The organism is Variovorax beijingensis (assembly GCF_003951285.1).
In the GTDB taxonomy this organism is placed as follows: domain Bacteria; phylum Pseudomonadota; class Gammaproteobacteria; order Burkholderiales; family Burkholderiaceae_C; genus Variovorax; species Variovorax beijingensis.
Genome location: NZ_RXFQ01000016.1, coordinates 1 through 54,948 on the forward strand (window position 1 = coordinate 1; position 54,948 = coordinate 54,948).

The window sequence follows — 54,948 nt, forward strand, 5'->3', positions numbered from 1 at the left end:
GGGAATCAGGTGTTTCGAAACAACAAATGCAAACGCCGAAACGCAGCCCTTGCGGAGCTTCATTTCGGACGGGGGTTGGGGGGTAGGGCGCCCGCGAGATGCGGGCGGAAGGTGCCGGGCGCTCCTCGCGCTCCTGGAATCCGCAAGACCGCGGAAACCTCACCAAAACGGTGCTTCGTTACACCGTGAGCTTGGAGTTACGCAAAGAGCGTGCCTGCCTGCGCGCTACGCTTCGCGACGTGCAAAACCATCGCTGCGGCCCTTCCACCAAGCCAGTCGACAGGTCAACATGCGTGTGTGCGGGCTATCTGCACGCTCAGCAACTGTGACGCACCAATTCAAGGAGCAAACGACATGTCGAATCACGTTTACAAGTCGCTCGAGCTGACCGGCTCTTCGCCCATCAGCATCGAAGACGCCGTGCAGACCGCCATTGCCAAGGCGCACGAGACGGTTCGCAACATCCAGTGGTTCACCGTCACCGAGACGCGCGGCCATGTGGTGGACGGCAAGATCGCGCACTGGCAGGTGACCGTGAAGATGGGCTTCACGCTCGAGTGACCGCGCGACGGGGTCCCAGGGCAGGGCGCCGCGCTGTCTAGGAGCCGATCAAGTGCAGGGCCACCTGCCTTCGATGCGGCCTCGACCGGTGCTCCCACAGATAGATGCCCTGCCCGCCATGCGCCCGTTCGTCACCGGAATCGACAGTTGGACCGCGGTGAGCGCCGAACGGACATGGGCCGGCATGTCGTCCGGCCCTTCGGCTTGAGCATCGCATCAACACTTCAGCGGCTGCGAATTTCGCGCACGTACTTGAGATGCACACCACTGGGGTACCTACCGGGCGAAAAACGCGTCGCCGCAAGCGTGGCCCGGGACTAGTATTCAATCGTTCGATGCGCGGCTTTGCACGAGGCTGCCGCGAACTGCCTGCTCACTCGTGCAAGGAGAGTAGTGATGGCAAATCCGATGAATGTCACCAAGCTTCAGACGAAATCCCACGACGTCCCGGATGAGGTTCGGGAGCCCGAAAAGACCCGCGTCGAAGTGGTCCGCCTTGAGGGATACACGCTTGGACGTTTCAAGTTTCAGCCCGGGTGGCGCTGGTCGAAGTGCATCAAGCCGGTCGTCGGCACGGACAGCTGCCAGGTAGCCCACGTCGGCTACGCGGTTTCCGGTCGGATCACCGTACAAATGAACGACGGCTCGAAGTCCGCCATCGAGGAAGGCATGTCGTACACCATTCCTCCAGGCCACGACGCATGGGTCGAAGGCAACGACCCGTTCGTTGGCTTCGAGGTGATCAGCGCAGAGGAATACGCAAAGCCCAAGAGCTGATGATCCCGACGGGCCTGTCGGCCGACCGCCAATGGCGACAAGGATTTACCGCAGCAACTGCAGGGAGCAGTGGGGCGTGGACGACAAGGTCCTGCGGGGAGGATTTGCCCTCCATGTCATTTAACATAATGCACATTGTGTTCCTTTTTGATGGGACTAATCGAACGCCAATCCAGGCGAAACCAGGCCCGCCCTCAGGACCCCATGGGACTCACCGACGCCAGCGTCGGATCGAAGTCCGCCTCCACGCGCCCCACATCCGGCACCCGTGGATAGCGCAGCACGCGGTAGCCGGCCTCCACCAGCAGCGCCTCGCGGTCCAGGTCGCGCTGCGACTTGCCCTTGCTGCTCTTGTCGCCGCCGAACGCGACCACGGCCACGACCTTGAACGAGCGGTCGCACACGACGAAGTCGGCGATCTTCCGGCTGAACGAGCTTCGCGCCGCACGCGTGCGGGCCGTGAGCAATGCTCCGAAGCTGACCTGCGGCAGCACCACGAGATCCGGCAGCGTCTGCACGAGCCGGTTGTACATGGCCTGTTCGCGCGCCGTGAGCGGCGGGCGCGCCTTGGGCTTGTCGACGAAACCGCTGCTGTTTTGCGCCGACCTCTTTTTGGCGACCGCTGCGAGCACAAGCAGTCCGATGGCCAGCAAAAAGACCATGAATAGGAACGTATTCATCTCTGCTTCTCCTTCAGCGCAGAGTCTCGCACGAGGCGCGGGCGCCCTCTTTTTGGCGTTTTCCCGGGCCTGCCGATGCCGGAAATCCGCCCGTCAAAGGAGCGTATGGAAGCTCACCATTTGCCATCCTTCGGAATGGCCTTGGGGTCGGCCTTGGCGCCGGCGGCCGCCGCGATCAGCTGTGCAGCCTCCGGGCGGTTGGCCTTGTTCGCGAAGTCGACCGCCGTCATGCCGAGCTGGTTCTTCATGGTGGTGTCCGCGCCTTCGGCCAGCAGGAGCTTCACGGCCTCGGTGGAACCGTACATTGCAGCCATCATCAGCGGCGTGGTGCCGTTGGGCGATTGCGCATCGATGAAGGCGTAGCTATCGAGCAGCACCTTCATGATGCTCAGCTGGCCGCTGCTGGCGGCGTAATGCAGCGGCGTCCAGCCGGTCTTGTTGATGGCGGCGTCGCGCTTGAGCAGTTGTGCGACCACGTCCTGCTGGCCCTTGATGGCGGCCAGCATCAGCGGGGTTTCGTCCTTGGCGTTGGCCAGGTCGACATCGGTCTGCGGTGATTCGAGCAGCACCTGGACCACCTTCGGCGACGGTTCGCGCAGCGCGATGATCAGGCCGGTCTGGCCGTGCTCGTCGCGCGTGTTGGGGTCGAAGCCACGGTTCAGCAGGGTGCGCACGCCGCTCGCGTTGTCTCCGCGCACGGCCCGGAAGAAGTCTTCGAACGAACCCGCATGTGCGGTAAAAGTTGCCGTTACGACAGCAAGATACAAGAACTTCTTGATGTATTTCTTCATGTTGTTTTGACTCCCTTGAACAGCGTTTCGAAGTTGTGGCTCGTGGCCTCGGCCACGGCTTCGAGCGGCAGCCTGCGCAGTTCGGCAATCTGCTTCGCCACAAAAGGCACGTAGGACGGGTTGTTGGTCTTGCCGCGGTACGGCACCGGCGCCAGGTACGGGCTGTCGGTTTCGATCAGCATGCGGTCGAGCGGCACGAAGGCCGCCACGTCGCGCAGGTCCTGCGCCTTCTTGAAGGTCAGGATGCCCGAAAAGGAAATATAGAAGCCCAGGTCGAGCGCCGCGCGTGCCACTTCGGCGGTTTCGGTGAAGCAATGGAACACGCCGCCTGCGGCCTTGCCGGCGCCGTCTTCGCCCTCCTCCTTGAGGATGGCCAGCGTGTCGGCCGAGGCTTCGCGCGTGTGGATGACCAGCGGCATGCGGGTTTGCTGCGCGGCGCGGATGTGCACGCGGAAGCGGTCGCGCTGCCACTCCATGTCGGCAATGCTGCGCCCGCCCTTGCGCTCTTCCATCTGGTAGTAGTCAAGCCCGGTTTCGCCGATGGCCACCACGCGGGGCAAGGCCGCGCGGCGCACCAGGTCCTCCACCGTGGGCTCGGCGATGTCCTCGTTGTCGGGGTGCACGCCCACGCTCGCCCAGAAGTTGTCGTAGCGCGCAGCCAGCGCCTGCACATCGTCGAATTCCTCGAGCTTGGTACAGATGCACAAGGCACGGTCGACCTGCGCCTCGGCCATGGCGGCGCGGATTTGCGGCATCTGGTCCGCGAATTCGGGAAAAGTGAGGTGGCAGTGGGAATCGGTGAACATGGCTTGTCAGGGAGCGGCGGCTGGCCCCATTTCCAGGAATACCGCGGAGCCGGCTTTGCCGGGCCGCTGGTATTTCCCCCGGCAGGGGGTGGGCGTAGCGACACGAAGTGCGCGCAGCCTGCAGGCGAGCTAAATGGTTTGTGTCGGTCGGTCGGAGGCCATCGAGCCGCCGAGCGCCGCTTCGATGCGGGCCTTGAGCTGGCGCGATTTCTCGTCCGACGGAAAACGGATGCCCACGCCCGGCGCCCGGTTGCCCGCGGCGCGCTGCGGCGTGATCCATGCGACCTTGCCGGCCACCGGGTAGCGCTGCGGGTCTTCTGGAAGAGTCAGCAGCACGTAGACGTCGTCGCCCAGCCGGTATTCGCGCGTGGTCGGAATGAAGATGCCGCCTTCGGCAAAGAGCGGAATGTAGGCGGCATAGAGCGCGCCCTTTTCCTTGATGGCGAGCTGGATCACGCTCGGCCGTTGAGGCGCCGGGGCGGCGGGTGCGGGTGCGGCTGGTTGGTTCATGGGCGGCGAGCAGCAGAGTTTAGGGTGGTTCGCGCTTCGCTCACAAGCGCTTCCAGCATCAGGCCCGCATTGAAGGGGTGTTCGGCGGTCCTGGCCGCGTTCGCGAGCGACTTCGACCAACGCGCGAGCGCCAGGTGCGAAGGCACCGCGGGCGGCAGGTCGGCGGCATCGAAGAAGCGCGGCGCGGCGCCGCTGCCAACGGCCATCAGGTCGTGGCAGAGCTTCTGCAGCGAGCCGATGGCCTGCGAAGGCGACTGGTCTGCAAGCGCAGCCACGTCGCCGCACGAAACGGCCTTGGGCAGCAGCGACCAGGCCTTGGGCGACTGGCCGGAGCGCGCAAGCCGCAAGGCATCGCTGGGGCGCCCGCCGGCGGCGCGCAGCAATGCGGTGGCATCGGCGGCGGGCACGTCCTGCGCAGCCAGCCAGGCTTCGGCCTCGGCCGTCTCGGGCCATGGCAGCGTGAAGCCCAGGCAGCGGCTGCGGATGGTCGGCAGCAATTGCCAGGCGGCCTCGCTGGCCAGCGCGAAGCGCACATCGCCGACCGGCTCCTCGAGCGTCTTGAGCAGCGCGTTGGCGGTGATGGTGTTCATGCGCTCGGCCGGATACACCAGCACCACCTTGCCACGCCCGCGGGCGCTGGTGCGCTGGGCGAAGCCGACGGCATCGCGCATGGCCTCGACGCGGATCTCGCGGCTGGGCTTGCGCTTCTTGTCGTCGATGTCGGCCTGCGCCTTTTCGTCGAGCGGCCAGCCCAGCTCCTGCATGGCGACCTCGGGCATCAGCACGCAAAGGTCGGCGTGGGTGCGCACCTCGATCGCATGGCAGCTCGGGCAATGGCCGCAGGCGGTGCCGCCCTCCTCCTTGTTGGGCTGTTCGCACAGCCAGGCCGCGGCAAGCGCGAGCGCGAGTTCGTATTGGCCCAGGCCCGATGGCCCCTGCAGCAGCCAGGCATGGCCGCGCTGGCGCAGCAGTTCCGCGAGCGGCCGATGCAGCCAGGGCGAGAGCACGGGCGTGCTCATGGTGCCGCTCCGCCTGCGGGTGCCAGCGCGCCGCGCGCAACGAGCGCCGTCTCGACCTGCTGCCAGACCTGATCGCGCGTCTGGCTGGCGTCGATGCGCACGAAGCGCTGCGCATCGGCCGCCGCGCGGGCCGCATAGCCCGCCGCGACGCGCCGGAAGAATTCGACCGGCTGCGACTCGAACTTGTCGGGCAGGCGGGCACCCGCCAGCCGCTCGGCGGCAATCTCGGGCGCCAGGTCGAACCAGAGCGTGACATGGGGCTGAAGCAGCCCTGCCGCTCCCCTGCCCCCCTGCACCCATTGCTCCAGCGTCGACAGCACCTGCGTATCGAAATCGCGGCCCGCGCCTTGGTAGGCGAAGGTGGCGTCGGTGAAGCGATCGCACAGCACCACGTCGCCGCGAGCCAGCGCGGGCTCGATGACCTGCACGATGTGGTCGCGCCGCGCCGCGAACACCAGCAGCGATTCGGCCAGCGGGTCCATCGCCTGTTCGAGGACGAGCCCGCGCAGGGTTTCGGCCAGCGGCGTGCCGCCGGGCTCGCGCGTGCGCACGACCGTGCGGCCCCGCGCCTTGAAAAGCGCCTCCATCGCGTCGAGATGGCTCGACTTGCCGGCGCCATCGATGCCTTCGAGCGTCAGAAACAAGCCGTCACTCATTGCGCAACTTTCGGTTTGGGTTCGGCGCCGCCGCGCTGGTAGCGGTTGACCGCGCGGTTGTGGTCGTCGAGCGAACTGCTGAACTGGCTGGTGCCGTCGCCGCGCGACACGAAGTACAGCGACTTGCTCTGCGCCGGCTGCACCGCCGCCAGCAGCGCCGCCTTGCCCGGCATGGCGATGGGCGTGGGCGGCAGGCCGCCGCGGGTGTAGGTGTTCCAGGGCGTGTCGGCCAGCAGGTCCTTCTTGCGCAGGTTGCCGTCGAACGCGGTGCCCAGGCCGTAGATCACGGTCGGGTCGGTCTGCAGCGGCATGCCGACGCGCAGCCGGTTGACGAAGACGGCGGCGATCTCGGCGCGGTCCCTGGCCTTTCCTGTCTCCTTTTCGACAATGCTGGCCAGGATCAGCGCCTGATCCGCCGACTGGAGCGGCAAATCGGCCGTCCGGGCGGCCCATGCGGCTTCGAGCTTCTTGTCCATGGCCCGCATGGCGCGCTGCAGCAGCGCGACGTCGGTCGAGCCCTTCGAATAGGTGTAGGTGTCAGGGAAGAAGCGGCCCTCGGGATGCACGCCGGGCCGGCCCAGCCTGGCCATCAGGGCATCGTCGGGCAGGCCGACGGTTTCGGGCTTGAGCTGTTCGGCCTTGGCGAGCGCGGCGCGCACCTGGCGGATGTTCCAGCCTTCGACCAGCACGAGGCTGCGGGTGGCTTCCTCGCCGCGCACCAGCGCGTTGAGCAGCATCTTGGGCGTGATGCCGCGCTCCAGCTCGTAGCTGCCGGCGCGGATCTGGCGGTCCTGCCCCGAAATGCGGAACCAGAAATAGAGCATCTGCGGCTGCACGTCGGTGCCGGTATCGGCCACCGCCTGCGCGACGCCGCGCGGCGTGGTGCCGGGTTCCACGGAAAGATCGACGCTGGGCGCGGGCAGCTTGAGCGGCTGGTGCACCCACCAGAGGCCGGCGGCGCCGAGGCCGAGCGCAGCCAGGGCGGCGAGCAGGAAAAGCGTGAGGAAGAAGCGGCGCACGGGTCCGATGATTTGGCGGAGAGAAGAAAACGAATCAGCACGTAAAGCCGGTGGCCCTGCGGGAACCGGGGCGGGATTCCCTGCGGACCCGACGGAACGGCTGCGACCATGATAATTCAGCGATGACTACTGTCGTTCTCAATGGTGTTACCGCTCTTTCCGACCTTGGCGTGATCCGCGCCGAGGGACCCGATGCCGCCAGCTTCCTGCATGGCCAACTCACCCAGGATTTCGCGCTGCTGGGCGCCACCGAGGCCCGCCTGGCCGCGCTTTGCACCGCCAAGGGCCGCGTGATCGCCAGCTTCGTGGGCATCCGGCCGCAACCCGAGCTGGTGCTGCTGATCTGCAGCCGCGACATCCTGGCCGCCACGCTCAAGCGGCTGTCGATGTACGTGCTGCGCGCCAAGGCCAGGCTCACGGACGCCACCGAGCAGTTCGCGCTGTACGGCCTTGCCGGCACCGCGCTGGCGGCCAACGGCCTCGATGCCGCGGCCCTGCCCGGCCAGCGCACGGCCGTCGGCGACGACATCAGTGCGGTGTCGCTCTATCCGGCCGACGGCGTGCCGCGCGCCATGTGGATTGCGCCGGCCGGCAGCCCGGCGCCCGCGGGCCCGGCGCTCGATGCGCAACTGTGGCAATGGAGCGAGGTTCGCAGCGGCATCGTGACGGTCACCACGCCGGTGGTCGAGGCCTTCGTGCCGCAGATGATCAACTACGAATCCGTGGGCGGCGTGAACTTCAAGAAGGGCTGCTACCCGGGCCAGGAAATCGTGGCGCGCAGCCAGTTCCGCGGCACCTTGAAACGGCGCACCTACCTCGTGCAGGCCGATGCACCCCTCGGCGCCGGCCAGGAGGTGTTCGCGGCCGGCGATGCCGAGCAGCCCGTGGGCACGGTGGCGCAGGCCGCGCCGGCGCCCGGCGGCGGCTGGGCCGCGCTGATCTCGATCCAGATCTCGGCGCTCGAAACCGGCGGCCTGCATGCGGGCAGCGCCGGTGGGCCGGCGCTCACCGTCGAGCCGCTGCCGTATCCGCTGCTCGAAGACATCTAGACCGAACCAGACTGAAGAACAACGGACGCCTGGCGCCGCCCCGAAAGAGGCGGCGCCATTTTCTTGCGCGAGCGTTTAACCCTGCCGCCGGTGCTGCTGCGTAGAAGCCGTACCGATCCACTCCTGGCAAGGAAAGACCATCATGAAGCGCAGACTCCTCTTCTCGACCGCCCTCGCATGGACCGCGTTGGGCGTGCTGCCGGCTTGCGCCGAAAGCCCGGTGCGGCCCCTGCCTCCGCTTTCGCCGCCTTCGACCTCCAACCGCATCGGTTCGCTGATGCAGCTCAGCGTGATCGATCGCGCGAGCGGCCGCGAACTGCCCATCTACCGCCACCGCGGCGAATACTGGGTGGCCGGCCGGCCCGGCACGCGCTACGCGATCCGCGCGCGCAATGCGATGGGTGAACGCGTCATGGCCGTGATGTCGGTGGACGGCGTCAACATCGTGACCGGCGAAACCGCGGGCGTGCTGCAGAACGGCTATGTGTTTTCCGGCGGCGAGCGCAGCGACATCACGGGCTGGCGCAAGAGCGATTCGCAGATCGCGGCCTTCGAATTCACCTCCATCGGCAATTCGTATGCAAGCCGCACCGGCCGGCCGGACGACGTGGGCGTGATCGGCGTTGCGATGTTCCGCGAGCGCGTGCCCATGCCGCCTCTCGCGCCGCCCATTGCGTTTCCGCGCCGCGACGGCAGCGCCCGCGAAATGGAGCGCCGCAGCGGGGCACCATCCGCCGCGTCCGAAGCCGCACCGGCCGCGCAGGCCCGCTCGGCCGACAGCGCGCTGGGCGCCGAGGCGGCCGCATCGGCGAAAGGCAGCCTGGCTCGGCCAGCGCCGCCCAGCCCGAGCCTGGGCACCGCCCACGGCCGGCGCGAGACTTCGCATGTCGGCCACACCAGCTTCGAGCGCGCGCAGTCCACACCCGACGAGGTGGTGCGCATCCGCTACGACAGCCGCGAGAACCTCGTCGCCGCGGGGGTGATCCCGGTGCCGCCGCCCGCGCGCTGGCCGCGTCCCGAAGGCCCGTCCGCCTTTCCGGGTTCGGAGATGGGCTACGTGCCCGATCCACCAGCGCGCTACTGAGGGCGGCGATCAACCCAGCGCGCGGCGCATCTCGATGTGCGGGATGCCGGCTTCCTCGAAGGGCTCGCCATGCACGGCGTAGCCCAGCCGCGCATAGAAGCGCTCCGCGCTGCGCTGCGCGTGCAGGCCGATCTCGCGGTCGCCGCGCGCCTTGGCGGCCGCCTCCAGTGCCTGCATCACGGCGGCGCCGTGGCCGCCGCTGCGCAGCGCGCGATGCACGGCCATGCGGCCGAGCATGGCCGTGCCGTCGACCGCATCGAGCAGCCGGCCGGTCGCAATCACCTGGCCGAGCCGGTTGCGGACCACCGCATGCAGCACGATGGCATCGTGCGCGTCCCACTCCAGTTCCTTGGGGATGTTCTGCTCCTCGATGAAGACCGCGCGGCGCAGCGCGCCCGCGCCTTCGCCCAGGGTTTTCCAGTCGCCCGTTTCCACCGTGCGCATCGGCTCGCCGGCTTCGAAGCCCGTGAGGATTTCGCGCAGTGCCGCGGGCACCGGCTTCGAGGTCTGCGTGGCCGGGTCGGCAAACACATAGACGAGTTCGCAGCCCACCAGGTACTGGTCCTGCCGGAACAGCGCGCCTTCGAAGACGATGGACGAGTTGCCGATGCGCGCGCACTTCATGGCCACGTCGATCACGTCGTCCATGCGCGCCGAGGCGCGAAAGTCGACCGTGGCCTTGCGCACGTACAGGTCGCCGCCCAGCGCATGCATCGCCTCTTCGTACGGCAGCGCGAGCGCACGCCAATAGTCGGCAACGGCGGTGTCGAAGTACATCAGGTAGTGCGCGTTGAACACGATCTTCTGCATGTCGACTTCGGCCCAGCGCACGCGCAGGCGGTGAAAGAAGCGGAAGTCTTTTCGTTGGGGCATGGTTTCGTCGGTCATGGGTTCAGTGCTTCCTTGAGTGCACGGGCCGCGTCGTCCTGCGCCTGCAGCGCCTCGGGGATGGCGCGGCCCATCTTCAGAAATTCGTGGATCACGCCGCGGTAGATCTCCAGATCGACCGCCACGCCCGCGGCGCGAAGCTTGTCGGCGTAGGCAATGCCTTCGTCCACCACCGGATCGCATTCGGCCAGGCCGATCCATGCGGGCGCCACGCCGTCGACGTCGTCGGCCAGCAGCGGCGCAAAGCGCCAGTCGTCGCGGTCGGCCGGCGTGCGCACGTACTGGCCGAAGAAATAGTCGATCAGCGCCTTGGTGAGCAGCGGGCCATGGGCGTAGCGCCGGTGCGAGGCGGTGTCCTGGTGCGCCGCGGTGCCGGGATAGATGAGCATCTGCAGCGCGAGCGGCAGGCCGGCGTCGCGCGCGAGGATGGCGCACACCGCGGCCAGCGTGCCGCCGGCGCTGTCGCCGCCCACCGCAAGGCGCTCGATGTCGACGCCGACGCGGCCGCCTTCGTGGGCGAGGAAGGCGAAGGCATCCCATGCGTCGTTCGATGCCGTCGGAAACCTGAACGCGGGTGCCAGCCTGTAGTCGACCGACACCACCGCGCAGCCGCTCTTGCTGCTCAGCACGCGGCACAGCGTGTCGTGCGTGCGGATGTTGCCGACCGTGAAGCCGCCGCCATGGAAATACATCAAGGCGGGCAGCACCGCCGTCGCCGACGGCGCGTAAAGCCGCGCCGGAATCGCGAAGCCATCGCGCGCCGGAATCGTGAAGTCGTCGACGCGCTCCAGCGCAGGCTTTTGCACTTCGAGCACGCCAGCGCCTTTTTCGTAGGCTGCCTTGGCCTCGTCGGGCGTGAGCTGGTCGAGCGAGGGATGGCCGGCCCGCGCCATCCGCTCGACCACGCCGGCCATCTTCGCGGTGAGCGGAGGCTGCCATGTGCCGGGCGCGACAGCGGCAAGGGTTTTGTTCATGTGCAAGACTGTCCCTGCTTGTTAGATTTGGGTGGTCTGCAATCGTACTGCCCCAGGCAAACCCACCTCATGGCCCTCATCCAATACCTCACCCAGATCCAGTTCGAATTCGGCGCCATCAAGCTGCTGTCCAGCGAATGCGCGCGCATCGGCATCAACCGGCCGCTGATCGTGACCGATGCCGGCGTGCGCGCGGCCGGCGTGCTGCAGAAGGCGCTCGATGCCATCGCCGATCTCGAGGTGGCGGTGTTCGACCAGACGCCGTCCAACCCGACCGAGGCTGCCGTGCGCGCGGCCGTCGAGCTGTACCGCAGCGGCCGCTGCGATGGCCTCATCGCCGTGGGCGGCGGCTCCGCCATCGACTGCGCCAAGGGCGTGGCCATCGCGGCCACGCACGAAGGTCCGCTCAAGACCTACGCCACCATCGAAGGCGGCTCGCCCAAGATCACCGATCGCGCAGTGCCGCTCATCGCGGTGCCCACCACCAGCGGCACCGGCAGCGAGGTGGCGCGCGGCGCCATCGTGATCGTCGACGATCACCGCAAGCTCGGCTTCCACAGCTGGTTCCTGATGCCCAAGGCCGCCATCTGCGACCCCGAGCTCACGCTCGGCCTGCCGCCACGGCTCACCGCCGCCACCGGCATGGACGCGATCGCGCACTGCATGGAAACCTTCATGTCGGCCGCCTTCAATCCGCCGGCCGACGGCATCGGCCTGGACGGCCTGGAGCGCGCCTGGCTGCACATCGAGCGCGCCACCAAGGACGGCAGCGACCGCGAGGCGCGCCTCAATCTCATGAGCGCCTCGATGCAGGGCGCCATGGCGTTCCAGAAGGGCCTGGGCTGCGTGCATTCGCTGAGCCACAGCCTGGGCGGCGTCGATCCGCGCCTGCACCACGGCACGCTCAACGCCCTCTTCCTGCCGGCCGTGATCCACTTCAACGCCGGTGCCGAATCGGTGCAGAAGGAGCAGCGGCTGCAGCGCATGGCGCGGGCCATGCACCTCGATTCGCCCGGCGATCTCGGCGACGCGATCCGCGACATGAACGCGCGCCTGGGCCTGCCCAAGGGCCTGGCCGAGGTGGGCGTCACGCCCGCCCTGTTCGAGCAGATCATCGACGGCGCCGTGGCCGACCACTGCCACAAGACCAACCCGCGGCTGGCTTCGCGCGACGACTACAAGGCGATGCTCGAAGCCTCGATGTAAGGGCTTTGTTTGCCCCATGCTTCAGAGGGCGGAATCCCTCTCGCGTCATGTATGTGACATAAGGAATTTCTAGACTGGCAAGCGAAGGCTTCGCATCCGCAGAAGCCCCAAGGGCCAGGGAAATTTCGAATGCCACGTACCGTCCAGGTTCACACCGCACTCAACGCCGAGCAGCTGAAGTTCCGCGCGATGCGGGGACAGGAAGGCCTCTCGCAGCTTTTCGAGTTCGAGGTGGACATGGTCAGCCCGAGCTTCAGCCTCGACCTGAAGAAACTGCTGGGCACATCGCTCACGCTCGAACTGCAGGACGAAGGCGCATCGCGCTTTCTCAACGGCACCGTGGTGCGCTTCGAGCTGGTGGGCCGCGCCAACGAAACCGGCCGCCACTACATCTACCGCGCACTGGTGCAGCCGTGGCTCTGGTACCTCACGCGCACCACCGACTGCCGCATCTTCCAGAACAAGAGCGTGCCCGACGTGCTCGAAGAGGTGCTCGGCAAATACGGCTTCGAATACGAGAAGCGCCTCACCGGCAGCTACCGGCCGTGGGAATACTGCGTGCAGTACCAGGAGAGCGACTTCGCCTTCGTCTGCCGCCTCATGGAGCACGAGGGCATCGCCTACCACTTCGAGCACCGCAACGGCTCGCACCTGCTGGTGCTGGCCGACGACGTCGGCGGCTACAGCACCCTGCCGGGCCACGCCACCATCGCCTACCGTCCGCGCGACCGTGTGGTGAATGCCATGGAGCCCTGCATCGACCAGTGGCGCATCTCGGAGCAGATCACCTCGGGCCGCGTGATGCTCGACGACTTCGACTTCAGGAAGTCGCGCGCCTCGCTCCAGAGCGTGCAGCAGGACCCGAAAAGCCACGACCATTCGAGCTACGAAGTCTATGAATGGCTGGGCGGCTACAGCGAGAACGACCAGGGCGACAGCTACGCGAAGATCCGCCTGCAGGAGCTGCAGTGCGCGCACGAACTGGCCACGGGGCACACCAACGTGGCGGGCATGGCGCCGGGCTACCTGTTCCAGATGACGCACTGCCCGCGCGAGGCCGACAACCGCGAATACCTCGTCACCCAGACCCGCTACGACCTGCAGGAGCCCGAGTACTCCACCGGCGGCACGGCCGAATCGGTGTGCGAGTTCGACTTCACCGTGCTGCCCTCCAGCGTGCCCTACCGCCCCGCGCGCAAGACGCCCAAGCCGCGCACCAACGGCCCGCAGACCGCCACTGTCGTCGGCCCCGAAGAGATCTGGACCGACCGCTTCGGCCGCGTGAAGCTGCAATTCCGCTGGGACCGCTACGGCCAGTCGGACGAGAACAGCTCGTGCTGGGTGCGCGTGTCGAGCAACTGGGCCGGGGCCAACTACGGCACCATGCATATGCCGCGCGTGGGCCAGGAAGTGATCGTCGATTTCATCGGCGGCGAACCCGACCGTCCCATCATCACCGGCCGCGTCTACAACAACGACCAGATGCCGCCGTGGGAGCTGCCCGCCAATGCCACGGCCAGCGGCATCCTCACGCGATCGAGCAGCGGCGGTGCGGCCAACCAGGCCAACATGCTGCGCTTCGAGGACCGCACGGGCGCCGAGCAGATCCTGCTGCATGCCGAGCGCAATCTCGACGTGGAAGTGGAAGCCGACGAAACGCACACCACCGGCGGCACCCGCACCACCCTCGTCAAGGGCCACGAGTCGGCCACCTACCAGAGCGGCGAGACGCGGGACATCACCGCGGGCGCGAAAGAAACCATTGCCGGCGGCGACACGCGCGACGTGACCGGCGGCTTCAGCGAAACGGTCAGCGGCGGCGTCACGCAGACCATTTCGGGCGGCAAGAAGCGCACGCTCAGCGGCGGGCTGAACGACACCATCACGGGCGGCGTGCAGCTCGCCATCACCGGCGGCTTCCACGGCACCATCGATGGACAGGAGATCCGCTTCGTAAGCGGCGGACGCAACGACACCATCGACACCTCGAACACCGTGCTGGTCAACGGTCCCTCGAACACCACGGTGACCGGTCCGACGGTGCACACCTCCCCGGATGTGACCTTCAACACGACGAACCACATCCACAACACGACGCAGCACGTCATCAACACCAACGTCTACAACACGACGTCGAACACCTACAACAACCTGACGGTCAACTACACCAACAACTCCGCCACCTACACCAACAACTACTCCAAGAGCAGCGACTGGAGGTGGTTCCGCCTGGGCGGCACCGGCCTGAACATGGACGTGTCGGGCATTTCGCTGGGCGTGGTGGCCGTGCGTTCGATGGCCATCGGCGTGCAGGCGCAGGCCATCGGCGTGAAGCTGGAGGCTGTGGGCGCGGAGTGGAAGAACAAGGCAATGTCGCTGGGGGATGCCGGTGCGCTCATCCAGCTCGTGGGCACGGAGATCAAGACGGGCGGCCTGCGCGCCGGCATCCAGGCGCTCAAGATCCTGCTCTGAAGCGTGGAAAACGTGCTCGAGATCGTGCTGTGGGGGGTGTTCGGCATCGTCAGCCTGGGCGTGATCGCGCTCGCCGCAATCGTGCTCGCGGTGTCGCTGATGAGCCATCGCGCCTATGCAGAGGAAGGCCGGCTGTGGCAGCAGCTGCAGGCCAGCGGGCGCCCGCTGCAGGGCGTCGCGGTTTCCCTGGCGCGCTCGCCCACCGGCTACTCCCGGCGCGGCCCCGTCGGGCAGCGCATGACGGCCGTGCAGCTGGGCGTCGCCTACGTCGATGCCGCCGGCATCGAGCAGCAGACCACCTTGCGCACGCTCATCGACGAGGACCTGCTGGCCCATTTTTCCGCGGGCCGGCCCGACATTCATCTGCTGCAGGACCCGCAAGACCCCTCGCGACTGGCCATCGACCGCAGCCACACCCCGCTGGAGATCCGCGGCGCAAGGCGCTGATCCCGCCGTGAAAACCATCAAGCCCCTGCGCCTGAGCGTCCTGACGCGACCCTTCCTGCGCGCGCAAAGCCAGCGTCTCGCGCTCACCGTGATCGGCATGCACACCCTCGGCGAAGGGGGTGTGCTGCTGCCGGAGACGGAGCTCTGGAAGACCGTCTCTGCCGAACTGGGAAACCAGTCCGCGATCGATCTCGGCATTCCCAAGCTGCGGCCCGAATTCCTGGTGAGCGGCCAGGCCTACACCTGCCACCAGCAGGACAAGACACGCTGCGCGGTCGACCTGCGCGTCGGCAACTTGCGACGCCAGTTCCTCGTTTCGGGCGACCGCTACTGGCTGGATGGCCGCGCCACCGAGCCGCAGGCTTTCGACACCATGCGCCTGGACTGGCGGCACGCGTTCGGTGGCCCCGGCTTTGCCGCCAACCCCGCGGGCATCGGGTATGCACCCGAGATGGTCAATGGCCTGCTGGTGCAGCGGCTGCCCAACGTCGAACGCCCGGGCGATGGCATGGACCGCCCCGACCGCAGGCCGGTCCCGGCCTGCCCGGGTGCGATGGACGTCGATCTGCCCGAACGCCTGAAGCTGCTGGGAACGGACTACGGCGACCAGTGGCGCGAGACGCTCTACCCCGGCTTTGCGCGCGACATGGACTGGCAGTTCTTCAACGCTGCGGCTGCGGAACAGCGCTGGAACGACGAACTGTCCATTCCCGCAGCCGCGCCCTACGAGATCTGGAACATGCACCCAAAGCATGCGGTGCTGCGCGGACGGCTTCCGGATCTGCGCGCACGCGGCTTCGTGGCGAGAAAGTCTGCGCGGCCCCTTGCGCTGGAAGAGGTGCCGCTGCGGCTGACCACCGCCTGGTTCTTCCCGCACATGGCGCAGGTCATGCTGATCTTTCACGGCGAGACGCTCATCGCCCAGGACGATGCCGCGGATATCACGCATGTCATGCCGGCGATGGAGGCGGCAGACAGCCCGCTGCGCCCCCTCTCCCACTACGAGAAGGTCTTCGAGAATCGCTGCAACCTGGAGAAGGGCGCGATCCATGCGCTCCTCGACGAGGAACTGCTGCCGGCCTCGGCCATCGGCCCCTGGCTGGACCAGATCGACGCGCGCGAATCGATCCTGGCGAGGAACATCAAGGACAAGGGCGAGCGCCTGCGCGCCGAACTGACGGCGCGCGGCCTGGAGGCCGGCCACAAGGCGCGCCATTTCCGGGAACGGCCCCTGCCGAAGCCTTTCGACAAGATGCCCACGCTGGCCGAACTGCCCGAGTTCATCGACAAGACACGCGCCTACCAGCGCGAACAGGAACGCAAGCTGGAGGAAGCCAGGCAGGAGGTCGCGAAGGCGGCCCGGGACAACGCATCCGAATCGCGCAAGGCGGGCTTCGACAGCAGCCGGATCACCGAGGAAAGCCAGAACGCGCAGCTCAAGGGCCCGCCGAAATTCGAGGCCGAGACGATCGTCAAGGGCCTGGCCGGCATCGCCGCGGCCACGGGCACCCCGGCCATGAGCGCCGCCGAGCACGCCGAGCTGCAGGCCCTCGGGCAGCGGGGCCGGCAGGACATGCTGACGCTGTACCGCATGGCGGCCCACCACCAGGCCGCTGCCGATCCGATGGCTGCCGAACAGAATGCGCAGGCGCGCGAACGCGTGCTCGCCGCCATGGCCGCGGACCGCGATCTGTCCGCCATGGATCTGACGGGCTGCGACCTGTCGGGCCTCGATCTGCGGGGCGCCCGCATGCACCGGACCTTGCTCGAAGGCGCCCGTCTCCAGGGCACCCGCCTGGATGGCGCCGACCTGAGCCAATCGGTGCTGGTGCGCGCCGACCTGCGCCAGGCCTCGTTGACGGGCTGCAACCTGGAGCGTGCCAACCTCAGCCTCGCGCGCTGCGAAAACACCAACTTCACGCAGGCCCGCTTCGAGCGCACGCAGATGGAAAAGCTGCGACTCGACGGCTGCTGTCTCGACGAAGCGAAGTGGAGCCATCTGTTGCTGCAGGGGATCGAACTCGCGGATTGCAGCCTGCGGCGCGCCGACCTCCGCTACGTGAGCATGGCCGAACACTGCCGGCTGGCGCGCTGCGACTTCGGCGAGGCACGCCTGGAAAAGGTGCTGTTCGTGCAGGCCGAATTCGAGTCGGTGGATTTTTCCGGCGCCACCATCGAAGCCTGCAGCTGGGCCCACACTCCGCTGCACAAGGGCATCCGGTTCCGGCGTGCCATGCTCAAGACCACCAGCTTCGTCGGCACCACGGATCTTCGCGGGGCCGACTTCGAGGATGCCACGCTGGTGCATTGCACCCTGCGCGAGCTGCCGCTCGACGGCGCGAACTTCAGGCGGGCCACGCTCGATACCTGCGATTTCTCCTGCGCGTCGCTCAAGGGCGCGGACCTGCGCGCGGCAGCGGCGCCCGACAGCCTCTTCATCCGCGCCGATTTCACGCGTGCCTCCCTGCGGCTCGCCAACCTCATGAATGCCAACCTTCAGAAGGCCTGCCTGGCCGATGCCGACCTGGGCGGGGCCAACCTGTTCCGAGCCGATGTCTCCCAGATCCTCATCACCCCCGGCACGATCACCCTGGGTGCCCACATCGACCAGATGAAAACTCTGCCCCGGCGCCCCGAGGCGGGCGGCGCGTGAACGCCGAGACGCTCGAAGCCCAGGTCCGCAACGGCGAGCCGATCCGCGGGAAGGACTTCAGCAACATGGACATGAGGGGCATCGACCTGCGCGGCGGCGTGTTCAGCGAATGCAGCTTCCGGGGCGTTCAGGCCGATGCCGCGCGCCTGGGCGAATCCCTCTTCGAGAAATGCCGCTTCGACCAGGCGCAGTTGCCGGCGGCGGAGCTGACGCGCGCCGCCTTCCACGAGTGCAGCCTGCAGGATGCGGTGCTGGATGCGGCCTCCATGCCGCATTCGGTGTTCAGCGGCTGCACGCTGTGGGGCATTCGGCTGGAAGAGGCCTTCATGGACCAGGCGAACTTCCATCAAAGCGAGCTGCGCAACGCCTGTCTGGACCGTGCCAGCCTCGACAAAGCCGTGTTCTCCGAGTGCGACTTGACGGGCGCGTCCTTCAATGCGGTGGCCTTCTCGTCGACCATCTTCTTTCGCGCAGCGCTGACGGGCACGCGCTACGCCGGAGCCAGCTTCACGAACGCGATTTTCAGCGAGGCGGATCTTGCGGGGCAGGACTTCTCCGGGCAGCAGTTCCACCTCTGCCAGTTCATCGATGCGGTGCTGACGGCGTGCCGATTCCGCGATGCGCGCCTCACGCAGTGCAACTTCAAGGGAGCCGACCTGCGCAACGCGGTGCTGGCAGGGGCGCAGGCCATGCAGTGCCTGTTTCCCGAGGCCGACCTGCGCGGCGTCGATGCGCGGCGCGGCCATTTCCAGCAGAGCATCTGGGTCGACGCCCATCTCGACGGCGCAGACTTCTCGCAGGCGCAGCTCGAGCAAGGCGTCTTCCATCGCGCGCACTGCGGGCAGACCGCATTCGCCGGCAGCCGCCTGGACTACGCCGATTTTTCCTACGCCTCGCTGGTCCAGGCCGACTTCCGCGATGCCGCTTTCCTGCGCACCGTGTTTCATCGCGCCGACCTGGACGGCGCCAGGTTCAGTACCCGCCTGGGTACGCTGGACCGGGACCCTGCGCTGCACGAAGCCGAGAAGGTGGCCCTCCAGCAACCCGAGCGCCCATCCCGCCTGGACCGCGACATCCATGGCCGCCGCCCCAAGAAAGAAAGCCCATGACCTCCACCCGGACCACCGCCGGCGACAAGATCGCCACTGCACGCCATGCAACGCAAGGCGTGCTGGATCCGCTGATGCAGCGCCCTTCGCATGCGGCCCGCGCGGACTCCGGCACGCGGACCGCCACGGTGATCGCCAGCGATGGCGATCCCTGGTTCGAGGTCGACCTCGACGACGGCCAGGGATCGCTGCGCTGCCGGCGCGTCGCCAGCTGCCTGCTGCTGCCTGCACCGGGCGATACGGTGCTGATCACCTCGACCCGCCAGGGCGACAGCTTCGTCATCGCGGTGGTAGTCCAGGCCGACCCGCGGCAGGCGACGCTGGCCGTGGACGGCGACCTGACGCTGGTGTCGCGCTCGGGTGGCATCCGCGCGCGCAGCGCCGGCCCGATGGCGCTGGAGTCGGACACCTCGATCGCCATGCAGTCGCCCGAGTGGCGCGCGCAGGCCCGGCGAGCCCATTGCGAGATCGGGGAGATGGACTACCAGGGCGCCCGCATCCGCTTCAGCGTGCTGGTGTCGCGCTTCGTCGGGCGCACCTGCGAGGTGGTGCTGGATCGCCTCAACCTGCTCACCCGCTCGAGCTTCCGCCTGACCGAGGAGATGGAACAGGTGCGTGCCGGCCAGATCGACATTCAGGCCGAGCAGACCTTGCGCCTGCATTCGAAGAACACGCTGCTGACCAGCAAGGGGCTGGTCAAGGTCGATGCCGAGCAGATCCACATGGGCTGAAAAAAAGGAGCACCGCATGTTCGCCAACTGCCAGATGATGGGCCTCGATCTCGCCTTCCCCGACGTCTGCAAGACGCCGCCGGCGCTGCCCATTCCCTACCCGAACTTCGCGCTCGGACCCACGGCCATCCCCAACGCCTGGAACATCCTGTACGGCGGCGCGCCGGCGCACAACCTGGCCACCGTCACGCCCATCACCAACGGCGACAACGCGGGTGTGCTGATGGGCGTTGTGTCGCAGACCGTGATGGGGCCTTCGCGCCACATCACGGGGGCTTTCACCGTGCTGCTCAAGGGCTCGCCCTGCACGCGCATGACCAGCCTTTCGGTGCAGAACCGCTGCAACATCGTGGGCATGCGCATCGTGCCCAGCCAGTTCAAGGTGCTGGTGCTCGCGGCCTGAGGCTTCTGCTCATTCCGCCTTCACGCCCGCGGTGCGAATCACCTTGGCCCACTTGGCGGTCTCGGCGGTGATGAAGGCGTCGAATTCTTCAGGCGTGCTGCCCGCCGCAATCGTGCCCATGGCGTCGAGCCTTGCGCGCGTCTCGTCGCTCCTGATGACGCGCGCCACCTCTTCCGACATGCGCTTGACGATGTCGCGCGGCGTGCCGGCCGGCGCCAGCATGCCGGCCCAGGTGCTGCCGGTGAAGCCCGCGAAACCCTGCTCGATGAAGGTCGGCACATCGGGCGCGGCGGCCAGGCGCTTGTCGCCCGCCACGCCGATGAGCCGCACCTTGCCGGCCTTGGCCTGGTTGATGAGGCCCGTGGGTGCATCGAAGAACAGCTGGATCTGCCCGCCCATCAGGTCCGTGAGTGCCGGCACCGCGCCGCGGTACGGAATGTGGATCATGTAGGTCTGCGTGAGCGACTTCCACAGCTCGGTCGTCAGGTGCGCGGCCGAGCCGTTGCCGGACGAGCCGAAGCTCACCTTGCCGGGATTGGTACGTGCGTAGTCGATGAGTTCGCGCGCGGTCTTGAACGGCGCATTGACGTTGACCGCCGCCAGCAGCGGCGAGATGCCCATCAGCGAGACGCCCGTCAGGTCCTTCTGCGGGTCGTAGGGCAGCTTGGGGTACAGCGTGGTGTTGGCCGCATAGGCCGCGATCACGACGCCGAAGGTGGTGCCGTCGGGCGGCGACTTGGCAATGGCATCGACGCCGATCAGGCTGTTGGCGCCGGGCTTGTTGTCGATCAGCACCGGCTGGCCGAGCCGCGCCTGCAGGCCGACCTGCACCAGCCGCGCCATCTGGTCGGTGAACCCGCCCGGGGTGTAGGGCACGATGATGCGGATCGGCTTGTTCGGCCATGCGCCCTGTGCCAGCACGGGCATCGGGACGGCCGCGGCCGCCGCGGCGGCAAGGGTGAATCGGCGGCGTGAAATTCGGGCCTGCGGCATGGGTGGCGGCTTTCTCTGGACAAGGATGATCCGGCCATTCTCGAAGCCGCTGCGCGGCCGGACCGTCAGGGTTTGCCCCGGCGGAGCCTGTTCAGAGCGGCAGGATGTCGCGCATGCGACCGCCGGTTGCGAGCCAGGCCTCGAACTCGTCGGAAAGCCGCTCGGCCTCGCGCGTGGCCTTGCTCCATGCACCGATGCGCGCCTGCGCGTCGTTCGCAAAGTGGATGAAGTCCTTGCGGTCGGGCAGCTTGCCGTTGGGCAGCGACCGCACCCAGTCGGCATTCGGCGCGAGCACCACCATGCGATCCAGGAAACTGGTGGACCTGTGGCGCCAGCGCAGGCCCTTGTCGAGCCAGCCCGGCACCACCGCGCGCTGGAAATGCGGGTACAGCACGATGCCTTCGTCGGCCGGCTGGTAGTCCAGGTGCAGGTGGTAGTCGGTGATGCCGCCGTCCCAGTACGCGCCGCGCGGCGCACCGGGAATGTCGTGCACCGCGGCCAGAAGAAAAGGGATCGAGCACGAAGCCTGCAGCACCAGGTTGAAGTTCTCGTCGCTGAGCGCGTGCTGTCGCGTGCGGAAATCTTTTGTGCCGAAAGGCAAGGCCGCGCCAGGCGTGGAAAACACGCAGCGCTCCAGCCATGCGCCCAGGCCCTTGCGATGCAGGCTGTTGGTGGCAAAGGCGCCCAGGTAGCCGACCGGCGTGCGCGCCCTGCCTTCGCGCCCGAGGATGTGGCGGCCGCGCGAAGTCACCACGTGGAGCCGGTAGCGCGCGTGGCCCAGCACCTCGCCGATGCGCCCGCCATAGAAGTCGGCCAGGCTCTCGGCAAAGCGCGCGCTGAGTTGCTGGGGGCTCAGCCGCTTCTGCCCCGGCGGCACTTCGAACTGCTGGCGCACGTAGTCGTGCTCGAAGCGCTCGAAGGCTTTCTGCGGATCCGCGAGGCAGGCCGTGGCCAGCCGCCATGCGCCGATGGATGCGCCCACCAGGTGCACCGGCTGGCTCGACTGAGCGAGCCAGCGCCCGAAGACGAAGCGGTCGAGCGGCCCGAGGATCAGGCCCTTGGGGCCGCCCGCCGCGCCGGGGATGGTGCGCACGTCCTGTGGGCGCAGGCCGTGCTGTTCGATGTGCTTGCGGGCGGCTGGGCCCGCGTAGATGCGCAGGGCTTTCATGCCCTCATGCCGCGCCGAACGGGTTGAAGATTTCGACGCCGAAGCTGGCGAAGTCGCCGACGTTGCGCGTCACGATCGTCAGCCCATGCTGCTTTGCCGTGGCGGCGATCATGGCGTCTTCATAGAGCGTGTTCGAACTGCGATGCATCAGCCGGGCCCACAGCCTGAACGTTTCGGCATCCATAGGCAGAACGTTGTACGAGGCGGCCACCAGGGCCGCCCATTGCTCGATCTCATCGGCCTTGGCGGCATCCTGCTCGCGCGTGATTTCGATGCCGGCCTGGATCTCGCCGATCGTCACCGCGGAAAGGTGCAGGTCGCTGTCGGCAACGGGCGCGAGCCATGCGACGACAGCACCGTGCGGACGAGGCCGCCGCAGTTCAGAGATGACATTGGTGTCCAGCAGGTACATATCACGGCTCACCGAATCGGAGTGATGCGTCGCCGCCGCGCCGCGCCGCGCTGCGGGACGAGAAATTCGGTGCGCGCCTCCGCCGAGAGCAGCAACTCCTTGAGGGAGGGCTTGGCCGTGGCGTGCAATCGCCGCCACTCTGCCGCCGGCACCAGCACGGCGGCCTCGGTGCCCCGCTTGGTGACCATTTGCGGCCCTTCGACCAGGCAAGCCTCCAGAAATTCGCTGAAACGCGCCTTCGCGTCTTGGACAGGCCAGGTTTTCATTTGCAGCCCCTCATCAGACTAGTGTGCTGACTAGTTTAACAGACTGACCGCGAACCTGCCGTACTCCCCTTACTTGCGCAACCCCTGCAACTTGGCAAACGCACTCGCCATCTGCCCCGCGGGCTGCGGCGAGTTGTCGCGGCGCGGGCCCTGCTGCTGGCCGCGGCCCGCGCCTTCGAAGCGGTTGTCGCGCGGGCCGTCGCGGCGCGCGGGCGCTGCATCGAGCTTCATCGACAGGCCGATGCGCTTGCGCGCCACGTCCACTTCCATCACCTTCACCTTGACGATGTCGCCGGTCTTCACGACCTCGCGCGCATCGTTCACGAACTTGTGGCTCAACTGGCTCACGTGCACCAGGCCGTCCTGGTGCACGCCCAGGTCGATGAAGGCGCCGAACTGCGCCACGTTGCTCACGGTGCCCTCGAGGATCATGCCCTCGACCAGGTCCGTGATGTCGTCGACGCCGTCGTTGAAGCGCGCCACCTTGAAGTCGGGGCGCGGGTCGCGGCCGGGCTTCTCGAGTTCGCCCAGGATGTCCTTGACCGTGATGACACCGAACTTCTCGTTCGCGAACAGCTCGGGCTTCAGCGTCTTGAGCATCTCGGCGCGGCCCATCAGCTCGGCAATGGGCTTGCCGGTCTTGACGATGATCTGCTCGACCAGCGGATAGGTCTCGGGGTGCACGCCGGTCACGTCGAGCGGGTCGGCGCCGCCGCGGATGCGCAGGAAGCCCGCGCTCTGCTCGAAGGCCTTGGGGCCGAATCCGCTCACGTCGAGCAGCTGCTTGCGCGTGGAGAACGCGCCGTTGGCTTCGCGCCAGCGCACCACGGCCTTGGCCACGCTGGCCGACAGGCCCGAGACGCGGCTCAGGAGCGGTACGCTCGCGGTGTTGAGGTCCACGCCCACCGAGTTCACGCAGTCTTCCACCACCGCCTGCAGCGTGCGCGCGAGTTCGCTCTGGTTCACGTCGTGCTGGTACTGGCCCACGCCGATGCTCTTGGGGTCGATCTTCACGAGCTCGGCCAGCGGGTCCTGCAGCCGGCGCGCGATGCTCGCCGCGCCGCGCAGGCTCACGTCCACGTCGGGCATTTCCTGCGAGGCGAATTCGCTGGCCGAATAGACGGAAGCGCCGGCCTCGCTCACCACCACCTTGTCGACCTTCATCTCGGGCGCGCCGGCCTGCGCGGCCATCTTGGCCAGCAGCTTGATGAGGTCGGCGGCCAGCTTGTCGGTCTCGCGGCTGGCGGTACCGTTGCCGATGGCGATCAGGTTCACGCCGTGCTTGGCACACAGCTTGCCGAGCGTGTGCAGCGAGCCTTCCCAGTCCTTGCGCGGCTCGTGCGGGAACACGGTGGCGGTCTCGACCAGCTTGCCGGTGGCATCGACCACGGCCACCTTCACGCCGGTGCGGATGCCGGGGTCGAGGCCCATCACGACGCGCGGACCGGCCGGTGCGGCCAGCAGCAGGTCGCGCAGGTTGTCGGCAAACACCTTGATCGCGACCTTCTCGGCCTCTTCGCGCAGGCGGGTGAACAGGTCGCGCTCGGTGGAAAGCGCAAGCTTCACGCGCCAGGTCCAGGCCACGCACTTGCGGATCAGGTCGTCGGCCGCGCGACCGGCATGGCTCCAGCCCAGGTGCAGCGCGATGCGGCCTTCGGCGACGCTGGGCTTGCCGGGCTCGGGCTCCACCGGCAGCACCAGCTTGGCGTCGAGGATGTCGAGCGCGCGGCCGCGGAACACCGCCAGCGCGCGGTGCGAGGGCACGCGGCCGATGGGCTCGTCGTAGTCGAAGTAGTCGCGGAACTTGGCGATGTCGGCGTTGTTCTCGTCCTTGCCGGCCATCAGCGTGGACTTGAGCAGGCCTTCGTTCCAGAGCCATTCGCGCAGGCTCTGCACCAGGCCGGCGTCTTCGGCCCAGCGTTCGGAAAGGATGTCGCGTACGCCATCGAGCACGGCGGGAACGGTCGAGAAATCGGGGCCCGGCTTGCCATCGTCGAGCGTGGTGGCGGGCTGCAGGAAGGCCTTGGCTTCCACGGCGGGGTCGAGCGCGGGGTCGGCCAGCAGCCTGTCGGCAAGCGGTTCGATGCCGAACTCGCGCGCGATCTGGCCCTTGGTGCGGCGCTTCTGCTTGAACGGCAGGTACAGGTCCTCGAGCTCCTGCTTGGTCGGCGCGAATTCGATCGCGGCGCGCAGTTCGGGCGTGAGCTTGCCCTGCTCGTCGATGCTCTTCAACACCGCGACGCGGCGGTCTTCGAGCTCGCGCAGGTACGAAAGGCGCGCCTCGAGTTCGCGCAATTGGATGTCGTCAAGGCCGTCGGTCACTTCCTTGCGGTAGCGGGCAATGAACGGAACCGTGGCACCGCCATCGAGCAGTTCGATGGCCGCCTTCACCTGGTGCTCGCCTACCTTGATCTCGGCGGCGAGCTGGCGAATGATTTTTTGCATTTCTGAAGGACGTCCCTGTCATGCACGGCTGGCAAGTCGGCCGTGCTTGGCGAATAAAGCGCTGAAGTTTGCCATAGGGCAGGAGACGGGGAGGAGGTTCCCGTTCCATGGGTAACCCGCACAATCGATGTGGTGCAAACCCCTCCTCCGCCTCCTCCGCCCCATCCACCTTCGGCGCCGCGAAAACTGCTGCGCATCCTGACGGCCATGTTGCTGGTTCCGGTATTGCTGTTCGAGGAATGGGGCTGGGAGCCGCTCGCCGCGCTGGCCCGCCGCCTCGCCCGGTTGCCGCTGTGGGCGCGGCTCGAAAACCGGCTGCGCGAACTGCCGCCGTGGGGCGCACTGCTGGCCTTCCTGCTGCCGGTGCTCATGCTGCTGCCCATCAAGGTGCTCGCGCTCTTCCTGTTCGGGCGCGGCCATGCCGCAAGCGGCGTGACGGTGCTGGTCGCCGCCAAGCTGATCGGCACCGCCTTCGTCGCGCGCATCTTCCAGCTGGTAGAACCCGCGCTCATGCGCATTCCGCTGTTCGCCCGCTGGTACCCACGCTGGAAAGCCTGGAAGGACCAGGTGCTGACGCTCGTTCGCGAAAGCCGGCCATGGCGCGTGGTGCGGGCCTTCAACCGCCGGCTCGCACGCGGATGGCGGCGATTGCGCGAGGGGTGAGCGCTTATTTTTACCCGGGTATATTGTGTTTTTAATTTTACCCGGATAATATATGGCGCATGAACATGCCCCAGGAGACGAGGCGCGCCCTCGCCAGGAAATACAAGGAAACAGTCCGCCCCGCGGGCGTCTTCGCCATCCGCAATACGCTCAGCGGCCGCCTCTACGTGGCCGGCAGTCTCGATGTGGAGGGAGCGATGAACCGCGCCCGCTTCGAACTCGGCCTGCGCTCGCACCGCAACAAGGCGCTGGTGCGCGACTGGGCCGCCCATGGTGCGGGGAACTTCAGCTTCGAGGTGATCGACCGCGTCAAGGAGCGCGACGACCCGGCCTTCGACCGCGCCGCGGAACTCGAAAAACTCCTTGTGCTCTGGCGCGAGGAGCTTCCGTGCCACGGCGACCGGGGCTACGACGCGCCATGAGCATCGATCCGCTGGACTTGTGCCTCAACATCGGCCGTGCCCACGCCAGCCTGAACCTGAAGCTGCAGGAGCATCTGGGCGCCTTCCATGGCCTGAACTACGAAGACTTCACGCTGCTTCATCGGCTGCTGAGCGCCGAAGGCGGCCGCATGCCGGCGGCCGAGCTTGCACGGTCCCTGGGGTTGCCGGTCTCGGCGTTGATTCGCAAAATGGTCCTGCTCGAAAAATCGGGACTGGCCGAACGCACGGCCGGCGCGAATGGAGACGGCCGCCACGCGGTCCTTCGCCCCGGCGGCAGAAAATTGATGCAAGCTGCCGTCACGACCGCCGAAGCGATCTGCGCCGATGCGGTGAAATCGCTGGCTCCGGCAAGCCTGTCGCAAATCAACGTTGCGCTCCTTGCGCTTTGCCACGACGACACGCCGTACGACCGAAGAAATCGAACATGCCATCCGACACGCCACCCGGCAAGCTGATAGTTTTTGCCGCCTTCAAGTGCATCGCCCAGGGAAACACCGCCGACGTGCTCGCACAATTGCGCGAGCGCAAGGACGACACGCCCTACCTGGTGTTCAACGAACAGACCGGTGAACTGCTCGACTTCGACGTGCACAACCGGGCCGGCGTGGTGGCGCATGCAGCCAGCGCCGAGACCTCCGAGGAAACCCCGCGCGGCGTGGGCCGCCCGAAGCTCGGCGTGGTCGCGCGCGAAGTCACCCTGCTGCCGCGCCACTGGGACTGGCTCAACCGCCAGCCCGGCGGCGCCTCGGTCGCGCTGCGGCGGCTGGTCCAGGAAGCGAGCCGCGTCAACGCCGACCGAGACGCCGTGCGCGCATCGCGCGAAGCCGCCTACCGCTTCATGACCGCGATCGCCGGCGCCCTGCCCGGCTTCGAGGAAGCCACGCGCGCGTTGTTCGCGGGCGAACGCGGGCGCTTCGAGGCGCTGATCGGCTCCTGGCCCGCGGACCTGCGCATCCACCTTCAAAAATTGTCCGCCGCCGGCTGGAGCACCACCGCATGAGAGCAAGCCCTGAAAGCGCAGCCACCGGCCAGAGCGGCCAGCACGGCATGCCGGTGGCACCCGTAGGTGCGCCACGCGCGCTGTGGAAGACCTTCCTGTTCTTCCTTGCGCCGATGCTGCTCAGCAACATCCTGCAGTCGATGTCGGGCACCATCAACAACATCTACATCGGCCAGATGATCGGCGTCGGCGCGCTGGCGGCCGTGTCGAGCTTCTTTCCGGTGATGTTCTTCTTCATCGCCTTCGTCATCGGCCTGGGCGCCGGTGCCTCGGTGCTGATCGGCCAGGCCTGGGGCGCGCGCGATGCCGCCAAGGCCAAGGCCATCGCGGGCACCGCGCTGTCGGTGGGCATCCTGCTCGGGCTGGCGGTGGCCGTGTTCGGCGGCGCCTTCACGACGCCGCTGCTGGCCTTCCTGGGCACGCCGCCCGACGTGCTGGCCGACTCCACGCGCTATGCGCGCATCATGCTGATCGCGATGCCGGGGCTGTTCGTGTTCCTGCTTTCCACCGCCATGCTGCGCGGCGTCGGCGACACGGTCACGCCCCTGCTCACGCTGTTGATCTCCACCGCGACCGGCCTCGTCGTCACGCCCGCGCTCATCCGCGGCTGGGGCGGCCTCCCGCAGCTCGGCGTCGCGAGCGCGGCCTGGGCCTCGGTGCTGGCCTTCGTGCTCGCCACGCTGTGGCTGGGCTGGCGCCTGCGCCGCCGCGGCAGCCCGCTGGCGCCCGATGCGGAATTCATCCGCCACCTGCGCATCGACCCCACGCTGCTGAAGGCCGTGCTCAAGGTGGGCATACCCACGGGCGTGCAGATGATCGTGGTGGCGCTGGCCGAGGTGGCGCTGCTCTCGCTGGTCAACAGCTATGGCTCCAGCGCCACCGCGGCCTATGGCGCGGTGAACCAGGTGGTGGCCTATGTGCAGTTCCCGGCCATCTCTATCGCCATCACGGCGTCCATTCTTGGCGCACAGGCCATCGGTGCGGGCCGTGCCGACCGGCTGGGTGCCATCGCCAGGACTGCGCTGCTGATGAACCTGGTGCTCACGGGCGGACTGGTGCTGCTGGGCTACCTGTTCTCGCGCCACCTCATGGGCTTCTTCATCACCAGCGCGCCGGTGATCGAGATCGCGCAGACGCTGCTGCACATCATGCTGTGGAGCCTGGTGATCTTCGGCATGGCCTCGGCCATCTCGGGGATCATGCGCGCCAGCGGCTCGGTGCTGGTGCCCACGGCCATCTCGATCCTGTGCCTGATCGGCATCGAGGTGCCCGTGGCCTGGTTCATGAGCCACCGCATCGGGCTCAACGGCATCTGGTGGGCCTACCCCGTGACCTTCGGCGCGATGCTGCTGCTGCAGACGGCCTACTACCGGCTGGTGTGGCGCAAGAAGGCGATCCGCCGGCTGGTGTAGGGCCGCAGGGTCGGCTCTTGCTCACTCGCCGTCGAAGGCCTTCTGCGCCGCAGCGAGATCGAGCTTGATCATCTTCATCATCGCCCGCATCGCGCGGGCGGCCTTGGCCGCATCCTCGTCCTGGAACATCCGGACCATCGCCATGGGCACGACCTGCCACGACACGCCGTAGCGGTCGGTGAGCCAGCCGCACTGCACCGGCTGGCCGCCGCCCTCGAGCAGCCTGTCCCAGTAGTGGTCGACTTCGGCCTGTGTCTCGCACTGCACGAGCATCGAGATGGCCGGCGTGAACTTGTACTCCGGCCCGCCGTTGAGCACCATGAACGCCTGCCCGTCGAGCTCGAAGGTGGCGGTCAGCAATGAACCCTTGAGGCTCGGATTGGTGTCGCCCCAGAGCAATCTGTCGGTGACGCGCGAGTTCGGAAAGATCGAACTGTAGAACTTGAGCGCGTCTTCGCCATTGCCATCGAACCAGAGGCAGGGAACGATCTTCTGCATGGGAATCTCCTGGGTCCTTGATAATGAACCTGAAGGTTCAGTATCCAGGCAATGCGAGGCGCTTGTCAACCCGTGCGGTGCCTGTCAGGGGCAGCACCTGCCGCCGGCGCCGCCCCGCCGCCGATCATCAGCCAGGCGCTCAAGGCGCTGAGCACGGCGAGCCCGGCGCTCAGCAGCATCACCCAGCGAAAGCCCGCGACGAAAGACTCGGCCACGGCCTTCTTCAAGGCCGCGGCGGTGGCCGCATCGACGCCGGGCGGCAGCGCGGCGCCGGCCAGCTTGCTGCGCTCACCCTCCAGAAACGCCGTCGCTTCGGGCGAGGCCCCCATGCCGCGCAGGCTCTGGGCCAGCGCGCCGTCGAAGGCCCAGGCCATGACCACGCCGAACACCGCAATGGCCAGCACCGCGGCCGCGCGCGACACCGCGTTGTTGACGCCCGAGGCCACCCCCGCCTGCTCCGGCCCCACCGCGTTCATCACCGTGGTAGTGAGCGGCGCCACAGTCACGGTCATGCCGAAGCCCAGCACCACCACGGCGGGAAAGAAGCCGCGCCAGTAGCTCGCTTCCACGCCGGGCACCGCGAACAGTGCGAAGCCCACCGCGGCAATCGCGGGGCCGATCACCAGCGGCAGGCGCGGACCGAAGCGGTCGACCAGCTGGCCGGCCCAGCCCGAGAGCGCGAACATGATGAGGATGAACGGCAGCAGCGCCGCGCCCGCCACGGTGGCCGAGTAGCCCTGCACCTGGATCAGGTTGAGCGGGAAGAAATACAGTCCGCCGCCGAGCGCCGCATACAGCAGCAGGGTCAGCAAGTTGGCGCCGCTGAAGTTGCCGATGCGCAGCAGCGCGAGCGGCAGCATCGGCGTGCGCGCCCTGCGCTCCGCGGCAATGAAGCCCGCGCTGCCGACGATGCCGATGCCCAGCGCCGCCAGCACCGCGGGCGAACTCCAGTGCTGCGTGGGCGCCTCGATGAACGCATAGACGATGCCGCCGAGGCCGGCGGTGGCCAGCAGCGCGCCCACGAGGTCGAGGCCGCCGCTGGCCGACGAGCCGCGGCTCTCGGGCACGTGGCGCCATGCGATCCACAGCACCAGCAGCGCCATCGGCACGTTGATGAGGAAGGCCCAGGCCCACGAGAAATGATCGACCAGGAAGCCGCCGAGCACCGGCCCCGCGGCCGCCGTGATGCCGCTGAAGCCCGACCAGATGCCGATGGCCTTGCCGCGCTCCTTCTCGGGAAACGCGGCGCTGATGAGCGCCAGGCTGCCGGGCACCAGCAAGGCCGCGCCGACGCCCTGCACCGCGCGCGCGGCGATCAGCTGCTGCACGCTGCCCGAGAGCCCGCAGGCCACCGAAGCAACGGCGAAGATACCGACGCCGATCGCAAAGATGCGGCGTCGCCCGAAGTGGTCGCCGAGCGCGCCGCCCACCAGCAGCAGCGCCGCCAGCAGCAAGGCATAGGACTCGACCACCCATTGCGCCTGGAACGCCGTCGCCCGCAGTTCGGCCTGGATGGCCGGCAGCGCCACGTTGACCACCGTGCCGTCGATGAAGGCCATGCTCGAGCCCACGATGGCCGCGGCCAGCACCCAAGGCTTGGAGGCTTCGGCACACGCGCCCTCCTGTGTGTGCGGGCCATGCAGGATCAGCGCGTTGTCGCAGGGTGCCTTGCCGATCTGCGCCATGGTGAGCTCCGATCTATCTGGAAGCGGATGCCTGTCCTGCTCCTTCCCCCTCCGGGGGAAGGTCGGGATGGGGGCTGCTCGCAACTGGGCGCCGTGCACCGACGACCGCCGTCGTGCCCCCACCCCGGCCCTCCCCCGGAAGGGGAGGGAGAAAGAGAATCAGGCCGGACATGCCGTTGCCGCCGGATTCGCCCGCGCCGCATTCACGCTGCGCGCAATGGCCGCGGCCGCCGCGGCGGTGACGCGCTGCGCGCCCTGCGCCACCGCATCGATGCCGCCTGCGACCGCCTCGCCGGCGTCCAGCTGGCACACCACGGTGCGCGGCTCGTCGGAGCGCCGCAGCGTCCAGCTGAAGCCCGCATCCACGCGGCCGCCATCGACCGCGTCGAACCGGCGCACCTGCACCGCGATGCGCCAGACGGGCTGCGAGGACTGGCGGCCGCCCTTGGTGACGTCGAGCGCGCCGAGCCGCGCCGCGATGCCGCTGGCCAGTGCGTCCTGCAGCTCGTTCTCGAACGACGCGGCCCAGCGGTGCTGCTCGAGCACGTCGACCTGCACGCTGCCGCTCGGCCGGCCCACCACCATCTGCGGCCGCGCGAGCCGCTCGGGCACCGCCACCGGCGCCAGCTCGATGTAGAGCGGCGCGGCGGTGCCGAGGGTCGACGGGGCCGCTTCCGCGGCCGGCACCGCGCTGGCCAGCGTGTAGTAGCTGTCGGGCTTGCTCGCGCAGCCTGCGAGGACCATCAGCGCTGCGATGGCAGCGAGCGAAAACACATTCTTCTTGTTCTTCATTTCTTGTCGTCCGGTTTGCCGCGCAGGAGCGATTCGGGGTGCCGCTCGAGGTAGTCGGTCAGCACGCGCACCGAGCCTGCGGCGCGCGTGAGTTCGCGCAGCGTCTGGCGCATGTCCTGCTGCAGCGGAGAGTCGTCGGCCAGCGTGCGCTCGGCGCTGTTGACGGTCTTGCGCACGTCCTTCATGGCGGCGGCCAGCTCGGGCGTCAGGTCGGTGTTGATGCGGTTCACTGCCTGCTCGGTGCTGGCCAGCGTCTTGTTGAGCGAAGCGAGCGTGGTGCGCAGGTCGGCCGCGATCTGCTCGTACGGCACCTTGTTGAGCTTGCTTGCGATCTCCTGCACCTGCGACTGGATCTCGTCCAGGCTGTTGGCGATGGTGGGCAGTTCGATCGGGTTCTTCGTCACATCGATCCGGGCCGGCGGCGCCTTGGGGAAGAAGTCGAGCGCCACGTACACCTGCCCGGTCAGCAGGTTGCCGTTGCGCAGCTGCGCGCGCAGCCCCTTCTCGGCCAGGAAGCGCAGCCGCTCCTGCTGGGTGGCGCGCGACTCCACGCCGCTTTCGCCCGCGCGGCGGCGCAGGCGGTCCGGGTAGACCTGCACCAGCACCGGCATGCGGAACTCGCGCTCGGCGCGGTCGAACTCCACGCCGATCGACTTGACCTCGCCGATCACCACGCCGCGGAAATCGACCGGCGCCCCGGGCGTGAGGCCGCGCAGCGACTGGTTGAAGTACATCAGCAGCGTCTGCGGCGGGCCGTCGGGTTCCTTCATGGCCGTGGTCTCGTCCTCGGCGAGCGTGAAGGCCGTGTTCTCCTTGGCGAGCGGCCCCATGGCGTCGTCCGGCGCCTTGAAGGCAATGCCGCCGAGCAGGATGGTGGCGAGCGACTGCGTGCGCAGCGTGAAGCCGCTGGCGCTGAGCTGCGCGTCGATGCCGCTGGCCTGCCAGAAGCGCGTGTTGACGCCCACGAACTTGTCGTAGGGCGCATTCACGAAGATGCGCAGCGTCACGCCGCGGCCGTCGCCGTCGAGCTCGTAGGCCGCCACCTGGCCGACCTTGACGCGCCGGAAATACACCGGCGAGCCCACGTCGAGCGAGCCCACGTCGGTGGCGCGCAGCAGGAACTGCTGGCCCGAGGCATCGCGCGTGACGATCGGCGGCACCTCCAGCCCCTTGAACTCGCTCGCGGCTTCCTTCGACACGCCCGCATCGGCGCCGATGTAGGCGCCCGACAGCAAGGTGCCCAGGCCCGAGATGCCGGAGGTGTCGAGCCGCGGCCGCACCACCCAGAAGCGCGAATCCTCGGCGGTGAAGCTCTCGGCCTCCTTGCTGAGCTGCACGGTCACGCGCACGTGCGACCGGTCGCGAGCGAGCCGCAGGCTCTGCACCGTGCCGATCTGCACGTCCTTGTACTTGACGGCCGTCTTGTTGGCCTCCAGGCCTTCGGCCGTGTTGAAGGTGAGCACGATCTCCGGCCCGCGCTCCATCAGGATCCGGACCACCAGCATCACGCCGACCAGCGCGGCAACGATGGGGATCAGCCAGATCAGCGAAGGCAGCCATTCGCGCCGGCGCACCACGCGCGGCGCAGGAAGCCCGGGCGGGGGCGATGGATCGTTGTGGGGTCTGGCTTCGTCGTCGCTCATGCTGGCTTGTGTTCCCTGTTGTCGCGTGCCGGTTCCCGGCGTTCCCGTTCGGCTTCCCGCTGCTCCTGCCTGCTGTCCCAGGTAAGCCTGGGGTCGAAGCTCAGCGAGGCCAGCATCGTCAGCACCACCACCGATCCGAATGCCGCAATGCCCACGCCCGCGTTGATGACCGCAAAGCCCTGGATCTGCACCAGCCCGGTGAGCAGCGACACCACGAAAACGTCGAGCATCGACCAGCGGCCGATGATCTCGATGATGTGATAGAGCCGGGCCCGCTCAGGCCGGCGCCAGCTGCTGCCGCGCTGCGCCAGCAGGGCAAGCAGTATCAGTGCCGTGAGCTTGAACAGCGGCACCAGGAAGCTCGCAATGAAGATGATGGCCGCGAGCCCGTAGCCGCCCGACACCCAGAAGTAGATGACGCCGCTCAGGATGGTGTCGTACTGCGCGCCGAAGAGAGTGCGCGTGATCATCACCGGCAGCAGGTTGGCCGGGATGTACATGATGCATGCCGCGATCAGGAAGGCCCAGGTGCGGCTCAGGCTGTAAGGCTTGCGCGTGTGCAGGTGCGTGCCGCAGCGCCCGCAGGGCTCGCCCTCGGCGGCATCGCGCCAGACGGCATCGCAATGCGGGCAGGCAAGAAGGCCCATCGCGCGGGCCGTTGCCATCGGCGCTTCGCCCTTGTCCCCGGCCTGGAATTCGCCTGCGCTCACGCGGTCTCCCCATCGGTCTCGCCGGGCGGGCGAAAGGTCATTTCCCAGAAGGCATTGGGATTGAACGAGAGCACGGCGGTGAGCAGCACCGTGAGCGCCACGAAGGCCCACAGCGCCGGCCCCGTCACCACCGTGGCCATGCTCGAGAGCTTGACGATCGCCACCAGCACGCCGAGCAGGAACACCTCGATCATTCCCCAGGGCCGCAGCATCTGCATGGCGCGCACCAGGATCGCAAAGCCGGCCGGCCGGTGCTCGCGGCTGAGCGGCACCAGCAGGTAGGCCAGGATGCACAGCTGCATCAGCGGAAAGAGCAGCGTCGTGGCCAGCACCAGCAGCGCCACCACCGACATGCCCTCCTGGCTCAGCACCAGCACCGCGCCGGCCAGCGTGGTCTGGCTGCGCAGGCCCTGCAGCTCGATCTCGACGATCGGGAACAGGTTGGCAATGGCGAACATGATCAGCGAGGCCACCGTCAGGGGCAGGATGCGGCGCTGCTGGTCGCCCGCGTGGCGGTAGAGCTCGGTGCCGCAGCTGGCGCAACGCGACACCTCGCGCGGCTTCAGGCGCGCGCGGCTGAAGACCGCGTCGCAGCCCGGGCAAACCACGGTTTCAGGTACTTCCGTCATAGGGGCGTACCCTAACCTATTCAGCCGCCCTGCCCTGTCGTCTTCAGCCGCAGGCTGCTGAAGACCGCCGCCAGGCCCGCGCAGCAGGCCGCCAGCACCAGCGCCACCACCGGCCCGTGGCCGCCGTGCGGACTCCAGACGCTGAACACGCCGGCCAGCACCACCGCGCCCAGCGTCTGCCCCGTGAGCCGCGCCGTGCCGAGCATGCCGCTGGCCGCACCGCTGCGGTGCGCCGGCGGCGATGTGACGATGGTGTGGTTGTTGGGCGACTGGAACAGGCCGAAGCCCAGCCCGCACAGCGCCATGCGCCAGGCGATGTCGGCATTGCCCGGATGCGCCGGCAGCGCCGCCAGCAGCGCCAGGCCGGTGGCGAGCAGGCCCAGCCCGATGCCGCCGAGCAACCCGTCCGGGTAGCGCCCGATCAGCCGCCCCGCGATCGGCGCCATGGCCACGATGGCCAGCGGCCAGGCGGTGATGAGCAGCCCGGCCTCGATGTGGCTGCGGCCGTACACCTCGAGCAGCAGGAACGGCAGCGCAATGTAGGCCAGCATCTGTGCGCAGAAGGCCGCCACCGACGTGCCCATCGAAAGCGCGAACACCGGAATGCGCAGCAGGTCGATCGGAAACAGCGGCACCGCCAGCGTGCGCTGCCGCCGCAGATAGACGAAGCCCACCGCGACGCCGGCCAGCAGGATGGCCCAGGCCGACTGCTGCGAGCCGCCGCCGCCCTCGCGCACGCCCAGGCGGTCGACGCCCAGGAACACCAGCGAGAACATCAGCACGTTCAGCGCCACGTCGATTGGCGAGAAGCGCAGGCCCGCCGCCGGCGCCACGCGGTTGAACGGCAGCGCCCGCAGGCCCAGCGCCAGCGTGATGGCGCCCAGCGGCACGTTGATGGCAAACAGCCACGGCCACGAAGCCACCGAGAGAATGGCGGCCGCCACCGACGGCCCGGCCACCGAGGACGTGGCCACCACCATCGAGTTGATCGCCATGCCGCGCCCCAGCAGCGCCGAGGGAAAGGTCAGCCGCACCAGCGCCGCGTTCACGCTCATGATGCCGGCCGCGCCCAGGCCCTGGAAGGTGCGCGCGGCAATCAGCGTGGCCAGCGAATCGGCAAAGGTGGCGCCGATCGAGGACACCGTGAACACCGCCATGCCCACCAGGTAGACCCGCCGGTAGCCGACCAGGTCGCCGAGCGACGCCAGCGGCAGCAGCATGACCAGCGTGGCGATCTGGTAGGCGTTCACCACCCAGATGGCGTGCGAGGGGCTGGCCTGCAGTTCGCGCGCAATGCCCGGCAGCGCCAGGTTGACGATGGTGCCGTCGAGCACGGCCACCATGATGCCGAGGATGATCACCAGCATCGCGCGCTGGCGCGCCGGCTGGCCTAGCCCGTCGATGGGCTGCGCGGCCTGGCCGTCCACGGATGGCGCGGCTTCCATGTGCGCCGTGCCGCTCACGCCTGCTGCGTCCTGCGGGTGGGTTCGGACCGCACGCTGCCCAGCGTGAGCCAGGTCAGCACCAGCGCGATCAGGGCGCCGCCGGCCATGCCGGTCACCATCGGCAGCGGACGGCCGTCGGTGAAGAGTCCCACCACCGCCATGGCCAGCGCGCCGGTCAGCATCTGCAGCGTACCGAGCAGCGCCGAGGCCGTGCCTGCGATGGCGCCGTGCATCTCCAGCGCCAGCACGCCCGTGGTCGGGATCACCAGGCCCATGAAGCCGGAGGCGATGAAGTACAGCACGATCAGCACCCAGAGGCTGTCGCCACCCGCGGCGAAGTACGCGAACATGGCCAGCATCGCCATGCCCGAGGCCACCACGCCGAACTTGACGAGGCCCACCAGCCCGAAGCGCTCGCCGAGCGAGCCCGTGAGCTGCGAGGCGCCGATGAAGGCCGCCGCATTCACGCCGAAGGCCACGCTGTACAGCGCGGGCGAGAGGCCATAGTGGTCGATCATCACGAACGACGAATTCGCCAGGTAGGTGAAGAAGCCCGCCATCGCGAAGCCGCCGATGAACACCAGCCCGAGGTAATGCCAGTCGCGCAGCAGCAGCCAGTAGGCCGACAAGGCACTGCCGAGGCTGCTCTCGACGCGCTCCGAAGGCGGCCGCGTCTCGCGCAGCTGCGCGGCCATCATCGCGAGGCCCGCCACCGCGGCAATGGTCACGGCCCAGAACACGCCGCGCCAGCCCGCCACCGCGATCACCGCGCTGCCCACCAGCGGCGCGAGGATCGGCGACACACTGAACACCAGGATCAGGAGCGACATGAGCCGCGCGGCATCGGTGCCGGTGTGCAGGTCGCGCACCACCGCGCGCGGAATCGCCATGCCGGCCGCCGCGCCCAGGCCCTGCACGAAGCGCAGCGCGATCAGCGTGTGGATGTCGGTGGCCAGCGCGCAGCCCACACTCGCCAGCGCGAACAGCACCAGTCCGGCGTAGAGCGGCGGCTTGCGCCCGACCATGTCCGAGACCGGCCCGTACAGCAGCTGGCCCGCGCCCAGCGAAAGGAAGAACGCCGTGAGGCTCATCTGCACCGCGCCGATGTCGGCGCGCAGCGCCTGGCCGATGGCCGGCAGCGCCGGCAGGTACATGTCGATGGCGAAGGGCCCGATGGCCGAGAGCAGGCCCAGCAGCAGGGCCATCTTGAAGAAGGGAGACGAAGAACGCATTGGAGCGATTGTCGCCAAGCGCGGCAATCGATGCAGGCGTGGGGTTGGAGAGCGCGGCGGTGCTCATTCAGGCAAAAGAAATGCCGTCATGACCTTCGCATGTATGACCTTCGTATTCACACGGCCTGAGCGCCGCACCGCCTCAATACAGCGTACTTCGTTGCCTCCCAGGCAACTCGCGGTCATAGGTCTCGCCGTCGAAGGCGGCATCGGTCAGCGCCGACAGGATGGCGCCGGGCGTGGGCACCTCGCGGCGCGAATCCGCCGGCAGCGGCGCCCACAGCTTCGAGCGCTGGATGGCACGCGCGCACTGGAAGAAAACGGAGTCGACCCGGATCTCGATCACGCACTGCGGCAGCTTGCCCTCCATCGCGAAGCGCGCCATGAGCTCGGGTGCAGTCGTGATGCGCGCCCTGCCGTTCACGCGCAAGGTCTCGCCCACGCCGGGAATCAGGAACAGCAGCGCCACGCGCGGATCGGCCACGATGTTGCGCAGGCTGTCGATGCGGTTGTTGCCGCGGCGCTCGGGCAGCAGCAGCGTCTTCTCGTCCTGCACCGCCACGAAGCCGGGCGGGTCGCCGCGCGGCGAAGCGTCGAGGCCTCCGGGTCCGGTGGTGGCCAGCACCGCGAAAGGAGAAGCGGCAATCAGCGCCTGGTAGCTCGGGTGCAGCCAGGGCACCTCCTTCTTGAGCGAGGCCTCGCCGGCTTCGCCGAACAGCGCTTCGAGCTGCTCGATGGTGTCGATGGCATGGGTCATGGGATCACTCCTTGTTGCTTGCCTGGCGATGCCGACGGGTTCCTGCCGCAGGCCAGCGCCGCCGCGGCCAGCAGCAGCGCGCAGCTGCCGTAAAGCCACGACGATGCCACGACCGGCAGCAGGAGCCCGGCCAGCAGCGGCCCGATGCCGGCGCCGACGTCGCGCCACACGGCCCGCGCAGCCAGCGCATGCATGCGCTCGGGCCCCGGTGTGCGGTGCGCCACGATCGGCGGCAGCAAGGGCAGCTGCAAGGCGCGCAGCACCACGATCGATGCCGCGCAGCTCCACAGCCAGCCCAGGCCGAAGCCGACCAACGCGATCGCAGTCACGAGCGAAAGGCTCACCAGCAGCCGCTCGGCGCCGAAGCGCTCCGCCATGTGGCCGCCGACCGGGCTCAGCAGGATCTCCGCGAGGTAGCGCAGCGCCATCAGCGAACCGGCCATCACTACCGCGCCGACCGGCATCAGGTCCTTGCCCAGATAGGACAGCCCGACGATGAAGAGCCCGTCGAGCGTGAGCCCTTCCATGAACGACCAGGCATCGAGGCTGTTCGGCCGCTTGAAGCGGCGCGCGGGCTTGCTGTGTGCGCTGCCGTGCGGCACCGCAGGCAGGCGCCGCGTGGCCAGCACCGCCACCAGCGAGAACGCCGCAAGAATGCAGAAGATGATGCGCGGTCCGGCCCACAGCGCCAGCAGCGCGCCCAGCGGCAGCGCGAGCACCGGCCCCATCGCGATGAGCGCGCGCGAACGCCCGCTGCGGCGCGCCGCACCAAGCAGCTCGGCCGTTGCCAACGACTGCGTCGACAGGTTGAGCGCGGCAAAGCAAAGGCCCCACACGAGCCGCAGCGGCAGCAGCGCCCAGAAACCCGAGAGCGTGGCGTAGCCGAGTCCGCAGAACGCAGCCGCCACCACCGCGATGGTGCAGCTGAGCCGGTCGCCATTGCGCGCATAGAAGCGCGCCACCGCACCGTAGCCTGCGATGCGCACGAGCCGGTTGGCCGCAAGCAGCATGCCGGCCTCCGCCAGCGTGACGCCGAACTGCCCCGCATACATCGGCAGCAGCAGGTAGAGCACCACGTCGGCCGGCAGCGAAAGCCCGAGCGCCATCGCCGCGTGGCGGGAGTTCAGGTCGGTGGAAGCAAGAGCGGGAGCGGTCGTGGTGCGAAACATCGAGCCCGCATGGTGCGCTGGCGCAAGGCATGCCGACAAACGACATTAACGCCCGCCATGCGTGAGAAAATTGCACGCATGCCGCTTCGAGAACCGCCCCTCAATGCCGTGCGCGCCTTCGTCGCCGCGGCCCGCCACCAGAGCTTCACGCGCGCGGCGATCGAACTCCACGTGACGCACAGCGCGGTGAGCCGGCAGATCAAGAGCCTGGAGGAATGCCTGGGCGTCGCGCTGTTCGAGCGCCGCATCCGCCAGGTCGCCCTGACGGCGGAAGGGCAGCAGTTCTTCGCCGAGGCGGGCCCGGCCATCGCGCAGATCCATGCGGCGGCGCGTGCACTGCAGGCCCAGGGGCCGGCCCGTGCCGTGAGGATCAACGTGCGGCCCTCCTTCGCGGTGCGGTGGCTCATTCCGCGGCTGCCTTTGTTCGTCGAGCGCTATCCCGAGATCGAACCGCAGGTGGTCACGAGCACGGTCATGCCCGAACAGGCCGCAGGCAGCTTCGACATCGCGGTGCGCCGCGGGCTCGAAGGCTGGCCGCCTTCCATCGAGGTGCGCCCCTTCCTCGAAGACGAGGTGCTGGTGGTCGGCGCGCCGGCGCTGTTCAAGGCGCATCCGCTTTCGGACCTGCGCGCGCTGCCCTCGCACGTGCAGCTGTCGGCCCGTACGCGCAAGGAAGACTGGGACGCCTGGAAGAAACACGTCGGCGCACCGCGCGCCAAGCCCGCGGGCCGGCTGCAGTTCGACCACCTGCACTTCGTGCTGCAGGCCGCGGTCGACGGGCTTGGCATCGCGCTGGCGCCGACCTCGCTGGTGGCGCACGACCTGGCCTCGGGCCGGCTGCAGTCGCCGCTGCCCGCGCTGCGCATGCCGCTGGACCGCTACTACTACGGCCTGTCGCCCAATGCCGCGCCGGAAGCCGCGTACGTCGCGCAATGGTTCGAGGAAATGATGGGCCCGCGCTAGAAAAGCGAAGCCATCCCGTTCGGCCGCGCGCCTTCGATGCCGAGCATGCGCAGCTTCGTCAGCGCGCCGCCGCCCGCCGAAAAGCCGCCGGGCTTGTTGCCCGCAGCCAGCACGCGGTGGCAAGGCACCACCGGTGCGAAGGGGTTGTGGCCCATGGCCTGGCCCACCGCGCGCGAAAGGCCCTTGTCGCCGAGTTCGGCCGCGATCTCGCCATAGGTGCGTGTCTGCCCGGGCGGAATGCGCCGTGCAATCGCATAGATGCGCTGGTGGAATTCCGACACGGCGCTCATGTCGAGCACGATGGCGCTAAGGTCGTCGGATTCGCCGTTCAGCAAGCCCTGGATGGCCGCGATCGCATGCCGGGCGCTGTCGGGCGGCTCGGCTTCGCTGAGGTTCGCAAAGCGGCGCCGCATGCGCGCCCGCGTGTCGGCTTCGCCGTTTTCTTCGGGCAGTTGCACGCCGACGAGCCCGCGCGGACCCCAGGCCAGCGCGCAGGTACCGATTGCGGTTTCGAACAAGGCAAAGCCTGGCTCGATGGTTTCGCTGCTGCTGCTGCTCGATGCTGCGTTCATCGCGCCATTTTGTGCCAGCCGCTAAGCCTGATCGGGCGGCAGGGTCGGCGGCGCGAGGTGCCGCTCCAGCAGCACCGCCACGTGCACCGCCTCGCGCTGCGCACCGTCGCCGATCTGGTGGCGGCAGCTGGTGCCGTCGGCCACCACGATGGCGCCGGGCCTCGCGCGGATCGCCGGCAACAGGCTGGCCTCGGCCATCTGCATCGACACGTCGATATGGCGCGCCTCGTAGCCGAAGCTGCCTGCCATGCCGCAGCAGGAGCTTTCGATCAGCTCGGGCTCGGCACCGGGAATGAGCCGCAGCACATCCAATATCGGGCTGACCGCGCCGAAGGCCTTCTGGTGGCAGTGGCCGTGCAGCAGGATCGGCGCCGTGGCCGGCGTGAGCGCGAGCTTGAAGCGGCCGGCCTTGAGCTCGCGCGCAATGAACTCCTCGAACAGCAAAGCCTGCTTCGCCACGGTTTCGGCTTTCGTGCCGAAGCCCATCACCAGGGTTTCGTCGCGCAGCGTGAGCAGGCACGAGGGCTCGAGCCCGACGATGGGCACGCCGGCCTCGGCCAGCGGCCTGAGCGCGTCGATCAGTGCCTCGGCACGGCGCTTGGCCTCGCCCACCATGCCGCTCGCCAGGAAGGTGCGGCCGCAGCAGTGATGCCCGCCGCTCTTCTCGACCGTGTGCAGCGCATAACCCGCGGCCTTGAGCACGCGGGCCGCCGCCAGCGCGTTCTCGCTCTCGAAGGTGCCGTTGAAGGTGTCGACGAAAAGCACCGCCGCGCGGCCGCCGTTCGCCTGCACCGACAGCACGGCCTCGCGGCTGGCGAACATGCCGTGCAGGTCGGCCTTGGCGCGCCAGAAGGTGTCGGAGCGCCATTCGGGCAGCGACCGGCGCGCCGAAAATCCCAGCAGCTTCTCGCCGAGCCAGGCCGCGCCGGGCACGGTGTTGCGCAGGTTCATGAGCCACGGTACACGGCTCGCCCTGTGCGCGTAGTCGGGCATGTGGGCCACCAGCCTGTCCTTGAGCGTATGGCCGTGGCGCTTCTTGTAGTGGTCGAGAAACTCGATCTTCATCTTCGCCATGTCGACGCCGGTCGGGCAGTCGCGCTTGCAGCCCTTGCAGCCGACGCACAGGTCCATGGTCTCGTGCATCTCCTCGCTGGTGAAGGCATCGGTGCCGAGCTGGCCCGAGAGCGCGAGCCGCAGCGTGTTGGCGCGTCCGCGCGTGAGGTGCTGCTCGTCGCGCGTCACGCGGTAGCTCGGGCACATGGTGCCGGCGTCGAACTTGCGGCAGTGGCCGTTGTTGTTGCACATCTCCACAGCCTTGGCGAGGCCGCCGGTGCTGTCGCCGCCGGTGCCGGGCGCGGTGGTCTTCTCGGTCACCGGGTCGGCGTTGACGTTCCAGGCCGACCAGTCGAGCACGGGCCTGAGTTCGATGCGCCGGTAGGGCCTGGGTGCGGTGGGCGGCGCAAAGCGCAGCAGCGAGGCGTCGTCCATGCGCGGCGTATCGACGATCTTGCCGGGATTGAACAGATTGGCCGGATCGAGCTCGCGCTTGATGGCGCGAAACGCCTCGTTGAGGACCGGGCCGAACTGCCATTCGATCCACTCGCCGCGGCACAGGCCGTCGCCATGCTCGCCGCTGAAGGCGCCCTTGTACTTGCGCACCAGCGCCGCGGCTTCTTCTGCAATGGCGCGCATCTTGGCGCCGCCATCGGTGCGCATGTCCAGGATCGGCCGCACGTGCAGCGTGCCGACCGAGGCATGCGCATACCAGGTGCCGCGGCTGCCATACCTCGCAAACACCTCGGTCAATGCATCGGTGTATTCGGCCAGGTGCTCGAGCGGCACGGCGCAGTCCTCGATGAAGCTCACCGGCTTGCCGTCGCCCTTCAGGCTCATCATGATGTTGAGGCCGGCCTTGCGCACTTCCCAGAGGTTCTTCTGGCGCGCGTCATCGGGCATTTCGACCACGCTGCCGGGCAGGCCGAGGTCGCCCATCAGCTCGACCAGTTGCCTGAGCTGCGGCAGCAGCGCGGCTTTCTCGGCGCCGGCAAACTCGACCAGCAGGATGGCCGCGGGCTTGCCGATCAGCGCGGTTTCCACCGTGGGCTTGAAGGCCGGATTGGCAAGGCTCAGCTCGATCATCGTGCGGTCGACCAGTTCCACCGCCGTGGGGCCCAGCTTCACGATGTGCTGCGCCGCATCCATGGCCGCATGGAAGGTCGGAAAGTTCACGATGCCCAGCACCTTGGCGCGCGGCAGCGGCGCGAGCTTGAGCGTGAGGCTCCGGGTGTAGGCCAGCGTGCCCTCGGCGCCGACCAGGAGGTGCGCAAGATTCACGCTGCCGTCGGCGGTGTAGGGGCGCTCGCTCTGGTTGTCGAAGATGTCGAGGTTGTAGCCGGCCACGCGGCGCAGCACCTTGGGCCAGTGGGCGTGGATCTGCTCGCGGTGCGCCAGCGCCAGCCCGTGCACGAACTTCGCAATGCCGGCCGCACGGGGGCCCAGCGTGGATTGCGGGCCGAACTCCACCAGTTCGCCGCTCGAGAGCCAGGCGCTCGCGCCCAGCACGTTGTGCACCATGTTGCCGTAGGCGATGGAGCGCGAGCCGCAGGAGTTGTTGCCCGCCATGCCGCCCAGCGTGGCCTGCGCGCTGGTCGATACGTCCACGGGGTACCACAGGCCGTGCGGCTTGAGCTGCGCGTTCAGGTGGTCGAGCACCAGGCCGGGTTCGACGGTGGCGGTGCCCTCCTCCACGTTCACATCGAGCACGCGGCGGAAATGCTTGGTGTTGTCGATCACCAGCGCGGCGCCCGTGGTCTGGCCGCACTGGCTGGTGCCGCCGCCGCGCGCGAGCACCGGCACCTTCAGGTCGCGTGCGATGTCGATGGCGGTGGCAATGTCGCGTTCATTCGTCGGCACGAAGGCGCCGACCGGCGTGATCTGGTAGATCGATGCGTCGGTGGCATAGCGGCCGCGCGAGCCCTCGTCGAACAGCACCTCGCCCTCGGTCTCGGCGCGCAGCCGTCGTGCGAGCAGCGCGCAGGTGTCGTTGGGCGGAAGAACGGTTCCGGCGGGCTGGATGTGGCTGGCGGGGTCGACGCGCATGGTGGGGTGGAGCTCAGCTCGCCTTGTTGTGGGCCTGGGGATAGATCTGGCCGGTGCGCATCAGCTCGAGCACCGTGTCGCGCTTGCGCATCACATGCGAGATGAGGACCTTGCGCAGGCCGGCGGCATCGCGCGCGGCCAGCGCATCGATCATCTGCTCGTGCTCCTCGACCGCGTGCTTCCACTTGGCATCGTTCTGGTTGGTTCGAAAACGCAGCGACTGCACGCGGGCATTGATGGAGCGGTAGGTGCCGGACAGCACCGGATTGCCCGCGGCCTCGTTGATGGCGGTGTGGATGCGCGCGTTGAGGCGGTAGTAGCCCGAGAGATCGCGCCGCGCGAAGCAGGCCATCATTTCGTAGTGCAGCGCGCGCACCTCGGCCAGTTCTTCGTCGGTGATGCGCTTGGCCGCGAGCTCGCCCGACATGCCTTCGAGCATGGCCAGCACCTCGAAGGTATTGAGCACGTCGGCTTCGGTGAGCTTCACCGCCACCGCGCCGCGGTTGGGCAGCAGATCGACCAGCCCTTCGGCCGCCAGCAGCTTGATGGCCTCGCGCAGCGGCGTGCGCGAGACGCGCAGCTGGAGGCACAGCTCGCGCTCGTTGAGCTTGGCGCCGGGCGCGATGTGCCCTTCGACCAGCATCGTGCGCAGGCGCGAAGCGACCTGGTCGTGCAGCGCGAGGCGCGAGATTTCGATGATGTCTGCAGTCATTTCTGTTTCCCTTGAATGCATTTTGAATGCAAAAAACCACAGCTGCAATCCCATTGAACAAGGGTAAACCATCATGCTTAAATCAATTTTGAATGCAAAACTGAAAGTGAAAGGACAGTCCATGCTGCAACTCGACATCCATCCCACCGGCCGCCACTTCCTCCAGATCCCCGGCCCCAGCCCGGTGCCCGACCGCATCCTGCGGGCCATGAGCCTGCCGACCATCGACCACCGCGGGCCCGAGTTCGGCACGCTGGGGCTCAAGGTGCTCGGCGGCATCAAGCAGATCTTCAAGACCAAGCATCCGGTCGCGATCTACCCTGCCTCCGGCACCGGCGCCTGGGAGGCCGCGCTCGCCAACACGCTGAGCCCGGGCGACCACGTGCTGATGTACGAGACCGGCCACTTCGCATCGCTCTGGCAGAAGATGGCCACGCGGCTCGGCCTGTCGACCGAATTCCTCGCCTGGTCCGGCAAGGACGAGCAACTGCCCGCCGCGCCCAGCTGGCGCCGCGGCGTGCAGGCCGACCTCATCGAGGCGCGCCTGCGCAAGGACACCGAAAAGAAGATCAAGGCCGTGTGCGTGGTGCACAACGAAACCTCCACCGGCGTCACTTCCGACATCGCCTCGGTGCGCAAGGCCATCGACGCGGCGGGCCACCCGGCGCTGCTGATGGTCGACAGCATCTCGGGCCTCGCGAGCGCCGATTTCCGGCACGACGAATGGGGCGTGGACGTCACCATCAGCGGCTCGCAGAAGGGCCTGATGCTGCCGCCCGGCATCAGCTTCAACGCGCTCTCGCCGCGCGCGCTCGAAGCCTCCAAAGGCGCGAAGCTGCCGCGCGCGTTCTGGGCCTGGGACGAGATCGTGGAGATGAACAAGGACGGCTACTGGCCCTACACGCCCAACACCAACCTGCTCTACGGCCTGTCCGAATCGCTCGACATGCTGCTGGGCGAAGGGCTGGACAACGTGTTCGCGCGCCACCAGCGCTGGGCCGCCGGCGTGCGCGCGGCGGTCGATGCCTGGGGCCTGCCGATCCAGTGCGCCGACCCGGCCGTGTATTCGCCCGTGCTCACCGGCGTGATCACGCCCGAAGGCGTCGATGCCGATGCGCTGCGCCGGCTCATCCACCAGCGCTTCGACCTCTCGCTGGGCACGGGCCTGGGCAAGCTCAAGGGCCGCATGTTCCGCATGGGCCACCTGGGCGACAGCAACGACCTGACGCTGGTGGCCATGGTGGCGGGCGTCGAGATGGGCATGAAGCTCAGCGGCATCAAGCTCGCGGGCAGCGGCGTGCAGGCCGCGATGGATCATTTCGCGAGCCATGCGGCGGCGCATGCCGGCCTGCAGAAGGCCGCATAGCCGCAAGAACACACCGGCCGCAGCGCGCCGCTCGAACGGCGCGGCAGCCGCCACCTTGCCGGGCTTTCGGGCCCGGCACGCATCGGACCCACCACACACTGGAGACAAAGATGATGCAGAGACGTTCGCTGATTCAGGCCGCGGGGGCCGCGGCCGCAACGCTGGGCGTGCCCCGGCTCTTCGCGCAGGAGTGGCCTTCGGGCCCGGTGCGCATCGTGGTTGGCTTTCCGCCCGGCGGCGGCACCGATGCGCTCGCGCGCGTGGTGGCGCAGAAGCTCACGGTGATGTGGAACCAGCAGGTCATCGTCGAGAACAAGGCCGGCGTGGCCGGCGTGCTGGCAGCCGAATACGTATCGCAGCAGCCCAGCGACGGCAGCACGCTGCTCATGGCGCACATCAACAGCCATGCGCTCGCGCCCAGCCTGCAGCCCAAGCTGCGCTACAGCGTGGAGCGCGACTTCGTGCCGATCGTGCTGGTGGGCGTCACGCCCAACCTGCTGATCGCGAGCCCGGCGCAGAAGGCGCTGACGGTGAACGACATCGTGGCCGCCTGCAAGGCCTCGCCCGGCACGGTGAGCTTCGGCTCCGCGGGCGCGGGCTCGGCGCAGCACCTGGCGCTGGAAATGTTCAAGCTGCAGGCCCGGGTCGATGCAATGCACGTGCCCTACAAGGGCAGCGGCCCGCTGCTGGCCGACCTGATGGGCGGGCAGATCCAGTACAGCTTCGAGACCATGACCGCGGCCACGCCGCATGTGAAGAGCGGCCGCGTGCTGGCCGTGGCGCAGACCCGCGCCAGGCGCGCCAAGGGCCATCCCGGCGTGCCGACGATGCAGGAACAGGGCTTCGCAGGCTTCGAGGCCACCACCTGGTACGGCCTGGCGGGCCCGGGCAAGTTGCCGCAGCCGGTGGCCGAGAAGGTCAACCGCGACGTCAACACGGTGCTCGCGATGCCCGACGTGCAGGAAAAGCTCGACACCTATGGCGCGGAAGATGGCGGCGGGTCGCAGGACAAGTTCAAGCAGTTCATCGCTACCGAGATCGCCAAGTGGGCGAAGGTGGTGAAGGATGGCAAGGTGCATGTGGATACCTGATCAAACGCTGTTGTTCGGGTGCGCTCCCGCCGACGGGGGACATTCGCGGAGGGGAGTACCCGGTGGCCTGTGCACGCGCCCCGAACAGCACAGCCCCGAACAAAAGCCCAAGACGCAAAAGCCCAAAGACACAAAAGCAGCGAAGACAATCCCTCCCATGACCCCTTCAATGACCGCCCTCGCCAACGCCCTGATCCGGGCCCGCCAAAGCAACCAGACGCTCGATGCCACGCCCTGGCTCGGCACGCTGGAGACGGCCGACCAGGCCTATGAAGTGCAGGACGCCGTCGCTTCGGCGCTGGCCTGGTTCGGCGACCAGGCCGTGCCCCGCCATTGGAAATCCGGCGGCGCCTCGCGCAGCGCCACGCTCACGCATGCGCCGCTGCCCCCGGCCGGCGTGCGCACGGGCCCGGCGGATTTCAGCGACCTTGCCTTTCACGTGCCCGGTATCGAGGCCGAGATCGCGCTGCGCCTCGGGCAGGACGTGACGCCCGCCCTGGCCGCGAAGCTCGACCACGGCGATGCGGCTTCGCTCATCGATGCCATGGCGGTCTCGGTGGAGATCGTCGATTCGCGCTGGCAGGACCTCGCCGCCACGCCCGCCTTGCTGCGCCTGGCCGATTCGCAGGTGCATGGCGCGCTTGCCATCGGCGAGTGGCAGCCCTATGCGGCCGTCGACTGGGCTTCGCAGCGCTGCGAAACGAAAGTCGGCAGCGCCGAAACCGTGGTGCGCGAAGGCACCCATCCGCTGGCCGACCCTGCGTGGCTGCTGCCGGTCTGGCTGCGCCACGTCACGCGGCACGGGCAGGCGGCGCCGGCCGGCACCGTGGTCACCACCGGCTCGTGGGTCGGCATCGTGCCCTGCCGCCGCGGCGATCAGGTAGTGGTGGAGTTCGCGGGCATCGGCGCGCTGCGCTTGAGCGTGTAGCGCCCTCCTCCCACGCCCGAGCACGCCACCAGGAAGTCGAGCACCGCGCGCACGCGCGCCGGCAGGGTGCCGGCCTTGCCGATGTACACCGCGTGGATCGGCTCCACCTCGCCGGGGTTGAATTCCTCGAGCAGCGGCACCAGCCGGCCGGCATCGACGTCGTGCTGGATGTGATACAGCGACAGCCGCGCCACGCCCGCGCCGGCAATGGCCAGCTGGCGCAGGGTTTCGCCATCGCCCGCGCGCACCGGCCCGGCCACGGGCAGCGCAATCATTCGCCCGTCCACGCGCAGCGGCCAGTCGGGCGTATTGCGCCGGTAGGACCAGCCCAGGCGGTTGTGCGCTTCCAGTTCCTGCGGCGTGTGCGGCGTGCCGTACTTCGCAAGATAGCCGGGCGAGGCCACGATGGACTGGCTGGTCTCGCCCAGGCGCCGCGCCACCAGGTCGGACGGCGGCAGCTGGCCCCAGCGGATCGCGATGTCGGCGCGCTCGTCCATCAGGTCGACGATGCGGTCGGTGAGCGCGATGTCCAGCGTGATCTGCGGATGCAGCTCGAGCAGGCGCGGCACCAGCGGCACCAGCTTGTGGTGCCCGAAGGACACGCTCGCGTTGATGCTCACGCGCCCGCGCGGCGCGGCACCCGCGGCGGCGCAGCGCTCGGCCTCGTCCATGTCGGCGAGCACGCGCGTGCTGCGCTCGTAGAAATGCAGGCCTTCAGGCGTGAGCTGCAGCTTGCGCGTGGAGCGGTACACCAGCTGGATGCCCAGCCGCAGTTCGAGCCGTGCCACAAGCTTGCTCACCGCGGAAGGCGTCATGCCGAGCAGCCGCGCCGCGGCCGAGAACCCGCCAGACTCGACCACCTGCACGAAGGCTTCCATTTCGCCGGAGCGGTTGACGTCGATGCGCGGCATGGCGGGCTCCTTATATGTGACTTCAATTCACAAGTGCATGTAGCAGCGGCATTCTAGTCATCAAGGCCGGATGCCTGCACAGTACAGGCCATCATGCCTATCGCTCTACTCGCCCTTACCGCCGGTGCCTTCGGAATAGGCACCACCGAATTCGTCATCATGGGCCTGCTGATGCAGGTCTCGGCGGATCTCCACGTCTCCATCACGGCCGCCGGCCTGCTGATCTCGGGTTATGCGCTCGGGGTGGCCGTGGGTGCGCCGATCCTGACCATCGCCACCCGCAAGCTGCCGCGCAAGACCGTGCTGCTCGCGCTGATGGCGATCTTCACGCTCGGCAACCTGGCCTGCGCGCTCGCGCCCAGCTACGAACTGCTGATGGCTGCGCGCGTGGTCACCTCGCTCGCGCACGGCACCTTCTTCGGCGTGGGCTCGGTGGTGGCCACCGGGCTCGTGGCGCCGGAACGGCGCGCATCGGCCATCGCCATCATGTTCACCGGACTCACCGCCGCCATGCTGCTGGGCGTGCCGGCCGGGGCCTGGCTCGGGCTGCAGTACGGCTGGCGCGCCACCTTCTGGGCGGTGACGCTGATCGGCGTGCTGGCCTTTGCGGTGCTTGCCGTGTTCGTGCCCCGCGTCAAGAGCGAAGCCAGGCCGGCGCCGCTGCGCGAGGAACTCGCGGTGCTCGCGCGGCCGCAGGTGCTGCTTGGCCTGGCGATGACGGTGCTCGGCTACGCGGGCGTGTTCGTGGTGTTCACCTACATCCAGCCCTTGCTCACGCAGGTCACGGGCCTGTCCGAATCGGCGGTGTCGCCGATCCTGCTGGTGTTCGGCGGCGGCCTGGCCGTGGGCAACATCCTCGGCGGCAGGCTGGCCGACAGGTCGACCATGCCGGCCGTGCTCGGCACGCTGGTGGCGCTGGCCGCGGTGCTCGGCGCGATGCAGCTCGCCATCGGGACGCCATTTACCGCCGTGGTGTTCGTCGGCCTGCTGGGCATCGCTTCGTTTGCCACCGTGGCGCCGATGCAGCTGCGCGTGCTCGAGAAGGCCTCGGGCGCGGGCCAGAACCTGGCGTCGAGCCTCAACATCGCGGCCTTCAACCTGGGCAATGCGCTCGGCGCCTGGGTGGGCGGCGTGGTCATCGACCATGGCCCGGGCCTGCGCGCGCTCGGCTGGGTGGCCGCGCTCCTCACGCTCGTGGGGTTGGCGATCGCACTCTGGAGCCGCTCGCTCGACCGGCGCGAAAGCGGCAATGCCGGGGCGGCCGATTGCGCGTCGGCGCAGGCCTGAACTCCCCATTTTTTTCAACGACTACAAAGACACGACATCATGGAACAACGCTTTCTCGGCCGCTCGGGCTTCAAGGTCCCTGCACTCGGCTTCGGCGCCGGCACCTTCGGCGGACAGGGCCCGCTCTTCAGCGCCTGGGGCAACACCGACGTCGAAGGCGCACGCAGCATCGTCGACCTGGCGCTGGACGCCGGCGTGACGCTGTTCGACACGGCCGACGTGTATTCGAACGGCGCTTCGGAATCGATCCTCGGCGCCGCGCTCAAGGGCCGGCGCGACAAGGCCATCATCTCGACCAAGCTCGCGCTGCGTGCCGGCGACGGGCCGAACGACGTCGGCGCCTCGCGCCACCACCTGATCGCCGCGACCGATGCCGCGCTCAAGCGCCTGGGCACCGACTACATCGACATCCTCCAGCTGCACGCCTTCGACGCGATGACGCCGGTCGAGATGGTGCTCGACACGCTCGACGACCTGGTGCGCGCCGGCAAGGTGCGGCTGATCGGCGCCTCCAACTTCTCGGGCTGGCAGCTGATGAAATCGCTCTCGGCCTCCGAACGGCTCGGGCTGCAGCGCTTCGTGGCCAACCAGACCTACTACTCGCTGATCGGCCGCGACTACGAATTCGAGCTGATGCCGCTGGGGATGGATCAGGGCCTGGGTGCCATCGTCTGGAGCCCGCTCGGCTGGGGCCGCCTGACCGGCAAGGTGCGGCGCGGCCAGCCGCTGCCTGCGGGAAGCCGGCTGCACGAAACCGCCGGCTTCGCGCCGCCCGTGGATGACGAGCGCCTGTACCGCGTGGTCGATGCCATGGACCAGGTGGCCGAGGAAACCGGCAAGACGCTGCCGCAGATCGCGCTCAACTGGCTGCTGCAGCGACCCACCGTGTCGAGCGTCCTGATCGGTGCGCGCAATGAGGAGCAGCTCAGGCAGAACCTCGGCGCGCTCGGCTGGCAGCTCAGCGCGGAGCAGATCAAGCGGCTCGATGCGGCCAGCGCGGTGACGCCGCCCTACCCTTACTACCCGTACTGGAACGGTCAGTTCGCCGAGCGCAGTCCGGTGGCCGTGTGAGCTGATTGCGGCTCGGCCGTGAGCTGGTCGACCAGGTCGTCGACCTTCTGCTCCGCCTGCCGCAGCGACTCGGCCAGCTGCTCGCCGCCGAATTCGTCGCACTCCACCGCCGCCTCGAACACCTCGGTGATGCCGATGTAGCCGAACACCGAGCGCACCGTGCGCTCGGCATGGTTCAGGTGCGCGATGCGCCCGCCCGGGTCGTAGCCGTGGTCGCCGCGCGCGCCGAGCAGCACCATGCGCTTGCCCGCATCGGCGAGCATCGGCCAGTACGGCACCGCGCCGCGCGCGCGGTCGAAGCCGAAGGTGCGGCCCACGCGCACGATGTTGTCGATCCAGGCCTTGAACTGCGCGGGCACGCTGAAGTTGTACATCGGCAGGCCCACCACGATCAGGTCGGCCGCCACGAGCTGGTCGACCAGCCGGTCGCTCTCGGCCAGCGCGTCGGCCATCCACGGCTCGCGCTCGGCGGGTGCGGTGAAGGCGGCGTGGATCCAGCGGGCATCGACATGCGCGGGCGGACGCTGGCCCACGTCGAGGTAGTCGACGCGGTCGTTCGGCCGCGCCTCGCGCCAGCGCTCGACGAAGCGCGCGGACAACCGGCGCGTGTGCGAGCCATGGGGATCGATGCCGGAGCGGCCCGGGCGGGCGCTGGCGTCGATGTGAAGAAGGTTCATTGTGTTCATGGATGAATTTCTCTGTTCTGTCCCGCGCTGCCACAATGGCGGCGCAGGTCTTGAATCTAGAGACGTGCATGACCTTCGACAAACGATCATTTCTCCATCGATGAACGAGATTGGCTCATCTGTGCGGCGCCCCCGTCGCCTGCCGCCCCTGCTCTCGCTGCGGGCCTTCGAAGCTGCGGCCGCGCACCTGAGCTTCCAGCGCGCGGCGCTCGAGCTTTCGGTCACGCCCTCGGCCATCAGCCACCAGGTGCGCGCGCTCGAAGACACGCTCGGCCGGCCGCTGTTCCGCCGGCTCACGCGGCAGCTCGCGCTGACGCCCGCGGGCGAGCGGCTCTTCGACGACCTGCGCGCGGGCTTCGACGCACTGGAGGCTGGCGTCGAAAGGCTGCGCCAGCCGTCGGCCCCGCAGGCCGTCACGCTCACCACCAACACCGCCTTTGCGGCCCGCTGGGTGCTGCCGCGCATGGCGGCCTTTCGCAAGGCCTGCCCGGGCATCGAGCTGCGGCTGCATGCGAGCGACACGCTGGTCGACCTGGCACGCGGCGGCGCCGACATTGCCGTGCGGTCAGGCAGCGGCAACTGGCCGGGCCTGGTGTCGCGCGAACTGATGCCCGAGCGCTACGCGCCGCTGTGCAGCCCGATGCTGGGCCTGAAGCGCGCGGCCGATCTGCCGAGGCACGAGCTGATCCATTGTGACTGGCAGCCGGGCGCAGCGGCGCCCGCGCTGTGGCCGCGCTGGTTCAAGGAAGCCGGACTCGCGCCGCCGCGGGGCCGGTCGATGAAGGCCGCGGGCCTGTCGTTCTCGGATGAGACCCACGCCATCCTTGCCGCGCTCGCGGGCCACGGCGTGGCGCTCCTGAGCCTCACGCTTGCGGCCGAGGAACTGCGCAGCGGCGCGCTGGTGCAGCCCTTCGGCCCGGCGCTCGACACGGGCAGCTACTTTCTCGCGGTGGCTGCCGGGCATGAAGGCGACCCTGCCGTGCGCGCTGTATGGGAGTGGATTGCTTCGCAGGCTGCCGAGGGTTGACGGGGAGCGTTGGGCAGAGCAGTTGTTGATCAGCGATGCACGACGAGCGTGCCCTCGTGCACAGGGCATCGGGTGCTCCCCGCAGCGAAATCAAGGAGGAGGCCGCAGGCCGGGGACATTCGCGGAGGGGAGTACCCGGTGGCCTGTGCACGCGCCCTGAACAAGAGCGCTCAGCCCGCGCGCAACTGCTCCCGCAACTTCTGCCCGATCTCCGGCCGCTCGAGGAACGGATCGGCCGGGTTCTTCACCGCCACGATGTTCTCCATGCGGCTCCTCACGTTGCCCAGCGCCTTCGGATGGCTGAACACGTAGAACTGGTTGTCGCTGATCGCGTCGAACACCTTCGCCGCCACCTCGGCCGCCGTGATCTTGCCGCTGCTCACCGCCTTGTTGCTCATGGCCTGGCCGATCAGCTGGCTCTTGGTGAGCTCGGTTTCCTTGGGCGCGTTCGGCCGGTTGCGTTCGCTGCTCGTGATGCCGGTCGGTACGAAGTACGGACACAGGAGGCTCGCGCCGATCTGATCTGTGACGAGCGTCAGGTCCTGGTACAAGGTTTCGGTCAGGCTCACCACCGCGGCTTTCGCTGCGTTGTAGATGCCCATGTTGGGCGGCGTGAGCAGGCCGGCCATGCTGGCCGTGTTGGTGATGTGGCCGCGGTAGGCCGGGTCCTTGGCGGCGGCCTCGAGCATCATCGGCGTGAACAGGCGCACGCCGTGGATCACGCCCCACAGGTCCACGCCCAGCACCCACTCCCAGTCGGCCACGGTGTTCTCCCACACCAGGCCGCCCGCGCCCACGCCAGCGTTGTTGAACACGAAGTGCGGCGCGCCAAAGCGTTCTTTCACCGCAAGGGCCAGGGCTTCCATCTGCGCGGCGTCCGACACGTCGACCTTGCGGGCGAGCACCTGCGCGCCGGCGGCTTCCATCTCGGCGCGGGCCTTGTCGAGCGCGTCCTGCTGCACGTCGACCAGCACGAGGTTCATGCCGCGCGCAGCCCCGATGCGGGCGCACTCGAGGCCGAAGCCCGAACCCGCGCCGGTGAGTACGGCCGTCTTGCCCTTGAAGTCCTGAATCATTTGCCGGTGTCCTTCTTGCGTTGAATGTCTCTGACCGAGGTTGGAGCCGCTATTGAAATACGGAACGCGCCGCAGCGCAGTCACGAAGGTGCCCCATGCCGGCGCTTCTGCTCCTCCTTCAGGCCTCTGCTTTCTTCAGCACATAGCCGATGCGCGGGAAGTGCACGTGCACCGTGCCCACGCGCTCGTGGCTGCGCGCGAGCGTGTAGTGCGTGCGCGTGGCGGCCACCAGCGTGCCGGGCGTTTCCTCCAGGCCGAAGCTCTCGGCGCGAATGGTGACCGCGCTGCCCAGCGCGATGCCGTGGTCGTCCTGAAAGGTGCTGTCGGTCAGCAGCGTGTGCGGCGCGGCGGCCTTGGCGACGGCGATGGCTTCGTCCGAGCCGGATTTTTCGATGGCGCCATGGCCGATGGCGGCCATGCGGTCCATCCAGTCGATGACCGCGGGCGTGAGGTCGAGGATGCCGCGCACCGAGTCGATGCGGCGCGTGTACCAGAGCGGGTGGTAGACCGAGAAGTCGGCAATGCACGGCACCTCGCCCAGCAGGTAGGGCTTGTCGTCGAGCATGTCGGACAGGCGGCGCAGGTACGACTTGTAGGCGCTGGTGGCGTCGGCCGGACGCAGCCGCGTCATGTTGCCCGTGCTCATTTTCGCGCGGTCTTCGCCGAAAGCCTTGGCGGCCTCGGGCGGCGCCTTGGCGAACAGCTCGGCCGCGCCCCTGGGCTGCATGCTCCAGGCCATGGCGGCCCAGAACAGGGTGGTGTCGGCCCACTGCGCGAGGATGCGCGACATGCCCTTCTCGGGCTCGGGGTAGAGCGTGGCTTCGGGCTGCAGGTGCTCGAGCACGTCGGCGATCAGCGCGCTGTCGCAGTAGATGTCCGCACCGATCTGCAGGAACGGTGTCTTGCGATAGCCGCCCGTGAGCACCTCCACGTCGGGCTTGGGCATGACGGGCGGAATGAGC

Annotated in this window: 54 protein-coding genes and 1 pseudogene (1 of these 55 only partly in view); 23 read left to right on the forward strand and 32 right to left on the reverse strand. The window is 68.3% G+C overall.

Annotated elements, in window-relative coordinates:
- Positions 1-354 precede the first annotated feature (354 nt).
- Positions 355-561 (forward strand): dodecin, encoded by a 207-nt coding sequence (locus EJO66_RS23640; RefSeq protein WP_021007296.1) that lies wholly within the window; start codon positions 355-357, stop codon positions 559-561.
- Between the two features lie 37 nt (positions 562-598).
- Here the strand turns inward: EJO66_RS23640 and EJO66_RS23645 are convergent.
- A pseudogene (locus EJO66_RS23645) lies at positions 599-762 on the reverse strand (YjbQ family protein); the annotation flags it as partial.
- Between the two features lie 195 nt (positions 763-957).
- Between EJO66_RS23645 and EJO66_RS23650 the strand changes: the two are divergent.
- Positions 958-1,338, forward strand: coding sequence for a cupin domain-containing protein (locus EJO66_RS23650; RefSeq protein ID WP_124957932.1), 381 nt, complete (start codon positions 958-960; stop codon positions 1,336-1,338).
- A gap of 194 nt (positions 1,339-1,532) precedes the next feature.
- Here the strand turns inward: EJO66_RS23650 and EJO66_RS23655 are convergent, their stop codons facing one another.
- The 7 genes from EJO66_RS23655 to mltG all read right to left on the reverse strand — a co-directional run bounded on the left by EJO66_RS23655 (position 1,533) and on the right by mltG (position 6,819).
- Positions 1,533-2,018, reverse strand: a complete 486-nt coding sequence (locus EJO66_RS23655; RefSeq protein ID WP_124957931.1) for a DUF2726 domain-containing protein — start codon at positions 2,016-2,018, stop codon at positions 1,533-1,535.
- 113 nt (positions 2,019-2,131) lie between these two features.
- Positions 2,132-2,809: an ankyrin repeat domain-containing protein gene (locus EJO66_RS23660; protein ID WP_124957930.1), complete on the reverse strand. Its 678-nt coding sequence runs from the start codon at positions 2,807-2,809 to the stop codon at positions 2,132-2,134.
- The gene (locus EJO66_RS23665; protein ID WP_124957929.1) at positions 2,806-3,615 is read right to left on the reverse strand and encodes a TatD family hydrolase; all 810 of its coding nucleotides are present in this window, start codon (positions 3,613-3,615) and stop codon (positions 2,806-2,808) included. Before EJO66_RS23665 ends, EJO66_RS23660 begins: the two co-directional genes overlap by 4 nt.
- Before the next feature lie 129 nt (positions 3,616-3,744).
- Positions 3,745-4,125 (reverse strand): PilZ domain-containing protein, encoded by a 381-nt coding sequence (locus EJO66_RS23670; protein ID WP_012747958.1) that lies wholly within the window; start codon positions 4,123-4,125, stop codon positions 3,745-3,747.
- Complete coding sequence (locus EJO66_RS23675) at positions 4,122-5,144, reverse strand: DNA polymerase III subunit delta' (protein ID WP_125966324.1); 1,023 nt, start codon at positions 5,142-5,144, stop codon at positions 4,122-4,124. The genes EJO66_RS23670 and EJO66_RS23675 overlap by 4 nt, the downstream gene beginning before the upstream one ends.
- The gene (gene tmk / locus EJO66_RS23680; protein ID WP_125966325.1) at positions 5,141-5,800 is read right to left on the reverse strand and encodes a dTMP kinase; all 660 of its coding nucleotides are present in this window, start codon (positions 5,798-5,800) and stop codon (positions 5,141-5,143) included. The genes EJO66_RS23675 and tmk overlap by 4 nt, the downstream gene beginning before the upstream one ends.
- Entirely contained in the window at positions 5,797-6,819 is a 1,023-nt protein-coding gene (mltG, locus tag EJO66_RS23685; RefSeq protein ID WP_124957925.1) for an endolytic transglycosylase MltG, read from the reverse strand. Before mltG ends, tmk begins: the two co-directional genes overlap by 4 nt.
- A gap of 122 nt (positions 6,820-6,941) precedes the next feature.
- Here mltG and ygfZ point away from each other — a divergent pair, with 122 nt between their 5' ends.
- Positions 6,942-7,868 (forward strand): CAF17-like 4Fe-4S cluster assembly/insertion protein YgfZ, encoded by a 927-nt coding sequence (ygfZ, locus tag EJO66_RS23690; protein ID WP_124957924.1) that lies wholly within the window; start codon positions 6,942-6,944, stop codon positions 7,866-7,868.
- A 142-nt stretch (positions 7,869-8,010) separates the two neighbouring features.
- Complete coding sequence (locus EJO66_RS23695; protein ID WP_124957923.1) at positions 8,011-8,952, forward strand: hypothetical protein; 942 nt, start codon at positions 8,011-8,013, stop codon at positions 8,950-8,952.
- A 9-nt stretch (positions 8,953-8,961) separates the two neighbouring features.
- Here the strand turns inward: EJO66_RS23695 and EJO66_RS23700 are convergent, their stop codons facing one another.
- Together EJO66_RS23700 and EJO66_RS23705 are read right to left on the reverse strand one after the other, a co-directional pair.
- Positions 8,962-9,840 (reverse strand): YbgC/FadM family acyl-CoA thioesterase, encoded by an 879-nt coding sequence (locus tag EJO66_RS23700; RefSeq protein ID WP_124957922.1) that lies wholly within the window; start codon positions 9,838-9,840, stop codon positions 8,962-8,964.
- Positions 9,837-10,814 (reverse strand): alpha/beta hydrolase, encoded by a 978-nt coding sequence (locus EJO66_RS23705; RefSeq protein ID WP_125966326.1) that lies wholly within the window; start codon positions 10,812-10,814, stop codon positions 9,837-9,839. Before EJO66_RS23705 ends, EJO66_RS23700 begins: the two co-directional genes overlap by 4 nt.
- A 69-nt stretch (positions 10,815-10,883) precedes the next feature.
- Here EJO66_RS23705 and EJO66_RS23710 point away from each other — a divergent pair, with 69 nt between their 5' ends.
- From EJO66_RS23710 to EJO66_RS23740, 7 genes are all read left to right on the forward strand, one after another.
- Positions 10,884-12,020 (forward strand): iron-containing alcohol dehydrogenase, encoded by a 1,137-nt coding sequence (locus tag EJO66_RS23710; RefSeq protein WP_124957920.1) that lies wholly within the window; start codon positions 10,884-10,886, stop codon positions 12,018-12,020.
- A gap of 129 nt (positions 12,021-12,149) precedes the next feature.
- Positions 12,150-14,492: a type VI secretion system Vgr family protein gene (locus EJO66_RS23715; RefSeq protein WP_124957919.1), complete on the forward strand. Its 2,343-nt coding sequence runs from the start codon at positions 12,150-12,152 to the stop codon at positions 14,490-14,492.
- 3 nt (positions 14,493-14,495) lie between these two features.
- A complete protein-coding gene (locus EJO66_RS23720; RefSeq protein ID WP_124957918.1) occupies positions 14,496-14,939 on the forward strand; it encodes a hypothetical protein in 444 nt (147 codons plus the stop codon).
- Positions 14,940-14,946: 7 nt separating this feature from the next.
- A complete protein-coding gene (locus EJO66_RS23725) occupies positions 14,947-17,592 on the forward strand; it encodes a DUF2169 family type VI secretion system accessory protein (RefSeq protein ID WP_125966327.1) in 2,646 nt (881 codons plus the stop codon).
- Positions 17,589-18,701 carry a pentapeptide repeat-containing protein gene (locus EJO66_RS23730; protein WP_125966328.1) on the forward strand — a complete coding sequence of 371 codons (1,113 nt, stop codon included), beginning with the start codon at positions 17,589-17,591 and terminating at the stop codon, positions 18,699-18,701. The genes EJO66_RS23725 and EJO66_RS23730 overlap by 4 nt, the downstream gene beginning before the upstream one ends.
- A complete protein-coding gene (locus tag EJO66_RS23735; RefSeq protein ID WP_124957915.1) occupies positions 18,698-19,432 on the forward strand; it encodes a DUF3540 domain-containing protein in 735 nt (244 codons plus the stop codon). The genes EJO66_RS23730 and EJO66_RS23735 overlap by 4 nt, the downstream gene beginning before the upstream one ends.
- 16 nt (positions 19,433-19,448) lie before the next feature.
- A complete protein-coding gene (locus EJO66_RS23740) occupies positions 19,449-19,835 on the forward strand; it encodes a DUF4150 domain-containing protein (protein WP_124957914.1) in 387 nt (128 codons plus the stop codon).
- 9 nt (positions 19,836-19,844) lie between these two features.
- Here the strand turns inward: EJO66_RS23740 and EJO66_RS23745 are convergent, their stop codons facing one another.
- From EJO66_RS23745 to EJO66_RS23765, 5 genes are all read right to left on the reverse strand, one after another.
- Positions 19,845-20,828, reverse strand: coding sequence for a tripartite tricarboxylate transporter substrate binding protein (locus tag EJO66_RS23745; RefSeq protein WP_124957913.1), 984 nt, complete (start codon positions 20,826-20,828; stop codon positions 19,845-19,847).
- Between the two features lie 91 nt (positions 20,829-20,919).
- Positions 20,920-21,996 (reverse strand): patatin-like phospholipase family protein, encoded by a 1,077-nt coding sequence (locus tag EJO66_RS23750; protein WP_124957912.1) that lies wholly within the window; start codon positions 21,994-21,996, stop codon positions 20,920-20,922.
- A gap of 4 nt (positions 21,997-22,000) precedes the next feature.
- Positions 22,001-22,408 carry a type II toxin-antitoxin system VapC family toxin gene (locus EJO66_RS23755; RefSeq protein WP_124957911.1) on the reverse strand — a complete coding sequence of 136 codons (408 nt, stop codon included), beginning with the start codon at positions 22,406-22,408 and terminating at the stop codon, positions 22,001-22,003.
- 8 nt (positions 22,409-22,416) lie between these two features.
- Complete coding sequence (locus EJO66_RS23760; RefSeq protein ID WP_124957910.1) at positions 22,417-22,674, reverse strand: type II toxin-antitoxin system Phd/YefM family antitoxin; 258 nt, start codon at positions 22,672-22,674, stop codon at positions 22,417-22,419.
- 69 nt (positions 22,675-22,743) lie between these two features.
- A complete protein-coding gene (locus EJO66_RS23765) occupies positions 22,744-25,119 on the reverse strand; it encodes a Tex family protein (RefSeq protein ID WP_124957909.1) in 2,376 nt (791 codons plus the stop codon).
- A 207-nt stretch (positions 25,120-25,326) separates the two neighbouring features.
- Here EJO66_RS23765 and EJO66_RS23770 point away from each other — a divergent pair, with 207 nt between their 5' ends.
- Genes EJO66_RS23770 through EJO66_RS23790 form a run of 5 tightly spaced genes read left to right on the forward strand, consistent with a single transcriptional unit; the run spans position 25,327 to position 28,637 of the window.
- Complete coding sequence (locus EJO66_RS23770; protein ID WP_124957908.1) at positions 25,327-25,782, forward strand: hypothetical protein; 456 nt, start codon at positions 25,327-25,329, stop codon at positions 25,780-25,782.
- A 59-nt stretch (positions 25,783-25,841) separates the two neighbouring features.
- Positions 25,842-26,204 (forward strand): GIY-YIG nuclease family protein, encoded by a 363-nt coding sequence (locus EJO66_RS23775; RefSeq protein WP_125966329.1) that lies wholly within the window; start codon positions 25,842-25,844, stop codon positions 26,202-26,204.
- Positions 26,201-26,680, forward strand: a complete 480-nt coding sequence (locus EJO66_RS23780) for a MarR family winged helix-turn-helix transcriptional regulator (RefSeq protein ID WP_125966330.1) — start codon at positions 26,201-26,203, stop codon at positions 26,678-26,680. The genes EJO66_RS23775 and EJO66_RS23780 overlap by 4 nt, the downstream gene beginning before the upstream one ends.
- A complete protein-coding gene (locus EJO66_RS23785; protein WP_124957905.1) occupies positions 26,650-27,225 on the forward strand; it encodes a DUF2239 family protein in 576 nt (191 codons plus the stop codon). Before EJO66_RS23780 ends, EJO66_RS23785 begins: the two co-directional genes overlap by 31 nt.
- Positions 27,222-28,637, forward strand: a complete 1,416-nt coding sequence (locus tag EJO66_RS23790; RefSeq protein ID WP_125966331.1) for an MATE family efflux transporter — start codon at positions 27,222-27,224, stop codon at positions 28,635-28,637. Before EJO66_RS23785 ends, EJO66_RS23790 begins: the two co-directional genes overlap by 4 nt.
- A gap of 21 nt (positions 28,638-28,658) precedes the next feature.
- Here EJO66_RS23790 and EJO66_RS23795 read toward each other — a convergent pair whose 3' ends face one another.
- The 10 genes from EJO66_RS23795 to EJO66_RS23840 form a co-directional block, all read right to left on the reverse strand.
- On the reverse strand, positions 28,659-29,135 hold the full coding sequence (locus EJO66_RS23795; protein WP_124957903.1) for a VOC family protein: 477 nt from the start codon (positions 29,133-29,135) through the stop codon (positions 28,659-28,661).
- 65 nt (positions 29,136-29,200) lie between these two features.
- A complete protein-coding gene (locus EJO66_RS23800; protein ID WP_125966332.1) occupies positions 29,201-30,820 on the reverse strand; it encodes an MFS transporter in 1,620 nt (539 codons plus the stop codon).
- Positions 30,821-30,979: 159 nt separating this feature from the next.
- The gene (locus tag EJO66_RS23805; protein ID WP_124957901.1) at positions 30,980-31,612 is read right to left on the reverse strand and encodes a PqiC family protein; all 633 of its coding nucleotides are present in this window, start codon (positions 31,610-31,612) and stop codon (positions 30,980-30,982) included.
- Entirely contained in the window at positions 31,609-33,255 is a 1,647-nt protein-coding gene (locus EJO66_RS23810) for a PqiB family protein (protein WP_124957900.1), read from the reverse strand. Before EJO66_RS23810 ends, EJO66_RS23805 begins: the two co-directional genes overlap by 4 nt.
- The gene (locus EJO66_RS23815) at positions 33,252-33,965 is read right to left on the reverse strand and encodes a paraquat-inducible protein A (protein ID WP_125966333.1); all 714 of its coding nucleotides are present in this window, start codon (positions 33,963-33,965) and stop codon (positions 33,252-33,254) included. The genes EJO66_RS23810 and EJO66_RS23815 overlap by 4 nt, the downstream gene beginning before the upstream one ends.
- The gene (locus EJO66_RS23820) at positions 33,962-34,594 is read right to left on the reverse strand and encodes a paraquat-inducible protein A (protein ID WP_125966334.1); all 633 of its coding nucleotides are present in this window, start codon (positions 34,592-34,594) and stop codon (positions 33,962-33,964) included. The genes EJO66_RS23815 and EJO66_RS23820 overlap by 4 nt, the downstream gene beginning before the upstream one ends.
- Before the next feature lie 20 nt (positions 34,595-34,614).
- Positions 34,615-36,039, reverse strand: coding sequence for an MFS transporter (locus tag EJO66_RS23825; RefSeq protein WP_124957956.1), 1,425 nt, complete (start codon positions 36,037-36,039; stop codon positions 34,615-34,617).
- 14 nt (positions 36,040-36,053) lie between these two features.
- A complete protein-coding gene (locus tag EJO66_RS23830; RefSeq protein WP_124957955.1) occupies positions 36,054-37,244 on the reverse strand; it encodes a multidrug effflux MFS transporter in 1,191 nt (396 codons plus the stop codon).
- A gap of 169 nt (positions 37,245-37,413) precedes the next feature.
- Positions 37,414-38,028, reverse strand: a complete 615-nt coding sequence (locus EJO66_RS23835; RefSeq protein ID WP_124957897.1) for a pyridoxamine 5'-phosphate oxidase family protein — start codon at positions 38,026-38,028, stop codon at positions 37,414-37,416.
- Positions 38,025-39,197 (reverse strand): MFS transporter, encoded by a 1,173-nt coding sequence (locus EJO66_RS23840; protein ID WP_125966335.1) that lies wholly within the window; start codon positions 39,195-39,197, stop codon positions 38,025-38,027. Before EJO66_RS23840 ends, EJO66_RS23835 begins: the two co-directional genes overlap by 4 nt.
- A 78-nt stretch (positions 39,198-39,275) precedes the next feature.
- Here EJO66_RS23840 and EJO66_RS23845 point away from each other — a divergent pair, with 78 nt between their 5' ends.
- Positions 39,276-40,160, forward strand: a complete 885-nt coding sequence (locus tag EJO66_RS23845) for a LysR substrate-binding domain-containing protein (protein WP_125966336.1) — start codon at positions 39,276-39,278, stop codon at positions 40,158-40,160.
- Here the strand turns inward: EJO66_RS23845 and EJO66_RS23850 are convergent.
- Genes EJO66_RS23850 through EJO66_RS23860 form a run of 3 tightly spaced genes read right to left on the reverse strand, consistent with a single transcriptional unit; the run spans position 40,157 to position 44,543 of the window.
- Entirely contained in the window at positions 40,157-40,732 is a 576-nt protein-coding gene (locus EJO66_RS23850) for a methylated-DNA--[protein]-cysteine S-methyltransferase (protein ID WP_124957894.1), read from the reverse strand. The genes EJO66_RS23845 and EJO66_RS23850 overlap by 4 nt on opposite strands.
- A gap of 21 nt (positions 40,733-40,753) precedes the next feature.
- Positions 40,754-43,831: an FAD-binding and (Fe-S)-binding domain-containing protein gene (locus EJO66_RS23855; protein ID WP_125966337.1), complete on the reverse strand. Its 3,078-nt coding sequence runs from the start codon at positions 43,829-43,831 to the stop codon at positions 40,754-40,756.
- 13 nt (positions 43,832-43,844) lie between these two features.
- Positions 43,845-44,543 carry a GntR family transcriptional regulator gene (locus EJO66_RS23860; protein ID WP_124957892.1) on the reverse strand — a complete coding sequence of 233 codons (699 nt, stop codon included), beginning with the start codon at positions 44,541-44,543 and terminating at the stop codon, positions 43,845-43,847.
- 121 nt (positions 44,544-44,664) lie between these two features.
- On the opposite strand from EJO66_RS23860, the gene EJO66_RS23865 reads away from it, so the two are divergent.
- From EJO66_RS23865 to EJO66_RS23875, 3 genes are all read left to right on the forward strand, one after another.
- Complete coding sequence (locus tag EJO66_RS23865; RefSeq protein WP_124957891.1) at positions 44,665-45,909, forward strand: pyridoxal-phosphate-dependent aminotransferase family protein; 1,245 nt, start codon at positions 44,665-44,667, stop codon at positions 45,907-45,909.
- Between the two features lie 113 nt (positions 45,910-46,022).
- Positions 46,023-47,000 (forward strand): Bug family tripartite tricarboxylate transporter substrate binding protein, encoded by a 978-nt coding sequence (locus EJO66_RS23870; RefSeq protein ID WP_164547892.1) that lies wholly within the window; start codon positions 46,023-46,025, stop codon positions 46,998-47,000.
- A gap of 157 nt (positions 47,001-47,157) precedes the next feature.
- Positions 47,158-47,928, forward strand: coding sequence for a fumarylacetoacetate hydrolase family protein (locus EJO66_RS23875; RefSeq protein ID WP_124957889.1), 771 nt, complete (start codon positions 47,158-47,160; stop codon positions 47,926-47,928).
- Here the strand turns inward: EJO66_RS23875 and EJO66_RS23880 are convergent.
- Positions 47,877-48,839: a LysR family transcriptional regulator gene (locus tag EJO66_RS23880; protein WP_124957888.1), complete on the reverse strand. Its 963-nt coding sequence runs from the start codon at positions 48,837-48,839 to the stop codon at positions 47,877-47,879. The two genes, EJO66_RS23875 and EJO66_RS23880, sit on opposite strands and share 52 nt — an antisense overlap.
- Positions 48,840-48,932: 93 nt before the next feature.
- Here EJO66_RS23880 and EJO66_RS23885 point away from each other — a divergent pair, with 93 nt between their 5' ends.
- Together EJO66_RS23885 and EJO66_RS23890 are read left to right on the forward strand one after the other, a co-directional pair.
- A complete protein-coding gene (locus tag EJO66_RS23885; RefSeq protein ID WP_125966338.1) occupies positions 48,933-50,126 on the forward strand; it encodes an MFS transporter in 1,194 nt (397 codons plus the stop codon).
- Between the two features lie 39 nt (positions 50,127-50,165).
- Positions 50,166-51,197, forward strand: coding sequence for an aldo/keto reductase (locus EJO66_RS23890; RefSeq protein WP_124957886.1), 1,032 nt, complete (start codon positions 50,166-50,168; stop codon positions 51,195-51,197).
- Here EJO66_RS23890 and EJO66_RS23895 read toward each other — a convergent pair.
- Positions 51,164-51,883, reverse strand: a complete 720-nt coding sequence (locus EJO66_RS23895; protein WP_124957885.1) for an FMN-dependent NADH-azoreductase — start codon at positions 51,881-51,883, stop codon at positions 51,164-51,166. The two genes, EJO66_RS23890 and EJO66_RS23895, sit on opposite strands and share 34 nt — an antisense overlap.
- 100 nt (positions 51,884-51,983) lie before the next feature.
- Here EJO66_RS23895 and EJO66_RS23900 point away from each other — a divergent pair, with 100 nt between their 5' ends.
- Positions 51,984-52,910 carry a LysR substrate-binding domain-containing protein gene (locus EJO66_RS23900; RefSeq protein ID WP_124957884.1) on the forward strand — a complete coding sequence of 309 codons (927 nt, stop codon included), beginning with the start codon at positions 51,984-51,986 and terminating at the stop codon, positions 52,908-52,910.
- A gap of 170 nt (positions 52,911-53,080) precedes the next feature.
- On the opposite strand, the gene EJO66_RS23905 is transcribed toward EJO66_RS23900, so the two are convergent.
- Together EJO66_RS23905 and EJO66_RS23910 are read right to left on the reverse strand one after the other, a co-directional pair.
- Positions 53,081-53,986: an SDR family oxidoreductase gene (locus EJO66_RS23905; protein WP_012748016.1), complete on the reverse strand. Its 906-nt coding sequence runs from the start codon at positions 53,984-53,986 to the stop codon at positions 53,081-53,083.
- A 118-nt stretch (positions 53,987-54,104) separates the two neighbouring features.
- On the reverse strand, positions 54,105-54,948 hold the 3' portion of the coding sequence (locus EJO66_RS23910; RefSeq protein WP_125966339.1) for a glutathione S-transferase family protein. Its footprint extends 95 nt past the window's final position; the window shows 844 of its 939 coding nt (coding positions 96-939); the start codon falls outside the window, past its right edge; it ends in the stop codon at positions 54,105-54,107.

Bases quoted from the DNA above. Each gene is read 5' to 3' on its own strand.
- EJO66_RS23640 (WP_021007296.1), top strand. From the start codon at position 355: ATGTCGAATCACGTTTACAAGTCGCTCGAGCTGACCGGCTCTTCGCCC.
- EJO66_RS23650 (WP_124957932.1), top strand. From the start codon at position 958: ATGGCAAATCCGATGAATGTCACCAAGCTTCAGACGAAATCCCACGAC.
- EJO66_RS23655 (WP_124957931.1), bottom strand. From the start codon at position 2,018: ATGAATACGTTCCTATTCATGGTCTTTTTGCTGGCCATCGGACTGCTT.
- EJO66_RS23660 (WP_124957930.1), bottom strand. From the start codon at position 2,809: ATGAAGAAATACATCAAGAAGTTCTTGTATCTTGCTGTCGTAACGGCA.
- EJO66_RS23665 (WP_124957929.1), bottom strand. From the start codon at position 3,615: ATGTTCACCGATTCCCACTGCCACCTCACTTTTCCCGAATTCGCGGAC.
- EJO66_RS23670 (WP_012747958.1), bottom strand. From the start codon at position 4,125: ATGAACCAACCAGCCGCACCCGCACCCGCCGCCCCGGCGCCTCAACGG.
- EJO66_RS23675 (WP_125966324.1), bottom strand. From the start codon at position 5,144: ATGAGCACGCCCGTGCTCTCGCCCTGGCTGCATCGGCCGCTCGCGGAA.
- tmk (WP_125966325.1), bottom strand. From the start codon at position 5,800: ATGAGTGACGGCTTGTTTCTGACGCTCGAAGGCATCGATGGCGCCGGC.
- ygfZ (WP_124957924.1), top strand. From the start codon at position 6,942: ATGACTACTGTCGTTCTCAATGGTGTTACCGCTCTTTCCGACCTTGGC.
- EJO66_RS23695 (WP_124957923.1), top strand. From the start codon at position 8,011: ATGAAGCGCAGACTCCTCTTCTCGACCGCCCTCGCATGGACCGCGTTG.
- EJO66_RS23700 (WP_124957922.1), bottom strand. From the start codon at position 9,840: ATGACCGACGAAACCATGCCCCAACGAAAAGACTTCCGCTTCTTTCAC.
- EJO66_RS23705 (WP_125966326.1), bottom strand. From the start codon at position 10,814: ATGAACAAAACCCTTGCCGCTGTCGCGCCCGGCACATGGCAGCCTCCG.
- EJO66_RS23710 (WP_124957920.1), top strand. From the start codon at position 10,884: ATGGCCCTCATCCAATACCTCACCCAGATCCAGTTCGAATTCGGCGCC.
- EJO66_RS23715 (WP_124957919.1), top strand. From the start codon at position 12,150: ATGCCACGTACCGTCCAGGTTCACACCGCACTCAACGCCGAGCAGCTG.
- EJO66_RS23735 (WP_124957915.1), top strand. From the start codon at position 18,698: ATGACCTCCACCCGGACCACCGCCGGCGACAAGATCGCCACTGCACGC.
- EJO66_RS23740 (WP_124957914.1), top strand. From the start codon at position 19,449: ATGTTCGCCAACTGCCAGATGATGGGCCTCGATCTCGCCTTCCCCGAC.
- EJO66_RS23745 (WP_124957913.1), bottom strand. From the start codon at position 20,828: ATGCCGCAGGCCCGAATTTCACGCCGCCGATTCACCCTTGCCGCCGCG.
- EJO66_RS23750 (WP_124957912.1), bottom strand. From the start codon at position 21,996: ATGAAAGCCCTGCGCATCTACGCGGGCCCAGCCGCCCGCAAGCACATC.
- EJO66_RS23755 (WP_124957911.1), bottom strand. From the start codon at position 22,408: ATGTACCTGCTGGACACCAATGTCATCTCTGAACTGCGGCGGCCTCGT.
- EJO66_RS23760 (WP_124957910.1), bottom strand. From the start codon at position 22,674: ATGAAAACCTGGCCTGTCCAAGACGCGAAGGCGCGTTTCAGCGAATTT.
- EJO66_RS23765 (WP_124957909.1), bottom strand. From the start codon at position 25,119: ATGCAAAAAATCATTCGCCAGCTCGCCGCCGAGATCAAGGTAGGCGAG.
- EJO66_RS23770 (WP_124957908.1), top strand. From the start codon at position 25,327: ATGTTGCTGGTTCCGGTATTGCTGTTCGAGGAATGGGGCTGGGAGCCG.
- EJO66_RS23775 (WP_125966329.1), top strand. From the start codon at position 25,842: ATGAACATGCCCCAGGAGACGAGGCGCGCCCTCGCCAGGAAATACAAG.
- EJO66_RS23780 (WP_125966330.1), top strand. From the start codon at position 26,201: ATGAGCATCGATCCGCTGGACTTGTGCCTCAACATCGGCCGTGCCCAC.
- EJO66_RS23785 (WP_124957905.1), top strand. From the start codon at position 26,650: ATGCCATCCGACACGCCACCCGGCAAGCTGATAGTTTTTGCCGCCTTC.
- EJO66_RS23790 (WP_125966331.1), top strand. From the start codon at position 27,222: ATGAGAGCAAGCCCTGAAAGCGCAGCCACCGGCCAGAGCGGCCAGCAC.
- EJO66_RS23795 (WP_124957903.1), bottom strand. From the start codon at position 29,135: ATGCAGAAGATCGTTCCCTGCCTCTGGTTCGATGGCAATGGCGAAGAC.
- EJO66_RS23800 (WP_125966332.1), bottom strand. From the start codon at position 30,820: ATGGCGCAGATCGGCAAGGCACCCTGCGACAACGCGCTGATCCTGCAT.
- EJO66_RS23805 (WP_124957901.1), bottom strand. From the start codon at position 31,612: ATGAAGAACAAGAAGAATGTGTTTTCGCTCGCTGCCATCGCAGCGCTG.
- EJO66_RS23810 (WP_124957900.1), bottom strand. From the start codon at position 33,255: ATGAGCGACGACGAAGCCAGACCCCACAACGATCCATCGCCCCCGCCC.
- EJO66_RS23820 (WP_125966334.1), bottom strand. From the start codon at position 34,594: ATGACGGAAGTACCTGAAACCGTGGTTTGCCCGGGCTGCGACGCGGTC.
- EJO66_RS23825 (WP_124957956.1), bottom strand. From the start codon at position 36,039: ATGGAAGCCGCGCCATCCGTGGACGGCCAGGCCGCGCAGCCCATCGAC.
- EJO66_RS23830 (WP_124957955.1), bottom strand. From the start codon at position 37,244: ATGGCCCTGCTGCTGGGCCTGCTCTCGGCCATCGGGCCCTTCGCCATC.
- EJO66_RS23835 (WP_124957897.1), bottom strand. From the start codon at position 38,028: ATGACCCATGCCATCGACACCATCGAGCAGCTCGAAGCGCTGTTCGGC.
- EJO66_RS23840 (WP_125966335.1), bottom strand. From the start codon at position 39,197: ATGTTTCGCACCACGACCGCTCCCGCTCTTGCTTCCACCGACCTGAAC.
- EJO66_RS23845 (WP_125966336.1), top strand. From the start codon at position 39,276: ATGCCGCTTCGAGAACCGCCCCTCAATGCCGTGCGCGCCTTCGTCGCC.
- EJO66_RS23850 (WP_124957894.1), bottom strand. From the start codon at position 40,732: ATGAACGCAGCATCGAGCAGCAGCAGCAGCGAAACCATCGAGCCAGGC.
- EJO66_RS23855 (WP_125966337.1), bottom strand. From the start codon at position 43,831: ATGCGCGTCGACCCCGCCAGCCACATCCAGCCCGCCGGAACCGTTCTT.
- EJO66_RS23860 (WP_124957892.1), bottom strand. From the start codon at position 44,543: ATGACTGCAGACATCATCGAAATCTCGCGCCTCGCGCTGCACGACCAG.
- EJO66_RS23865 (WP_124957891.1), top strand. From the start codon at position 44,665: ATGCTGCAACTCGACATCCATCCCACCGGCCGCCACTTCCTCCAGATC.
- EJO66_RS23870 (WP_164547892.1), top strand. From the start codon at position 46,023: ATGCAGAGACGTTCGCTGATTCAGGCCGCGGGGGCCGCGGCCGCAACG.
- EJO66_RS23875 (WP_124957889.1), top strand. From the start codon at position 47,158: ATGACCCCTTCAATGACCGCCCTCGCCAACGCCCTGATCCGGGCCCGC.
- EJO66_RS23880 (WP_124957888.1), bottom strand. From the start codon at position 48,839: ATGCCGCGCATCGACGTCAACCGCTCCGGCGAAATGGAAGCCTTCGTG.
- EJO66_RS23885 (WP_125966338.1), top strand. From the start codon at position 48,933: ATGCCTATCGCTCTACTCGCCCTTACCGCCGGTGCCTTCGGAATAGGC.
- EJO66_RS23890 (WP_124957886.1), top strand. From the start codon at position 50,166: ATGGAACAACGCTTTCTCGGCCGCTCGGGCTTCAAGGTCCCTGCACTC.
- EJO66_RS23895 (WP_124957885.1), bottom strand. From the start codon at position 51,883: ATGAACACAATGAACCTTCTTCACATCGACGCCAGCGCCCGCCCGGGC.
- EJO66_RS23900 (WP_124957884.1), top strand. From the start codon at position 51,984: ATGAACGAGATTGGCTCATCTGTGCGGCGCCCCCGTCGCCTGCCGCCC.
- EJO66_RS23905 (WP_012748016.1), bottom strand. From the start codon at position 53,986: ATGATTCAGGACTTCAAGGGCAAGACGGCCGTACTCACCGGCGCGGGT.